Source organism: Acinetobacter sp. TAC-1 (genome assembly GCF_029025845.1).
Classification (GTDB): domain Bacteria; phylum Pseudomonadota; class Gammaproteobacteria; order Pseudomonadales; family Moraxellaceae; genus Acinetobacter; species Acinetobacter guillouiae.
Map to the genome: position 1 here is coordinate 3744168 of NZ_CP118892.1, position 57671 is coordinate 3801838.

Here is a 57671-nt window from a genome sequence, read left to right on the forward strand (position 1 = left end):
TGGTGGTTGAACAAGGCCCTAATTATGCACTGGCAAAACGTATCCAACAGTGGCGTGCAACTTTAGCACGACATCAAGGGCAACATGTCAGTATCAATATTGCACCATCCACGACGACACATTCGGTCACCAAGAATCCGTTGCTTAAAGCTGCGTTTAACGGTGCAAGTTTATTTGATGTAGAAGCATTCCGCCCTGAAACCACCAATTCAATTATGGCAGCGCTTTGGATTCATGACTTAAGAAATCCGAAGTCTGTTGCAAATCCAGAAACTGAGATGGGTCATCCATTAGAATTAATGATGGAAGGCGCCAATCATGGTGGTTTATGGCGTGTCGCCTATCTTGCTCGCACAGCCTTACCTTTTGCTGCAATTTATGGATATGCCAGTGATAAATTGCCGATGCAAAAGCTTCTAACCAAGTTTAAAAAGTAATTCTTCAGGTTTAAATCTCTTTAAATTAAATGCCCAGTGATAAATTTAGCTGGGCATCTAAGTGTACGAGCACATTTTTAAATCTTATTAAATTCATAATAAAAAGCATAAGCGTTCCCCCATGGCGCCAAATAACATACACAATGCAGCGATCCTTTAATGCCTTAAATATGCTATACCAATGTAAACGGTTCAGTCATTCTAAAATGATTGACAGTTTTCTAACGATCGTTTAAAAACTTATAAAACAACCAATGAGAGAACAACAAATGTCAAATCTACAAGGAAAAGTCAGTCGTGAAATTCGTGGTCATATTTTTTTAATTGGCTTAGATCGTGCAGATAAACGCAATGCTTTTGATAGTCATATGATTCACGACCTATCACTGGCTTTAACTGAATATGAAAATAATCCAGAACTACGCTGTGCGGTGGTCTTTGCACATGGCGATCATTTTACCGCAGGATTGGACTTGGTTGAGTTACAACCAAAATTAGCCGATGGTGTTTTTAATTTTAGCGATGATATTGTGAATCCTTGGGGAACTGTTGGACGTCAAAGAACTAAACCATTGGTAACCGCAGTACAAGGCTATTGTTATACCGCTGGTATTGAATTGATGTTGAATTCTGACATCGTTGTCGCCAATGAAAATACTCAATTTACCCAAATTGAAGTACAGCGCGGTATCTTACCGTTTGGTGGTGCAACAGTACGTTTCGTCCAAGCCGCTGGCTGGGCAAAAGCCATGAAATATGTGTTAACTGGTGATTTATTTTATGCACAAACAGCCTATGAAATGAACTTAGTCACTGAGGTTGTTGAGGATAACCAACAGTTAACGCGTGCCATAGAGCTGGCTGAACGTATTGCCAATGCTGCACCACTTGCCGTCCAAGCGGCACTGCATTCGGCACATCAAGCCTTTTTACAAAGTCCTGAAGTCGCATTTGCAAACCTACAAAATCTACTTAGCCCTTTACTCGCCTCTGAAGATGCGCAAGAAGGTGTGAGAGCAATGATCGAACGTCGAGCACCACAGTTTAAAGGCAAGTAAACCAATCATAGCGATATACGGCGATAACCTAATAACTGTGGGAACAATCATGCAAAATTTAAAGTATTCTACTGAAATCAAACACTTGAATGGCAATAGTTTTACCAGCCAAGCCATCAGCTTTAAGGCATTGGATGGTTATGTACTGGCTGGCGTACTTTACACCCCAGTCAATACAATCAAAGCAAATCTTGTTGTTTCCAGTGCAACAGGTGTCCCACAAGCATTTTATCGCCGCTTCTCTGAATATGCAGCACAATTGGGTTATCAGGTACTCACTTTTGATTATCGTGGCGTGGCCAAATCTGCGCCACGGCAATTAAAAGGTTTTAAAATGTCATATCTGGATTGGGGAACATTAGATTTAGCAGGTGCAATTGACTACAGTTTTAAACAAGATATGCCCCTATTTTTAGTTGGACATTCTTACGGCGGACAAGCTTTAGGCTTGACACCGAATCACGACAAGGTAAGTGCAATGTATTGTTTTGGCACAGGTGCTGGCTGGCATGGCTATATGCCATTGAAAGAAAAAATTAAAGTTCAGGTAATTTGGAACATTATCTTTCCACCTATGGTGGCGATTACAGGTTACTTACCTTGGAGTAAACTCAATATGGGTGCAGATTTACCTAAAGGGGTTTACCAACAATGGCGTAGATGGTGCAAAAATCCCACTTACTTTTTTGCAGATCCTGAGCAACAAAATTTGCATGAACAATATGCCCAAATTAAAACGCCGATTTATGCAGTGGCCGCTTTAGATGATGATTGGGCATTGCCAAATTCTCGTTATGCTTTTATGCAACATTATAAAAATGCGCCCATGCACTTTATCAACATATCCGCAGATGAATTTGGTTTAAAACAGATTGGACATATGGGCTATTTTCGTCAAGGTTCGGAGCCAATTTGGGATAAAATGTTAAATACTTTCGAGACATTCATCCACGATTAATTTTAACTCCATAAGCAGCAAGGTCATCTATGCGCCCACAAAAACTTAGGCCTGAACACATGTTAAATACCTGTGCTTTACAATTTAAAGCACATGGTTATGCTGGAACAAGTATGGAGATGTTGGCAAAAGCATGTGGACTCAGTAAAGCATCGTTTTATTATTATTATCCCAACAAACAAGCCTTACTGATGCAGATCTTAGCGCACACCCATCTTTATTTAAATCAATCCTTGTTTAAACTCGAAGATTTTGCTGTTGTGGATGCAAATCAACAATTTCAAATCATCCATGATAAAGCTGTTCATTTTTTTAGTTATGAAATAAAAGGCTGTTTAGTTGGGATATTGTCCTTAGAGGCAAGCCATATTTCTTTAGAAGTCTTGGAAAAAATCCGTGAAATTTTCCAAGATTGGCAAAATGCCTTGTATCAATTATTTCAACAAAAAATGGATCAAGCCGATGCACAAATTTTGGCAAAAATAAGTGTGGCCGATTATGAGGGTGCGATTTTAATGTATCGACTGAATAATGACCTGTTCTATTTAAATCAAGTCAAAGCGCGAATTTCTCAACAACTCGCCCTATAATACTTGACTGATTTGCAATTTCTTGGTGAACATTAAATGATAAAAAAGATCAAATATAGTTTTTTAGCTTTGCTTTTTGTGAGTCTATTCAATACCGCTTATGCACAATGCAATCAACAAGATCAACGACAAGCTTATCAATGTATGCAACAGCAATTAAAAACAGATAAAGCGAAAATAATAGGGTCTGTTGACAATTCGTCTACGTTTGCGACTACGTGTGTTTTTTAGGCGGCACTAGGCACGAAATATGAAATTTAGTCATTCTAAATGAATAGTTCGTAACGACGTAGCGGCAAAAAACACGCTAGTCCCCCGCTGCGCCTTGCGCTTCAAACAAAGCAGTGCTTTGTTCTTGCTCAGGGTTGTGGCTAAAATTATCTCAGCCTCCGTTATGAAACTTGAAAATAGTCTCGCTATTCTCTTCGTTTCATGCCTTGCCTGCTCAATTTTAACCTACAACGCAAGCCGTTTATGAAATGCCAACAGACCCTGAGCTATATCAACGCATTTATCTGCAATACGATGATAACAACAAGTTATTACTAGAAAAATCACAAAAATCTTGGCTTAATTATCGTGATGCTCAATGTAATGAACTCATGGGAAGTCTTACTTATGGGGCTTTGGGATTAGCTTCAGGATTTGCACATTTAGATTGTGAAATCAATTCCACAACATTTCGACTAAAAGAGTTAAGCAGTCTAATTGAAAATCAATAACGATCTTTAAATTCGGCTTTATGCTCTACGCCTTGATGATCAACATGCGCATAGAACACCCCATAACGTCCGACATAGTATTCAAGTGATTGTTCATGATAACTCCAAAAAATAGACCATTCACCAAAATCAAAAGAACCGATCTGACTTTGGGTATTCATTGGCATTTTACTAAGTACATCATGCTGAATATGCCCTGCTTGAGAAAAATCTTTGGTCTGTAAAGCTTGTTCAAAAAACAGTTGCGCCGCTGCATCAAATAAACGTTGGTCTTCATCAGTGACCGGCTTAGCGGGGGCATGTTGCTCCTCAAGTACGGTCGACTGCTCTACTTGAACTGTAGTGCTTATTGCCTCTTTTACTGGGACTGAACCCGCCTTTTGTCGCTCTTCTGCAATCATCTGTTTAATCAGCTTAGTTTTTTCGGGCAGTTCATGCTCTTCTTGAGGATTTTGAACCAATTGAGATAACGCTTGCCGTTGTTCTTCAAAAGCTGCATTAATTTTTTGTTTAGCAACCCATCGCCATAGCACATATAGCGTGATCAAAAAAAATAGCACCAGGATAAATTTCAACATAGCGTAATCTCAAGCATATAATACGCCCCAGTTCAGACTCATGAGCTAAGTTTAAAGCTGAGTATTTTGATTGTTTTTTTAATAGTTTACCCAGTAAATTGTATAACTATCTTACTAGAGATACCCAGCTTAAACGTAACAATTGTTTTCTTTATATAGATCAACCAGATCTCTTATTTTAATTTTGTAATGCTTTTAGATCACCTGAAGCAAATACGATCCCTTTGCCTTGCACCTTTTTGAGTATTACGGGTTTTCCTATATTTTTATATATCGGTTGATCATCTTTAAGCGCTTTTAAATCAATTTTTTGAATAAAAATCTGATCATTTTTACGATACAGCTTTACCCCGCCTTCATCTGAAGCCATATAATGAACTTTCACATGATAGATTTGTTGTAAATCTGGCATCCACACAATCACTAAATCGCCGCCACGTTCATACATACTGTCAAATACAATGGTATCTGCATCCACTTGCTCAGATTTAACACCAACATAACCACTGGCATCCACCTGTTGATCGACTAAATATAATGATTTTTTAGCGCTCAACTGTATCCCATAGACCGAATAATATTGTTCTCGATCTTGCTTTTTACTGGTACAGGAATAAGTTTTTAATACGACTTTTGTCGAGCGCAATTGATAAGTTTGAGGTGAAAATATGTCTTCATCATCTTGATGGCATTGTTTTGCAAGCTGCGTTTGAATATTGAGTTGTTGAAATTCTTGTGCATATATAGATGACGTGATCACGACACTACAAATGAATAATAACTGTTTGATATATTGTATTTTCATTTCAATTTTCTATATTTTAGGATAAGCCGTTATCTGTTATATATCATTTAAAAATAAATGATCAGTTTTATCTGAATTATAGCAATATATAAAATAAAACACGCTATATAACGCACATAGCATGTTTTATTTTAAAGTAATTATTGCAATGTTTTAAACTGCGCTAAGCGTTGTTGCTGCTGTAATTGTTGTTCAAATTCAATTCTCCCCTTCGCTACATAGTTTTGTAAACCCGTCTGATCAATAAATGCTTTTTTATCACCCGCATTCAATTTGGCTAATTTCTGTTTCATATGGAAACGATCCGCTTTATTGGCAAGAAAAATATCTGCATGGATTGCATCCAAAGTTTTAAATGTGTGACGTATGTCTGAAACTAGATTTGGATAATTGTTATTGTTTAACAAATAATAACCGCCCGTAAATAAACTGTCGGCATAGATAACTTTATAATTTTTAAAGTGATAACGGATATCTGTTGTCCAAGAGGTTGCACCTGGTAAATGGCCTGGCGTCGCATGTGCTGTAAAAATTTGACGACCGAGCTTTAACTGTTGCCCATCTTTGATGATGATATCTACAGCTACAGATGGAAAAGGCAATTGCTTACCTAAAGCGAAATCAGTCACGCCGCCATTTTCTAGCATTTCGGCATTGGCAGCACTTGCGACCAATTGAGCACCACTCCATTGTTTTAATTTGGCAAAACCACCAGCTTGATCTAGACGCGCATGACTATTAAGTAGGTATTTTACATCTGTGATTTTAAACCCCAATTTTTCAATATTGGCTTTAATCTGCACTGCCGACTGATCAATCCCACTATCAATTAAAACCAAACCATCACCCGTATCAAACAGTACCGAAGATAAATTTTCAGTACCGACATAATAGACATGATTAAAAATTTTAAAGGGCTCAATGGGTGTATTCCACGATTCAAACAAACTCATTGGCGGTGCATCAGTCAATGCTTGCTGAGCATTTAATGGGGCTGCTTGAGTAAATTGAAAGCTCATTGTGATCAATGAAATAACAATGGATTTGAACAGATGCATATAAGCGATCCATGCTAAAAATGAGTCGCCCATACTTGATTAAATCACGATATTTATCAATTTTTTAATGTCTAAAAAACAACTCAATACATCTTAAATTGTAAATAATATTTGCAAATTGTATGCGAGTTTTTAAAGGACTAATTTAAAACCTTGTCGGCAATTTTATTACTGACCTTAATAGCCAACTGATCGACATAATCACTATAAAAATTTGCAGCAATCAAAGTGACTGCAATCGCAGTTAACCCTGAGCAGATTACCGCAAGAGAATAACTCCAATGCCAACTTAAAAATAAGTTAAATAGTGGAATACAGATTAAATACAGCATCATTAGATGTAATAGATAAATAGAAAAAGATAACTTTCCTAACCAGACTAAAATCGGGTGATCTAAGCCTTTAGACAGTAATGGACTCATCAACACACTATAAACAATTAAAATCCCAGCGATGAAATTACTATAATCATAAGTATTCTCCCCTAAAATATGATGAACCCAGCTATAGGCTGCACTGGTATTATGTGCACCCGCCAAATATAGGCCAATCAATAGCATAGGAATAGCTACCACATTTGAAAGTGGTTTAGCATACAGATAAATATAGATACCAATAATAAAACTGGAAATCCCAAAACTAAAGCCTTGCCCTCGCCAAAGAAATGCAAGACAAGGAATTAAAAGTGAGCCTAGCCAAAAAGCAATATGTTTATAATGATACAAATAGAGTAGAAAAAATAATGCAAATGAGCCCATAAGCTCAATCGTCATCGTCCATAACACCCAGTTTATATCACTTTCTGAGAATAAAAATGCGCCTATAGTTCCTTCATATACTGCATGTTTAAAACTAAAATCTTGTATCGCAAATGCATGTAACCAAGCCCCCACATGACTACTATCAATATGGATGACTTTAAGGACCAACCAAATGATGACACATGAAGTCAGCGCTGGAATCATTAAACGCGGATAGCGTTTAATCATCATATTGTTAATTTTTGCATGAAATTGTTGAGGGCTTTTTAAGATCGCATAACTGAGCACAAAGCCACTTAAAACAAAAAATACAAAAACAGCAGCATCACCTGAGTAGAGAAAACCAAAAGGCAAATGATGTATGGCATACACCCAAGCCAAATCTGTTTTCTCATTAGGATCAAAATGATGTAAAAATGGAAAAAAACTCATTGCAAGATGAGAAAATACGACAGCTAAACAAGCTAAACCTCGAATACTTTCTGCCGAGTTTATTTTTGCGGACATCTATGTTTCCCTGTGAAAACAAAAGCCCCAACCTGTGGGACTTTTGCTGACTAAGCCATTAGTCAATATATGTGATGCGACCATCAGCATCATGATGAACTGTAGCAATTTTTTGCTGACGAGAATGTATAAGATCATCCACATTCAGGTTGAAATGCTCGGCATATTCTTGTGTAGATTTAGCTTCTGCTTCCTTTTTGGTCTTCGCTGGAACAAAGTTACTCCATAACCACAAAGAAATCGCACAAGCAATCAACGCAAATAATCCGCTTTCTAAGGCTTTTGCAAAAGCATTAAAGAAATAATGTACCAGTTGCGGTTTCTCAAGTGAAAGATATCCCACTAAGATGACAATAGGTCTCCAAAGCAGTAACCAAAATGCCCACAGCATAGCCGTCATTGTCGTGGAGAAATAACGACGATGCCACGGTAACTGCTTACGTACATCAATAATTAAAGAGTTTGTTTTCATATTCGTATCTCAAAACTTATTCTGACTAAAATGTTAGTCATCATGTCGCATACCACGATCTGGGCTAACCCAACGTGCTCTTTTACTTTCTCCACGTAAAAGAACTTTTGGAAATGCAACAATACTTGCCGTTACTGTAATCAACCAAAATACAAAGGGATACCAAATCATCCAATAGTAGTTTTTCACTAAACTCGATTCGTAACGACTATCCATCCACTTACTGATTGCGAACTGCAGTAAACAAGTTGTACCGAGTAAAATACCTGTTCCCATCGGTAATAATGGAGAACTCATTGCAGGGAATCCTGCATACGGTAGCAGCAAATGCAAAATCCAGAAAATCACCATAATCAGCATTAAATATGACCAGACTAAGGTGAGGATCAGCTCAATAATCAAAGGCCATAGAAAATTCAGCTTCGGTTTAAATAATACATCAAAATTCTTAATTAAAACTTGAGCGCCACCCATAGCCCAACGTAAGCGTTGTTTCCATAGACCATCAAAGGTTTCAGGCATTAAAATCCAAACCAAGGCATTCGGTTCAAACTTTACTTCCCAACCCGCGCGATGCAATTTCCAAGTAATATCGATATCTTCTGTCAACATGTTTGGTGACCAATAGCCCACCTCATGTACAGCACTTTTACGAAATGCAGTGATCACACCAGAAACTGTAAATAAACGACCAAAAGTACGTTGTGCACGTTTAATCATACCGACAATTGAAGAAAATTCGCCAACTTGAATCCGTCCAAGCAAAGTCGAACGAGTACGAATACGTGGATTTCCTGTCACAGCTGCAACGGTAGGATTATTGAGAAAATGACGAATCATCCACTGTGCAGCATATGGATCAAGTAACGCATCACCGTCAATACCAATTAAAAACTCAGCATCGGTAAGCAAACTACCCGCTTGTAAAGCCATGGCTTTACCTTGGTTTTCAGCCAAATGTACAACGCGAAGCTTGTCATACTTCAATGCCAACGCATTTAAGATTTCTGCAGTATTGTCAGAACTCCCATCATTAATCGCAATGACTTCAAAGTTTGGATAATTCAACTTCAATGCATGACTAATGGTCTCATCCGCATTGTCTTGTTCGTTAAAACACGGCACAAGCACAGCAACTAAAGGATATTCTTCCAATGTTGGCGGTTGAGTATATGGCGGCTCTTTACGTTCTTTCCAATAGAAAATTAAAGCGCCTATCATCCATAGATACGACATAAATAATGGATAATAGAAGATAAAGTTTAATACGGATTGCCACAGGTGTTGAAATGCACTCATATCAGACCTTAAGGAACCAATCGTTGTGGTTTAGAATCAAATACTTTACGCATTTCAGCAGTATTTGGATGATCTTCTATTGGATCATCTGGGTAGTAACCCACATGCATCACACCTTGTTGATACAAAGACTGAATTGTTTGAGCAATTTCCGAGGTTGGAATCTTTTGATTATTACGCCAGTTCACTGCTTGTAACTCAAAAATCGTCTTTTTAATCCCATTGGGTTGTTTCTTCACGTTTTGTACTAAATCTTTATAAAACTTAGTTGCATCTGGCGCCTGTTCCATATACGGCATTGCCATAATTGCAGTAAAGTCATAATTTTTAATCGATTGTTCTAAAGACTGGGCATACCAGTTTTCCGAATATGCTGAAAGTGCAACTTGAGCATATAAGTTACGTGCAGTCAGTAAGAATGGTTGGTAATAACGTGCTTTTTGCGCCAAATCCATTGCAAAATTATCAATGGTCTTGGTTTTAAAATCAGTCCATTTTTGCAATTTTGCATCATCATTACGAATTTCTTCTAAATCGGCTGGTAAACCAATTTTTTGATAGGCTTTAATCGCTTCTGGACTAGCATCTTCATAATCTGAAAGTGTTGCATCATCATGGAACAAGATACCATCAAACGTCGTCGATTTTGCTAAATCCTGATATAGGCCTTCAATTACTTTACGTGCTTCTGGTGAATATGGGCTTAAACGATGATATCCCATATTTAAATGATCGCTGTCTTTGGCTTGCTGGGTCACCACCACATCTTTAGACGCAGGATTTGAAGCAGGTAAGTCCCAAGCCAACAAAGGCATCCACGCATATAAACGACTCACATGAGTACGCGTTTGAATCTGCCATGCAACACGGTTAAACAAATCTGCACGCATTGGCAGATAACGATTTGGGAAATACACCATATCAGCAGAACCATTGGCATCAGGATCAGCGAACGCCTGTAAGAATACCGTGGTGACATTCATTTCACGAATACGGTCTAACAGATGACCTAAGTTTTTCTCTTGCTGTGCTTCATCTGGATCATAGATATAGTCTAAATCCACATGCATGACTTTTTGTGGGCGGTTATTGTCAGTAAAGTTCATCTGACGGCTTTGAATTTCTTGTGCCAATGAATCCGTGGTCATATTGCCTTCGACAAGAATACGGTTCAAATGACCTAAGGATTTTTCAATATGGTCTGGACCATCATCTAAGCTAATGGTAATCGGCATACCGACTTTTTTAGCCAAAGCAACTGCTTCCATATTATAACGACCATATGGCCACACCATCACACGTGGTGCTTTCAAACCATGCGATTGCAATAATTTATTATTTTTTTTCAAATCACTAAAAATACGATCTGCATAGACTTTGTCAGATTCATAGGTTTTACTTTTTGGATCGTATTCGCGTGTGACAGCGGCAGGCTCAGAGTTGCCCTGAGGATTGCCTAAAATACCACGATGTAAATTATAACTGTGGCTACCAATTTCTACATAGCCACTCTTTTGCATGGTTTTAAGTTCATCCCAAGTCAAAAGTTTTTTACGTGCTAATTTTTCATCTCCAAATTGGACCATTTCGTTGGCTTTAGGTTCTAACCATGAGCCAACGACAGCGAGTACAACAGGAATTTTACGTTGTTTAATGACCGGATATGCATATTGATAAAAAGATTGATAACCATCATCTACAGTCAACAATACAGGTTTGGTGGGTAGTTTATATTTACCTTCGTTGGCTTTAATAATCTGGTCTACATTGACAAAATTATAGCCATTTTTTTGTAGCCAATCTAAATGCAGCTCAAACTGTTTCGTGGTCACAGCATAGTCTGGAATCACTGCATCATGGTTCGGCGTAATTTCATGATAACCAATAATCGTCAGCGTATTTAAATCAATTTTAGGTAATTCATGCTCGATTGGAGTTTCAGTAGCAACTTGGTCTACTTCTGCCATTGCACTATTATAAAAGGACGAAAACAATAGTGTTACGCATATCATCGCTGAAGGAGAAAAGTAACGGCTTAGCATATATTTAAATACTCGATCATCATTGTTTTAAATCTGAATCCGTCCGTAGTACATCAATATTGAAATACTAAAATCCTTTTTCAAGACGAATTGAGCCAGAGGTTTTACAACGATGATTTAAAAGAATAAAACTGAAACGAACCTTAAAAAATAACTCTGAGCAGAATTATTTATTTATGACATTTAAACACTTTTAAGACAAAAGTATTGTAGATGATTGTTAAGTATTGAGCAAATAATAAACAAAAAAATAAAACGATTGTGTTTAAAATCACACTATTAGCTAAATAATAAGCGCATAAAGTCGGATTCGAATGATACTTTTATCTGAGTAATATATACAGAAATCAAGAAGACTCTCTCAACATCACTAACACAAGACAGTGTAGTCAATAGATGCTTCATTAGACATAAAAAATAGAGATCAATTGATCTCTATTTTTGCGTCCATGTTGAGGGCTAAATTAGCTCAGACATTTCGCAGATTTAATCACGGGTTTTGACATCAAAAAGTTCAATTTCAAAAATCAGATTAGAATTTGCTGGAATAATTTTGCCCATTTTACGCTCGCCATACGCCAAGTGTGCAGGAACGATCAATTTACGTTTACCGCCCACCTTCATCCCCATAATGCCTTGATCCCAGCCCTTGATTACACGCCCTGTTCCAATCACTGTTTCAAAGTAATTGCCACGATCAATTGAAGAATCGAATTTGGTTCCGTCTTCCAACCAGCCAGTATAATGAGTTGTAATCAAAGCACCTTTTACCGCTTCTTTACCTTCACCAACTTTTAAGTCGATAATTTCTAATTCATTTGACATACATTATTCCTATTCATCATTCGGGTTTGTGCAAAGCTTTACTCATCACTGTCTTTTGTTCAGTACGATATTCAGCATAACTTTTACAAAAACTTTGATAATCTTGCTCAACTTGTTGGGCGTAATTATACGTGTATTTCAACAATTGCGTTTTCCAAAGTTCTGCTTGTTCTGCAAAATTGATTAATTCATCTGCTGTTGAAGAACCTTTACGCCCTGCCGAACGCAATTGAGCATAAGCAATTAATCGGGCCATGTTATAGCAGGCATCGGTAAATTTTTTAGGTTTATCTACACACTGTTTAAAATCAATTTTATCTTGTTCGGGTTGTAATGCTTTGACAATATACGCTTGTCCTTGAAAGTCTAGCCGTGATAACTGAGCCGGGATTTGGTACTGCATGAGTGTTTGGATGAATTGAATGCGTTGCGCTTGATCATCCCATTCTGGTTGCTCTATTTTTAGAAATGGAGACAAGCTTAGAGAGCAAGCTTGGGCCTGTTTCATATCGAATAACGTATAGGTTTTATTTTCACGATCATAAACTAAAAATACATAGCGATTTAAACCGATACTTCCTGTTCCCGCAATGCGTACTGCGACATCTAATACTTGAAAATTTGATTGATTTTTCGTATTGAGTTTTTGTAAATTCTCAGAAAATGTTTTTATCAGCCCCGTATATAAGCTTTTTGATTCTATTTTAAAATATTTTTTCTGATCAATCACCAAATAGCGTCGATCACTTGTTTTATCTAAAGAACAACGCGCTTCAATAAATGCCACAGGATCACGTTCAGAAACGGTTGCAATATATTTCTTTAAAATACCATCGACGGTTTCTTTTTCTACTGCATAAGCTTTCCCTATACGAAGTGCATTTAAATACTCATCTAGCAGTTGTGCTGCAATCGTTTTTAAATCATCGTCGCCGATATTCAGCTCTTTACCAGCTAAAAATATACTACAAATAAAACGCGACACATCCCACGTTGGATGGGCCAAAATCGCCTCGTCAAAATCATTTAAATCAAAATAAACCACCTGATGTCGACTACGATAACTGCCAAAATTTTCGACATGCAAATCACCACAAATCCAAGTGATGGTTTGATCTTTCCATGTTTGCTGGCTTGCCAAATCTTCATAATATAAATGACATGAACCACGGAAAAAACGGAAAGCACTACTCGCCATTAATTTATATTTAATTGCTAGAAATCGCTCATCTCGCGACTGATTAAAATGGATAACACGTTCATAAGGATCTCGCATCGGTTTACTCCAATACTTTATACAATTGCTTAGATTAAATCGCTAAGCTGAAAATTTGATGAATAAAAGATTGAATAAATCAACCACACTTTTTTCTTGTTTTAGAAACTTAACTCTTTAATCTCTTGATCTAAAAGCAAATAGTTTGTGAGTTTTTTATGATTTTGTGCAGATCCAATTAACACCCAGCGCCCAACAATCTGTTTTTCAGTTTTATTTTGTACGCCACGTAAAATTTTCATATTGTATTGCTTAAACAATTCTTCGTATTTATCTAAGGTCTCTTGCTGATAATCACATAAAATTCTGTAATTACGCGCTTGGTGAATTGCTTCAATTTTTTCTTGAAAATAGACGAGAAATACTAAAACAACCAGTACCAGTAGCGTTCCAACAAATGCTAAATATTCATAACCTGCACCAGCGGCCATACCTAATGCAGCCACCATCCAAATTGTTGTTGCAGTGGTAATCCCTGAAATTCGGTTATCATCTTTAAAAATAACCCCAGCACCTAAAAACCCCAAACCCGTCAGAATATTTGCTGCCAAACGATCAGGATTTTGTACCCCAATTTTAATTGAAAGTATGGTGAATAAGCAGGATGCTAAACTTACCATAATCATGGTACGTAACCCTGCGGACTTACTGCGATACTCACGCTCTGCACCAATAATCGCACCAATCGCCAAAGCCATCAGTAAATGGTAGATGTCATTATTCATTGATTTTCTACATAACTATTTTTATCCCTCTAGGTATACGAAATTTGAGCAAAAAAAAGCAAGCGATTCGCTTGCTTTTCTTGTCAATTTTTATTGAGCAACAATGATTACTGTAACTGAGTCCATTCAATCACAGCTTGAGCATCATCACCAATCAAGGTCCACTCACCATCCATAACATTTAATTGCAATTGCATGGTGCGTTGACATAAAGCTTGAATTGCAGTTGTCGTCGCCTCAGACAATTGCCATACCTGAACATTTGACAATGTTTTGAGTTTAGAACTTCTTTTATACCATTCTGCAACGGCTGAACCATAGGCGATGACAGCCACTTCTTTACAACGCGCTGCCGCTTTTTTAACTTTGTCTTCGTCAGGCAAACCAACTTCAATCCATTTAATCAACTGCCCTGTTAAATCCTTTTCCCATAAAGCAGGTTCATCAGTTTCAAATAAATCTTTGGTAAATTCCAAACGTTCATCTGCAAAACGAGCATATGCCAATACACGCACCATTAAGCGTTCAATCGTTTCAGACGGATGTAATGCCATCGTGAATTGATAATCACCATATTGATGCACATCCATATTGGCAATATTGAGATCAGCCTTATAAATTGTTGCTTTTAATGCCATGAAAGTTCCAAAAAGTTCTTAAATATGGCGCACAGTCTATAAGATTTTCAAAAGGATTACTGCGTTTTTTCCGCCTGATCAATTCGACAATTCAACAAAGCCGTTTCTAAACTTTCCCAATCACGATTGTGCTGGCTAATGAGTTCAATCCGATTATCCAAGCTTTCTTCACCCGATTTATAATTCAAATTTTCGGGATTAAAATTAAATGTCATCCAACCTTGATTGGTATTGAATATCCCTTTGATCCGCAACCAATCTTTTTGCTCACATAAGACATCTAACAAGTCATAAAAATCGAATTGCCAACGCTTTGAAAATTTCCAACCTGCCACAGTATATCCATTAGACGTTTCAACATAGTGATAAGGCAATTGTTTAACCACAGGCAGTACTTCATCGAGGTTAAATTGCTTTTGCACTTGAATCAGCGGTACAACTTTTCTCTCAACCCCTTGATGGGATAGATCCAGCTGTTGAATATCAAGATTACCCTGCTCTGCCAATACCCAAGTTTGAATATAAGCAAAGTAATCATTTTTAAACTGGTTTAATACCTCATGATCAGACGCAGACATACTATCTGCATGCGAAACCACAACAATTTGTGCAGCTTTTAACTGATCTTGATAAAGCTCTTGATTCACCCATTCAGAATCATGTAAGCGACTCCCATCAATTACTGTCACCAATGCACGCATATCAATTTGCGCTTGCCATTGTGGTTCAGTCAATTGTGCCAAAAGTTGAGCGGGATGACCTAAGCCTGTGGGTTCTATAAATAGTCGATCGGGTTGTTTATCATAAATCAATCGAGACAAGGCAATTTGCATAGGCAATTGTCCTGCACAACATAAACAACCACCGAGTAATTCTTTTACTTCATAGCCTGAGTCTTGTGGTAACAATTGCTGATCTACACCAATCTGTCCAAACTCATTCATCAGAACCGCCCACGTTTCATTTTCTGGCTTCTGTTGAAGCAAATGCTGTAATAAGGTGGTCTTTCCAGCCCCTAAAAAACCAGAAATAATATGAGTTTTGACTGTTTTTTGGCTTAAAATCTTCAAAGGATCGACTCAGCAGATTAAATGAAAGAAATTGACGGTTATCGCGGCGCTTCTTATTATTACTGAAAATGTGCCAATAATTTCAGGTTTTAAATCTATTTTTTAAATTAAAATTACAAAAACAATCCAAAACTCCAATACACCATTCATAAAGATTGCATCGTGAATGTTAATTGTAAGTAACAATGTAGTGTATTTTTTAATCAACTTTTCATATTTACATACATTTTTACCTATTGGTAAAAGTCAATGAGTCACAAAAAAGCAACATAATACAATGATTTGTTTTAAACATGTAAACCTGTCTGTTACGCTTTGTTGCTTAGGTTGCCCATTTTTTCATCTGCACTTAGCATGACACTACTCCCTGTGATCAGCAACGCATTTAACAACTGACGCTCTCACAGGTCGTTATACGATCAATTCAATGAATTAAGGATGCCAAAAAATGAAACTCGTTAAAACACTTTTAGCTACTACACTTGCTTTCACTGCTTTCTCAACTTTTGCTGCTACTGATACAGCTGCAACTGAAGCTGAACAAGTTGTTGTATCAACTCAAGAACAACCAGCTGCAGCTGAAGATACTCAAGCTGCTGGTCAACCTACAGCTCAACCTGCGACTGAAAGCGCTGCTGAAGCTCCAGCGACTTCTGCTCCTCAAGCAGGTCAATAAGATTTAATACTCCTCCCGAGTTAGCAATTGGGTTGTCTGAAAAGACGATCTGAATAAAAAGACTAGATCATGCTGCGATTTAGTCTTTTTATTTTTTCTGATATTATTAACTTAAGCTGATGATCATAAATGTATTTTTCAGCAGCTACTTTATCTGTAAAACAACCAATAATATTTAAATTGTCACTATTCTGAATCATCCAGATAAATTTAAAACCATTTTTTAAACCATATTCATCCTTGAACAAACTCCGCTAAACTGCCTGAATCCAAGCGACACCTTTTACGGTATCACGCTGTTGAATCAACTGAATAAACGGTTTAAATTCGTCTAGATATGGCACAATTTTAAAAGAGATGGCGAAGATCAGCCAGTATGCTAAAAACAAATCTGCCGCAGAAATTTGATGCCCCAGCAAATAAGGATTTGCTTGCTTTAGCCCAATTTTAATAAAGTTATAAATTGTTTCTTCTGTACCAAAGCCTAGACTTCTTCTCCGTTCCTGAATTTGTTCTGTTGAAATACCTAAGCTTTTAATATCCATAAACTCAGTCAAAGGTCCGTGGCAAAAGAATAACCATTTTAAATATTCTCCACGCTTAGGATCATTCAATGCGGGTGCGAAACCTTTCTCAATATATTTGTCTGCTAAATATGCAAAGATTGCAGGCGTCTCAGAAATGACAGAACCTTGATCCACTAAAAAAGGAATCTTAGCCATCGGATTCAGTACCAAATATTCAGGCTGATTCAAGTCTTTATAATCCACTTGAATAATTTCGACTTGATCTTCGATATCTAATTCTTTTAATAAAGGTAAAATGGTATTTCCACGAGAATGAGCATTGGTATAAAGTTTCATTGTTTTTAAATCCATTTTTATCGTGCTTTGAGTATAATCAAAATATCACTAAGAATGATTAATTTATATGCAAAAGCAAAGTGCTTCCTTTCTAAAAAAATAAATTCCATCCTTTCATAAAGGCTCTAAACTACAGAAAAGATTAAATGTGGTTTACCCACAGTATCGCGATTGATCCAAACCAATAATTTAGAATATTTTTTATATAAATTGCACTTTTAAAAAAATTTAAAGTCACCCAATAACTTCATTTTTCTGATCTTTAATCTTTAAGATAACTCGTACATACACCCATTATGCCCCCTGAGTGCTTTTCTAATTCGAATTATTGAATAATTCAGCTATACTATTTTGCACTTAAATCAGTTTGTAAAATTGATAAATTTATAATTAAAACCTGACATATCAAGACTAACGAGGAATTTAAAATGTTAAAAAAACTGATCGGTTTAGGCGTCATCAGCACCCTACTTGTTGCATGTAGCAAACCGTTACCGACAGATAAGCAAAACTACTCAGGCACGTGGCAAAGTGAGGATGGCAGTGTAAATTTGATGATTACACCTGAAGGCCGCGTTGAATATAGCAATAAACAACCTAATTCAAGTTCATCTGTATCTGCCCCAATTTCTAAATTTGAAGGCAATAGCTTTAGTGCTGGCATTGGACCACTTTCAACTGAGTTTAAAGTTTCTCAAGCACCGCAACAAACTGCCAATGGGACATGGAGCATGACTGTAGATGGACGTGTTCTTAACAAAGTCAATTAAAAGTACTGCTCTGTCTTTATCAAATTTTTATCGTTTGAATTTATGTTTAAGCGTCTATACCTTAAGCTTAGTGCTGTCAAAAAGGTCGTATCACGCTAACCACATTTCATTTAAATTTTGAGACTATCTAATATTAATATCTAAAACTCCCCCTCATTGGTAACGAGGGGGCAATGCGATCAATTAACCATTTGAAGCTTTTTTATAAATACTGCAAGAAGGATGATGATTTTCTTGTAAACGCGCCACTTTACGTTGCTCAGCCGCTTCAAAACGACAGCGTTTCCAATCATTATCCAGATTTAAAGCTGGAATTTGCTGTGGCTTACCATTTTCATCTACGGCCACCATGGTGAAATAGCAACTGTTGGTATGGCGTACTGTACGTTTTTGGATATTTTGTGCTTCAACACGAATCCCGATTTCCATGGAGGTACGACCAACATGGTTGACACTGGCAAGGAAGCTGACCATTTCACCCACATGAATTGGCTCTTTGAAATTCACTTTATCGACTGAAAGTGTTACAACATAACTACCTGAATAACGACTTGCACATGCATAAGCGACTTGATCAAGCAACTTAAGGATGGTTCCACCGTGTACATTACCTGAAAAGTTGGCCATATCTGGGGTCATCAAAACGGACATGGTTAATTCTGACTGGTCATCTGTAGCTGGGATCATTTGATCTAATGGAGACATCGTATTCTAGACTCTATTTTGGCAGGAGATTTAAGTCTATTATTATATATCTTTTCAGCTAAAAAACATGTTTAATTCGGCAATTGACCATTCTCTCAATTTATGATTATGACTATAGTCATTTATTTGAGGTATATCTTATTGGTTTATCAATCATTTTCTATTTTTTACAATATTCGCGCTGCAATCTTGCCATATCTAAGTCTTTGCTGATCCGATAATTGGTGTTGAATTTGATAACAATGATCAATGTTTACAGGGATGATTCCAAGAATAGTATGGGATAGTGTCACAATTCTTACTTTTACCCATAACAAATTTAATCATCATAGATTTAAATAAACAGATGACCGCTATAGCACATCATCCTTATTCAAATAATCATACAGTGATAAAAGCATAATATTTTTAAATGGATCTATTACGATTGATCTTAGTTTTGAACTTGATATTGCTGCTGAGCAGTTTCAAGACTTTTCTTACTGGCAATAACCACATCTAGATCATGCATACGTTGATTGGCAGCATCGATTCCGGCTTGCATGGTATCCTGACGGCCTTTTACATCAAAAATATGTGCTTTTTCGCGTAAATCTGGCTGAATCACAATATCTGCATTTTTTAATTCTTCTGCTGCTAATCGATTTTGCATGATATTGATATTTTGGTTAAACAGCCCCCAGACATTCGTGGTTTCAGTATTAACAGGTTGTGCCAATATATCCACTGCAATCACGATATCTGCACCTAATTCTTTGGCGATATTCACGGGTACGGGGCTAACCAAGCCACCGTCAACATATTCCTTACCTTTAATTTTTGTGGGAATAAACATACTTGGAATAGATACAGAAGCTCTTACAGCTTGCCCAGTATTGCCATAATTAAAAATTGTTTTTTCACCATTTTGTAATTCTGTAGCAACCACATACATCGGGATCTTCATCTTTTCTAAAGGCATTTGATCGATTTGCTTATTGACATAATCCTCAACTTTTTGCCCGTCAAAAAAACCTTTCATCCCAATTTTAAAATCGCGTACATCACCCACTTTCATATTGAGTGCAATTTGACGTAATTGTTCAGGCGATTTCCCACTGGCATAAATTGAACCAACGATACTTCCCGCACTTGTTCCAACAATAAAATCAGGCTTAATACCATGTTGTTCCAGCACTTCGATTACACCAATGTGGGCATAACCACGCGCGCCCCCACTGCCTAAAACCAAAGCAATCACAGGCTTTTTCTTTGACAATTGTTTGTATTGATAAAAAGTATTGTCCAATCGTGAAGTGGCTTCTAAAACCTGTTGGGTTGCTAAGCTACTGGCTTGAGATTTTTTTTCGGGTGAATGTGCGCATGCAGTTAGCAATAAACCACAAAACAAAGCAGCTAAGGTTTTATTTAATAATGACATATACTCTCAGATCATGACACAATCTAAATTCGCATGTATCTAAGCATAATTTGCAATGATTTGCTGTTGTATTTATTTATTCTGTCATGATTTTCGATTAGATTATAAAAATCAGTGTCTAAAATAATCCTAAAAATATGCCCACACTTTTTGAAATTTTTTGGATTTTTTTAAAATTAGGCTGTAGCAGCTTTGGTGGTCCAGCCGCACATTTAGTGTACTTTAAACAGGTTTTTGTAAAGAAAAAGCATTGGTTAAATGAGCAGCAATATGCTCAACTGCTTGCACTTACCCAATTACTTCCAGGCCCAAGTAGTAGTCAAATGGGCATGGCTATCGGCTATTTACAACATCGACATTTAGGCGCAATTGTGGCTTGGATTGGGTTTACCCTTCCTTCAGCCTTGCTAATGTTTGGCTTAGCACGATTCATTCAGCAGCATCCAGTTTTTAATTTAACCTTATTTTCAACAATCCACTCAATCATCTTGGCAATTATTGTCTTTGCTTTTTTACAGATGTTTAAAAGCTATTGTAAAACCAAACTACATTTTGCCTTAATGCTTGTTAGTACTGGGTTGCTCCTGCTGTTTTCCAATGCTTGGATACAACTTGTGATTATTCTCGGTACTGGTTGTTTAGCCGTTTTAATGACGCGATTTGCATATATTCAAAAGGATTCAAATGATCTTGCTATCGAAAAACAGCATATAAATTTTAACACCTTACCAACCGCTCATCGTCATCATTCAATCTGGTTGATTGGCTTTATTTCAATCTTTTTCGCCTTGTGCTTGGCAATGCTTTTTTCCAACAAGCTGTTCTTTCAAGCCAGTTTTAGTTTTTATAAAACAGGCGCTTTGGTCTTTGGTGGTGGTCATGTGGTTCTTCCTATGCTGCACCAAGACCTTGTCAATACAGGGCTAATCAGTAAACAAGATTTTGAATTAGGCTACACACTTGCGCAATTTATGCCAGGACCACTGTTTAGCTTTGCCAGTTATCTTGGTGCATATTTGCCCCTTACCACTTTTCCCATTGTTAATGCGGCCATAACAACACTGTTGATCTTTCTGCCTTCTTTTTTCTTTGTTTTTTTAGCTTTGCCTTACTGGTCTAAGCAACTTGAGAATCGTTATATTGAAAATTCTGTAATGCTCATCAATGCCGCAGTTGTTGGATTTATCTTGTCTGTGATTGTCCCCATGCTACAAAAAATCATGGGCAGTCCATTAGATATCCTCACAACCTGTTTAATGCTATTGAGTTTAAAACTTAAAATTTCAATTTTTATCAGTATTCCTAGTCTTTTATTTATTCATTATGCCTTGCTGAATTTCATTTAAAAAGCCAGTGATATCACTGGCTTTTTAAATCTAAAGATTAAGCGATAAATTTTAGAATTAATTGAATCACTGTTGCATTAATTAAGTCGACAAAAAAAGCACCACAAAGCGGAACAATCAAAAATGCTTTATGTGAAGGACCGTACATATTGGTAATGGCCTGCATATTTGCAACAGCTGTTGGTGTTGCACCCATACCAAAACCACAATGCCCTGCAGCCAATACCGCTGCATCGTAATTTTTCCCCATTACACGGAATGTCACGAAAGCAGCATATAAAGCCATCGTTAATGTTTGTGCACTCAGAATAATCACCAATGGCCCGGCTAAATCTGCTAACTGCCAAAGTTTTAATGAAAGTAAAGCCATCGCTAGATAAAGTGACAGTGCTGCATTACCAAACACATCGATCGCACGATCAAACATTTTAACTCTTAAAATGCCTTCAAGCACATTTCGAAGAATAACACCTCCAGCGAGCGCCCAAACAAATGTTGGCAGCTCAAACCATTGTCCTTTACTGTAACCTGTCATAAATTCAGCAAAAGCCAAACATGCTGCAAAAAGTCCCAATGTTGTAATCGCATTATCTGCAGTAATCAAACGGACTTGATGTGGATATTCAAAGGGAACATATTCACCAAGATCAGAAACAGCTTGCTGATTGGTCTCATCCACTTCTTTTTGTGTCTTTGGATTAGATAACTGATAACGGTTAATCAGTAGCTTGGCCAATGGACCACCGATGATCCCACCAATAATTAAACCAAAGGTTGCACTTGCCATACCTAATGCTAATGCACCTTGAATACCATGCTGGGTTTCTAAAATCTCACCCCAAGCACCTGCTGTACCATGTCCACCTGTGAGGGTAATTGAACCCGCAATCAAACCAATCAGCGGGTCTAGACCCATGGCCGTTGCCAACCCAATCCCAACAAAGTCTTGTACGACAATAAATGAGGCAACACAAATTAAAAAAACGACTAAACCAAAACCGCCTTCTTTTAATTTTGCAAAGTTTGCACTTAAACCAATCGAAGCGAAAAATACCAACATGAAACTGGTTTGCAATTCACTACTTGTGGTAATGCTATAGCCCCAGAAATTATGGATGAGTAAAGACAAAATTGCGGCAACAAGTCCCCCAGCAACAGGTTCTGGAATATTATATTTACGGAGAAAATCAATCTTATTGACCAGGAAACGACCCAATAACAATACGATGACCGCTGCAATCAACGTATAGAAGGCATTAAAAGAAAATTCCATAAGTAATTGTCCATTCTTTGGCTAGATTTTTTGTTGTATAGATATAGAAATGCTATTCCATAGTAGCAGACTTAAAATCACTCAGATTCAGTGATTACCTAATTGCCTGATATATACAACAAAAAATTAAAATAAAACGCAGATTTTCAACATTGAAAATCAAAAAGGCTTATCGCGATAAATACATTAGCGATTAGATATAAACAGAATTGCAATGCTGCAAAAATTTAGAAAAGAAAATGGTCATGATGTTACTCCTATTATTGATAAAAGATCATTTCATCAAACAATGAGAAATACAGTCCTCATAAGTCATTCGCTTTACAAGAACAGGCCAAAACAGATCATTTATCTATACGATAATATGAACATACAAAAAAAAGTGGGTTAATTATGCATTTTTTTAAGCAAATGTCTTATGTTTTTACAATATTATTCATTATTTGAAATGATATTGATTTGATGATTATTTTTGACATCAATACTCAGGCATTAAAAAACCGAGGATCATTCCTCGGCTTTTTGGATCAATAAATTTCTAAGTTGGAATTAGAAATTGTATTTCGCCATTAAACCTACACGGTTATCTTTATAAGATTGACCCGCGAAAGTTTCACGCTTACCGTTGATATACTCGATACCTAAATCAATCGGTTTCGCTGGAGAATAGATCACGTTTAACCAAGCTTGTTGAATTTTTTCATTTGCAGTTTGGTTTGCTTTGGCAAAATCTGTACCGTTGTCAGCAAACAATGCACCATACGCTAAAGTTGAACGTAAGTTAGGTAAGATTTTATATGTCCCACCCACTTGAAGCGCAGTGAATTCATTCTGTTCAATATCACCATTTACCACAGAATATGCATTGTTACTTCCGTATAAGTAGTTGCTATTACCAACTACATAAGATGCATCAGCAAAAAGTTTTAAAGGATCAGCAACTTTAAAGTCTGTACCAACTGCAACACCCCAACCAGTCTTATCTTTGCCAACATTGTTATCTTTATAGTTTTCCACTAAAACACGTGCAGATGCATTACCGTTGCCATCAGCATATGATTGTGTAATTTTACCAGTTAATACAGGAAGACTATATTTAACTGCTGTACCTGTAACTCCAGTACTATTACCCTCTTCAGCAGCAACTAATAATTTTGTAGTCGGTGCCAAATTGTATGCATAGCGTACTTGTGGAATACGTGTAGTACCGCCACCTGCGTTAGTTGCAAAGTCAATCATTTCTGGCGCATGGCTAGATAGGAAGTTAGATGTTGTTTGACCAAATAACCAGTTGTTATAGGTTAAATAAGCATGACGAATACGAAGGTTTTCATTTACACCATTACCTGCAAAGTCAACTTCAACTTTACCACCAACTTTAGCATCGCCTACTGGTGTATTAAAATCTAAACCGATACGTGTTGTTTTTGCTGTAGCACGGAGTTTATCTTTCGCTTCGCCATTGGTTGAACTGATTTTGTTGAAGTCGTCATCACCGCCTTCAATGATATAGTTCGCATCACCACGAACAAAACCATAAATATTGATATCTGCACCAGACTTAGACTTTAAGCCAACTGAAGAAGAAGATGGCGCTGCTTGAACTTTAGATTCAACTAATCTTACTTGCTGCTGTTGCTGTTGAAGAAGTGCTTTTAATTCTTGAACTTCATTGCGTAATTGTTGAATCTCTTGACTGTCAGTAGCAGCTTGAGCTGTATTTACCATCAAAGCTGTTACTGTTAATGCTAAACTTTTGACGATCAATGACTTACGATTTGTGAATAGACTCATGAAATACTCCTAGCCTTATTTATGATGTGCATCCGTACAATTTGATCTTTTAACCCCAATACTTTGCTAAAAAATCAATTTTTCTTGTTTTCTTCAGTAGTTTCTCAAACACCACATAAAAAAAACTTTGCACATATATGCTTGCTATTAAATTATGAAAGCGTTGAAACTAAGTTAAAACCCAAAAGTAACAATTTGTGTATAATTCTTACACCTTTGTAATCTAGCGTAACTCAACCCCTTTATTAAATCAGTTTTATCGAATAATACTTTAATTTCAATTCTTTTTTCAGATTAGTATTTCTATAATCATTATATAATCTAGGGCTTAGCTAAAGTTTCAAAAAATGAATATTACGCCTCTACGACTATCGTATATAGTCTATTTGATGAAAAATTAGACCAATAAAGGACTTTTATGTTTTTAGAACAGGTTCAAGTGATAGATCAAGCAATTACAAGCCGTCATTCAGTACGTGCATTTTTGGCTAAACCTATCGATTTATCTATTATTAAAGATATTTTAAAAGTTGCCTGTCGTGCGCCATCAGGAGCAAATACCCAGCCGTGGAAAGTATATGTCGTCACTGGTAACAAACGGCAAGAAATGATTGACCGTGTATGTGCTGCTCAAATCGAATTATTTACCCGACCAGAACTTGCCGAACAGCATACTGCGAGCTTTTCATACTACCCAACCACTTGGATTTCTCCATTTATTGATCGTCGTCGTGAAAATGGTTGGGGGCTGTATGGACTTTTGGCGATTCAAAAAAGCGAAAAAGAAAAAATGGCGGCACAACATTTAAGAAATTATCAGCTTTTTGATGCACCTGTTGTGCTGTATTTTACTGTAAATAAAATCATGGGAACTGGCGCTAAAATGGACATTTCCATGATGGTGCAAAACGTTATGATTGCAGCCAAAGCACGCGGTATAGACAGTTGTCCTCAAGCTGCATGGAATCATTTTCATCGTATTGTCTTAGAGGTACTCAATGCGCCTGATGATGAGGAGTTAGTCTGTGCGGTTGTATTGGGCTATGCCGATCCAGATCATATTGTAAATACATTTATTACCCCGCGTGAACCTGTTGAAAGCTTTACCGTGTTCTTGGATTAGAACGACTTTATTTAACTGCCTTCAATAATTTAAGTCATTTTAAAATATTTTTATTCGGCTTCTTTCAAAAGCCCTTTTTAAAACTGAGTTCAACATAAAAGTTCCTCATTCTAACCTTCTCGAAAGGTGAAGAAGGAACTTTCAATACCAATATAATTTAATCCACATGAGCATTTTTTGATTTTTAAAAGATCTATTGTTCTGTATCAGTTGGACATGAATATTTCAACGAATGAATCATCCCCCCTGCCTTGTTAAAGTACATATTTTCTTATAGTAAGGGCTTTTTATCGTAGCTGTCTTTATATAGCTATCGTCTTTTAGCGATCCCCTGCTGTTTCTTACATAATAAATGTCTAGGGATTAAAACCTGTGAAATCTCGAATAATAGACAGCATTAAAAAAATTAGCACGCTCTCACACACTAAATATTAAAAAATAAAACAATGACTTAAATAAAAATCCAATCAAAAAGCATCTAAGACTCAGGTTTGTAATCTTTTGTAAAGTAATATTGATAATTAAATGGGCTTTATGACACTATATATGTATTGTCAATAAGCCACCTTATAGGTATAAGCAACATGTCTATCCAAGTCAAAGATTCAAACAACAATATTATCCCTATTCAAAATATTCAGTTTGCGGGTGGTGAACGACATGTTCAAATTTCAGCAGATACGTTAAAAATGTTGAAAGGGCAAATTCAGATTCAAGCCAAAATCAGTAACACGCAAGATTTGATGGATTACTTGTTAATTGAAAATGTATTACTCAATCAAGGTTTAGAAATTGATTTAGAAATCCCCTATTTTCCATACGCACGCCAAGATCGAATCTGTGCGATGGGACAGGCATTCTCATTAGAACTGATGACAAAATTATTAAATATCAATACTGAACAATTTCCACAACAACGTAAATCAATCAAAGTTTGGGATGCACATAGTTGTGTTACTGAAAAACTTTTAAATGAAAACACCCATTTTTTTGAGATTGAGAATGTTCAACCAAGTGAAATCATTCTGCAAAATTCAAAGTTACAAGACATTTTAATTGCTCAAAACACCGTTTTAATCTGTCCAGATGCAGGTGCAAAACAACGGACCAAAACGATTGCCAAAGTCATCAATAGCTTAAGAGATCACGAAATCGAAATGGTCTACTGTGAAAAAAACCGTGATGCCATCACAGGAAAAATTCAGAATGCTCAAGTCAATGCAACTGATTTAACTGGAAAAACAGCTGTGATCACAGACGATATTTGTGATGGTGGTGCAACTTTTATTGGTATTGCACAAGAGTTAAAAAAATTAAATTGCCAACATGTGATTTTGTATGTAACTCACGGGATCTTTAGTAAAGGTATGCATGTATTTGAAGGATTGGTTGATCAAATTTTTACTACGACGAGCTTTCCACAAACTGAACATCCAAATCTAAACGTCATTTCATTTAGTCGTTTCAATTCATTTTAATTATTTTGGAGAATAAGAATGAGCTTAAAAATCAATCCACTGAATGCAATTGACTTTTATAAAGCAGATCACAGACGTCAGTATCCTGTTGGCACAGAATATGTTTATGCCAATTTCACGCCACGCTCTTCTCGTTTAGCAAAAATGTTGCCTGATTTCGACGATAAAATCGTGTTCTTTGGCTTACAAGGCTTTATCAAACACTTTTTGATTGAGACTTGGAATGAAGGTTTTTTCCAACAAGATAAGGCAAAAGTGATTGCTAGATATAAACGTAGAATGGATAACGCATTGGGTGACGGCGCAGTACCAGTCGATCATATCGAAGCTTTATATGACTTAGGCTATTTACCAATCCGAATCAAGGCGCTAGAAGAAGGCAGCCGTGTCAATATAAAAGTACCTGTACTCACTATTGTAAATACCCTACCTGAGTTCTTTTGGTTAACCAACTACTTAGAAACAGTACTCAGTGCTGAATTATGGAAAAGTTGTACGACAGCAACGATTGCATTTGAATACAAACGCTTACTGACAGCATATGCGATTAAAACAGGTGCACCTTTAGACTTCGTTGCTGTACAAGGCCATGATTTTAGTAGTCGCGGCATGAGTGGGATTTATGATGCCACACAAAATGGTGTAGGACATTTAACCAGCTTTATCGGTACAGACGCGGTTTCAGCAATTGATTATGCAGAAGAATATTACGATGCAGACGGCATTGTAGGTGTTTCGGTTCCAGCAACTGAACATAGTGTGATGTGTATGGGCAGTGAAGACAACGAAATTGAAACTTTTAGACGTTTAATCACTGAGCTTTATCCATCAGGTGTGGTCAGTATCGTATCGGATACTTGGGATTTTTGGCGAGTGATTACAGAATTTACTGTGGAGTTAAAAGACGAAATTCTAGCTCGCCAGCCAAATGCCTTAGGTTTGGCTAAATTGGTTTTCCGTCCTGACTCTGGTGATCCTGTAAAAATCATTTGCGGTGACCCTGAAGCTGAAATGGGCAGTCCAGCTTATAAAGGCGCTGTGCAATGTTTATGGGAAATCTTTGGCGGAACCGAAACAGATCAAGGCTATAAAGTTTTAAATGAGCGTGTTGGTTTGATTTATGGTGACTCGATTACTTTGGAACGTGCTTTAAATATTGTTCAAGGGCTGGAAGCGAAGGGCTATGCTTCAAATAATCTGGTCTTTGGCATCGGTAGTTATACTTATAACTATTTAACACGTGACACATTTGGTTTTGCAGTTAAAGCCACTTGGGGACAAGTCAACGGTGTTCCACGTGAATTATTTAAAGATCCGATCACTGATTCTGGTATAAAGAAATCTGCCAAAGGTTTACTTCGTGTAGAAAAAACTGAAGATGGATTTGTGTTATTTGATCAGCAAACCATGGAACAAGAGCAACAAGGTGAGTTAAAAACGGTGTTTGAAAATGGGCAATTGATTCGAGCGTGTCGTTTGAATGAAATTCGGGAGCGATTGGCATGCAAATTATAATCTAAAAGTAAGCATTCAGCTTTGGATAAAGCTGAATGCGAAAACAAAAATTATTGAAAAACACCAGCAAAATAGAAATTTCCATTGATGGTATCTGATCCTATTTTCACATTATCAAAAGTAAAGTTTTGTTTTAGATTATCTACACTTAACCCTTTACAACTTGTATTTCGGTCTCCACATGAAATTGTATCTTCACCCTGCATATAGGTTAAGCTTAAGTGTCCTTTAAACTCTTGATTAATCTGAAAGGTTTCATTATTTTTAAAAGACATTTGATATATTTTTTGATCGTTTATTGTTTGAACATATGCATTCTTTTGAATTGGTACTAGTTGAATTGACTGATTTAAAGTTAAATTATATTGGTCAAATGGCACATATACATTTGAACTTAAAATTTTAGTTTTCTCAGTATAACTTTTTAAAATAAGATTATCTAAATTTAGTTCGAACCCTTCGTTAGAATTAGACCAAATCTCACTTACTAAATTTGAAATAGTATAAGTATCTGCATCATCTGACACTGTGATCGAAATTGCATTTTCAGAATAAGTATTATTATATTTTCTTATTGATAGATAGATCGTTTTATCTTCATTTTTTAAAACTAATTTCTTATCAGTCCAATATAGTTTACCTTCCAAGAAGGTATCAAATTCTCCATAACTTTCAACATAATATTCTTCGCTATCATAGATCACTTTACCTCGAACTTTTAAAATCGGAAAGCGATTACTTTGAAAAATTGGCCAATTGCTTTGGGCAAAATAATTTAATTCTCCTGCGATTAAAACAGATTTAAGATTATTAAAACCTGTTAATTCTGAAGCATCTCCACGATAATATTGGTTTGGCGCATCTTTTAAAATGACTTGGATCTGTTTTTGATGGTTCAAATCTTTAATTGAATAAATTGTATTTGATGAGCAATCATAGGGAGGAAAACAAAAAACAAATTTTACATCTTTTGTACCAGTGTCTTTAAACAGCATAGCGAGTTTAGCTTTGTTACCGCTATTCAATTCAACGACAGAAGAGTCAGAACCATCTTTATTAGCAAAACTAACAGTTGTAATTGGTTGATTTCCTACCGCTGAAATTTTATAAGTGAGTTGCGAATCATCAAATTTTAGGGTTTCATTTACACCATCACCTTTGATTGTTATATAACTAGACCGATTTTCATTCCGAATAGAATTAGAATTATCACCACCACAACCTGATAGCAACAACAAACTCATTGTTGAAAAAATCGCTATTTTTTTCATAATTCACCTTTTATACAGATTTTTTGTTTTTAAACTTTTTATAAACAATCTTATATCACTTATTTTGCTTGGCTAATATCCTATACCCTGCAATAATTCTATTTACCTTTGACTTCATAAAAGCAAGTGAGCCTTACAGTGACCTTTAACTCTGAACAGGAATTTCTCTCTAACTATAATAAAAAGGACTATGAATCCCCATTACTTACAGTGGATATGGCGATTTTTTCTGTTGATGCGGGTCAACTACAGGTTTTATTGATTAAACGTTCTAATTTCCCACAAAAAGATAAATGGGCACTCCCAGGTGGTTTTGTCGATTTGTCTAAAGATCAAGATTTGATGGCAACAGCACATCGTAAATTGGTTGAAAAAACTGGGCTTCAATCACCGCATTTGGAACAAGTTGCAACGGTTGGCAATGCAACACGTGATCCTCGTGGATGGGCTGTAACAGCTTTATATTTTGCCCTGATTGATTTCAAAGCGTTTCAACAGATTGCCTCTGAACAAAATGAATATAGCGAGTGGGTTTCAATTGCTGAGGCAAAAAAATTAGACTTGGCTTTTGATCATTTACAGCTTTTAGATATAGCTGTTGACCGTTTAAGTAGTAAGGCACGTTATACAGCCTTACCCGTCAGTTTGATGCCTAAACTGTTTACTTTGACTGAGCTACAGCAGATTTATGAAATTATTTTGGGACAAAGCTTAGAGAAGAAGTCATTTAGACGGCGTATGATTGAAGCTGGCGCAGTTGAGGAAACAAACCAAACTAAAATTGCGGGCAAACGTCCTGCTCAATTGTATAAGTTTGCGCTACAAAGTTATGATTTCCATTTTCCTCGAATTTTAGAGTACCCGAGGGAAACCACTTAAGCGCTTTGTATTATTTGGATAACAGCAAACAATGAAAACTTTAGAAAGATTAATCAAAGGGATTTACGCAATAAGCTTAAAAGCTTTGTCTTAACTTATCGACATCACTAAATCACTTCACATCGACTTCTAACTGCCGTTTCAATTTCATTTATTGATTTCCAAAAATAACGACATAAGTTCCTATTTTTATTTTTTCCTCTAAACAACAAACCAGTTTTTCTAAAAAACTCATCACTTTGCTCTCGTTAAAATGCAGATCTTTAATTTTTAAGATAATGTCTTGTATGGCATTTTGATCAAAATAGTTATCTGAACAAGGATCAAAACTACACTCAAATTCATTTCTCAGTGGGCTAAACAACGGAAATAAAGATCTAAATATTTTAATGACATAAGCAAAATCATCTTGCGGAATAAAATAAGTTCTATTGCCTTTATTTTGTATCCTCTCTAAGTTTTCATCTTCTGCCCAAATAAAGAAACCCACTTTATCAACATATTTTGGATTTTCATCTATGCTCAATTTGATTGTGCGTTGATTAAATTCATTAATTTTTTGAATGATTTTTTCAAGATTGTGATGATATCTAGGATCATCATAATACTCTTGAGCAAGCTCCGCCTCACAATCTGTTGCTACACAAATTTTTTCAATATTCTGCTGATGATAAACTTGTATGCAATGTGCTATCTCATCATATTGTTTTAATAAAGTGCAAGCATCTGCGATTGAAATGGTAATTTTTGCGCGTAATTCATGTAATTTTTCTTTATCCATAACACATCACTTTTAATTGCCTCATTCTTTCATTTTCAATATTTATACATCACAACTTTGCAAATTCTATTATCTTAATCAAAACATTTAAAATTGGACAATAACAATGAACGCACTAAGCTACTTTGAAATTCAGTCTTCAAACCCTGAACGTGAAGTTAAATTTTATCATGAAGTTTTCGGTTGGAAATTTAGTAAAGTTGAAGGTCTACCCATTCAATATTTTCAAATTGAAACAGCCAACATACATGGTGGCTTATTGGAGCGTCCAGCTCAAACACCACCCACCCATTGCGGAACCAATGCTTTTACCTGTTCCTTTGAAGTTGAAGATTTTGATACAACTGCTGAAAAGATTTTAGCTTTGGGTGGACAAGTAGCAATGGAGAAATTTGCTATTCCCAATAAATGTTGGCAAGGTTATTTTTTAGATGCAGATCATAATACCTTTGGATTAGTCCAAGTTGACCCTAATGCAAAATAAGCTTGATTGATTAAAAATCTAAATGAATGTTTGAGAAAAACCTGTCTATATTCGGCTGCATGAAACAGTTGAGATTAAAAGATAGCGAATATTTTTTAAGAATTTTTATAAAAAATACAGATCATATTAAGTGATTAAGGCCTTACAGCTGATTTAAGCATTCAATTTGTGCTACCTTAACCTTAATTTTAAATTCTGTAAGGCTTATCCAACTAATGACTGTACGCTTTCTTCATACTTCAGACTGGCATCTGGGACAATTCTTCTATAACCATTCTCGCCAGTATGAACATGAGCAATTTTTAGCGTGGTTATTAGTTCAAATCAAAGAAAAGCAGCCCCATGCCCTATTGATTGCGGGTGATATATTCGATGTCATCAATCCTGCATCTGCTGCGCAAAAACAGCTCTATCAATTCCTAGCCAATGCACATCAGCTTGCTCCACATATGCAAACCTTAATGATTGCAGGTAATCATGATTCAGGTTATCGCATTGAACAAGTTGAGCCCCTGCTTGAAAAATATCACGCTAAAACAGTCGGTGTGATTCATAAAAACGAGCTTGGTCAAATTGATTTAGATCGTTTACTGATTCCAATTTATGATGAACAAAAAAATATTATTGCTTGGTGCCTAAGCTTACCGTTTCTGCGCTCAGCCGAAATCACTGGCTTTAATGAACAAACCAATAACAGTCAAAATGCCATTGCCTATTTACATCAACAGGTGATTTCTGAAGCACGAAAAAGAAAGACGGATAATCAAGCACTCATTCTAATGTCACATGCCCATATGCAAGGTGGAGAAACCTCTGATTCTGAACGCCCGATTATCATTGGCAATGAGGAAGCACTGTCTACCACATTGTTTGAAGATAGCATTGATTATGTTGCGCTCGGACATTTACATAAACCACAAAAAGTTGGTCAGGAACATATCCGTTATAGTGGCTCACCTATCCCCTTATCCTTTAGTGAAATCAACTATAAACACCAAATTGTAGACGTTAATATTGACCCGCTTAAAACAGATGAGTCACGGGTTTCATTTGAAAGTGTATTTATTCCCCGTAGTGTACAACTGCATAAAATTAAAGGGGAATTGAATGAAGTTTTAGCCAAATTAAAGGCATTAGCAAGCGGTGAAATTGAAAATATTGACCAGCGTGAATATGTCGATATTGAATACCATACCGATGTTCCCCCTCCGCCCAATTTGCGCCAACAATTTGAAGATGCCTTGCCTAAAAGCCGTTACCGCTTAGTTCGCATCTCAAGACAATACTTCACATCAGAAAAAAATAGCGATGAAATTACTTCAATCAATTTAGAACCACCAACACCAGAAAAACTCTTTCAACAACTTTGGGAAAAAAATGGCTATGCCAATGATGATGCGGTCTTGAAAGATTTTTTAAGCTTATTACAAGAAGCCGAAAAAACGCTTGAAAATCAACATGACGCATAGGAGTTTGCCGTGAAAATTTTATCTATACGACTCAAAAATCTCGCATCTCTTTCGGGTGAACATTTTATAGATTTTGAATCTGAACCATTAGCTTCAGCAGGTTTAGTGGCGATTGTTGGAAAAACAGGGGCAGGAAAATCAACCATTTTGGATGCCATGTGCCTTGCTCTGTTTAATAAAATCCCACGTTTAAAAGACAGTGATGGTAAATTACAGGATGTTGATGGCTCTGAACTTTTAACCAACTCACCACTGACTGTACTACGCCGTGGTACCGCACACGGCTTTGCTGAATTATGTTTTGTGGCACAAGATCAAAAGCATTATTTGGCACGCTGGGAACTTAAACGTTCCCGTGAAAAAGCAGATGGAAAACTACAAAGTGTCCAACGCTATTTAAAATGCTTAACTGATGGAACAGTAATAGCAGATAAAGCCAAAGCCGTTGAATCAGCGATTTATAAAATTACCCAACTGAGTTTTGAGCAATTTACCCGTGCAGTTCTTTTGGCACAGTCCGAAGTTACAGCCTTTTTAAAAGCACGTGACAATGAACGTGGTGAATTACTTGAGTATTTAACCAATTCATCCATTTTTGGAAAAGTCGGCCAATTGGCCTATGAAAAAACCAAATTGGTGGCATCAAAACGTAAGGAATTGGAAAATCTTCTCGGCCATATTGAACTTCTCTCTGAGGAAGATGCCGCTGAATTACACATACAATTCCAACACATCAATCAAGACTATAAAAAACTTGAAGATGAAAAATCGCAACTTGAAAAACAGCAGCAATGGTTTGAGCGTAAACAAAAACTGAATGATGAAATTGTCGTTAAGCAACAGTTGCTTGATACACAGTTACAGACGCAACAAGGCTTAATCCCTGAGCGTGAACGTTTAAATCGTTTAGAAATATTCTCAGAAATTCGCTCTAGTATTTTCCAAAAGCAACAACTGATAAAAACCGAACAGCAACTCGCACCACAAATTCAAAAACAACAACAGCTTTTTGATACATTACAAGTTCAATTTGACACTGAACAGACCCGTTTTCTCCAAACTGAAAGTGCTTTAACTGTTCAGCAAAATTTTGAAAATACCCATCGTGAGTCTTTGAGTGAAGTACGAAAATGTATCCAGGAGCGGGATTTTATTGGAGTCGAATTTAAGAAAATTCAGACCAAATTAAATGATTTAGAATCGTCTAAAACCCCACTACTCAATCAACAACAACAACTTGAACATCATATTCAGCAGATTACAGAAAAACGAAATCTTTTAAATCAGCAACTTGCAGACACTCAACAGTTCTCAAGTTTGGATAAAGGTTTAACTGCACATGTGCAACAGTTAACTCAATTTATTCAGCACTATCAATCTATTGAAAATCAATTAGGAAATGTATCTCAGGCTGAAACGAAATTAATTGAGCAAAAAACACAATTACAAGACTCAATTCATCAATTTGGAACTGCGGAGAAACTTGAAACTCAGCTTGAACAAACGCGTCAACAACGTGAATTTAAACTAAGCCAACTCAACCAATTGGCGACGTTACAGCAAAAATTAGCCCAGTTTTTTGAATTAAAGATTGAATCTCAGCAGCTTAATGACCGATTGAAACGTTGCTCAGCGCAATTTCAACAACTTGAAAAAACCACAATACAGACTGAACAAGATTTCCAAACGGCGAAACAAGCTCGCTTAAAACTGCAAGAGGTTTTACAACAGCAACGCTTATTACATGCTGAAAATGTAGAACATTTAAGAGCTGAATTAGTAGATGGTCAAGCTTGTGTTGTTTGTGGAAGCACAACTCATCCCTATCACCGTGATGATTCTGCTGTATCTAAAGCACTATTTGAGCTACAACAACAACAGGAACAACAAGCCACGCTCAAGGAACAAGAAACCTTTAACCTTTGGCAAGCGGCTCAACAAGACTTGACCAAATTGAGTGTCGAACAGCAACAACTTAAGACCACTGTTCAAAATGTGACTGAAAAAATAACCGTCATACAACAGCTGTGTATTGAACAAGGTCAATCAGCCCAAATCCCGCTGAACTTAACTCAGACACAATCTGAAATTAAGCAACAATTGGAGCAACTTACCCAGCAATATCAGTTTGATATTCAACAATTGGAAGCACAATCTAAGCAATGGATTCAAAGCATCAAAATTCAGCAACAATTAAGTCAAAGCGTTCAACACACTGAACATTTATTACAAAATGCCAATAACCTACACAATCAGGTCCAACATATTGTCAGTTGCTTAGCTGAGCGTGAAAAAAATGCATGGCAACAGTACAGTATCACCACAGCACAACATATCTTGAGCCAATTAAATACGCGTACACAACAGCTTGAACAGCTTGAGTTATTGTCGAAACAGCATGATCAATATCTACAGCAACTCAATACAGCTCAACTCAATATAGCGAATGCAGCCAAACAAATTTCTGAAACTGCCCATAGCTTGAACGAGATAAAACTGAAAGGACAACAAAACACAGAATTGGCAAATCAACTCATTCAAAACATGACAGGATTAACCGAAGTTAAACCAAATGAATGGTTAACGCAGTATGAGCATGAATATCAGAAAATTCAGACGCTTTACCAACAACAGAAGCAAAGCTTTAATCAATTACGCAATCAATTTGAGCAGGAAAAAAGTCAGCTCGAACAACTCAAAGCCCAGCAACAACACAATCAGAATAACCTCAATCTAGTGAATCAGGATATTCAGCAATGGCTCACTCAGCATCCAGCTTTTCAGCCTGATGATTTAGAGCACTTGGCTCAAATCACGGCGGTACAAGAACAACAGATCCGCCAACAACTGCAACATGCTGAACGAATGTTAAATGAAGCCAACTCAGCACTTAACACCATACAAGAGCAATTAACCGAACATAAGCTTCATCAACCTGAAATTGATTTTGAACAGCTACAACAATTGATTTTGGATAATGCGAATACGCTGAAAACCCAATTTGAAATCCGTGATCAGTTAAAACTCAAACTTGAATTGCATCAGCAAAATGTTGCTAAGCAAAAGCAATTTGCTGATCAGATTCAACAAGTACAACAGGAAGAACATCGCTGGGGCAAGATTTCAGGCTTAATGGGAGATGCGACCGGTAAGAAATTCCGTGATTATGCACAACAGTATAATCTGGATATTTTACTCGAACATGCCAACCAACAATTGGCGATGTTGTCTCAACGTTATACCTTAAAGCGGTTAGATAACTCACTTAGTCTTGCCATCATTGACCATGATATGGACGGTGAAACCCGTTCTGTTGCCTCACTTTCAGGGGGTGAGTCATTCTTGACTGCCCTTGCCTTGTCTTTGGCAATTGCCAATATGGCATCAGGTTCAATGAAAATTGAATCTCTCTTTATCGATGAAGGTTTTGGAACATTGGATGCATCTTCTTTACATATGGTCATGAATGCATTAGATCAACTGCAGAATCAAGGGCGTAAAGTTGTATTGATTTCACATATACAGGAAATGCATGAACGTATTCCTGTGCAAATTCAGGTGCGTCCTTTAGGGGCGGGTGCAAGTACGATTGAAGTGGTGAGTTAGTGTTTAACTCACACTTCTTAATTTAAATTTTTATCGTATTCTGCTTGTATCTTATCGCAATAAGGTTTCATTGCAGTCACTAAATTTTTAAAACCATTCAAAGCTTCATCAAATGTACGCTGATCTTCAGCAAACTCTTGATCGAATGGCTCTTTATACTTTTGATTACTCAACAACATTTTAACGATTTGCTGTTGATGAACACATCTCCTATGCGCGCTCATTATATTATCATCTTGAGCCGTATTCGCAATTGAATCCATGAGAGATGCAACAAGGGATTCAAAAACCTCCTTAAACGCTTGATAAGTCTTTTGCTCTGAAACAATCGCTTTGTTCAGCTCAGGATTTGCACTTGTATTTGCATGAATTAAAGATGTAACCAATAAACATAGAATCGATAGTAAATATTTAATATTTTTCATTATTCTTCCAAACAATTAAAAAAGAAGTGCTTATAAGCACTTCTTTACTTTATTCTTTATCGATCTGCGGGAAATGCATTTGGTGGAGGTGCATATTTATTCACAGGTTTAGCCTCATCTTCTGGTGCTTCCAACTCATATAAAACCGTACCAATTACACCAGCATTCTGAATGGAACCATTCTCTGAGTTCGCAGCATACGCATCTTTAGGCTTACTAAAAGTAAAGGAAGCAACAGCAGATTCACTCTTACGGAAACCTTCAATTTTCAAAGAATCATGTGCATGTAAGACATAACCAGAATTACTTCGGGATGCCTCACTGCCATCAATGACATCTACACCATCAACACTGGCAACCACTTCAAAGGTTTTCGCTGTGTTATTTTCATACTGAAGTTGATAGCTTTGCCCTTCACGCCCTGACAAATAGTAGCTTTGTCCAACACGATACATTGGAATTCGGTTTCCATGATCATCTACAACAGAAAAACTCACTTTTCCTGCGGCAATAGAAATTGAATTGACCGTTTTACCTTTATAGTTCTTATCTGCATATTGCACGATAGTTTCAGCAAGAGGTGAATCAGATTTACGCTTTAACTGCACTTCAGTCACATGGGAATCAATTTCATCACCCCACTTTGTGCCTAACTTTTCGTCAGCTGCAACTTGATTGTTGGCTGCTTCAGCGGCTGCATCTGCACTAGTCGCTTCGGCTTGGGATTGTGATGCGCTTTCATCTGATTTTTTCGAACATGCAGCTAGAAAAATACACAACAAAAGGCAGAGAAATATATTTATATTTTTCATTATAAAACCTATTTTAAAGTTTATAAGTTACGTAGATTATTATCAAAGTCATAATATCGTAGCTGTTTTGACTGCGCTATTTTTAAATTATTGCAATTATGTAACATTATAACATCTCAAAAAATAAGAGGGATAATGTGATCCCTCTCACTTCTTAATATTTTTAATTAATCCGCAGGAAAGGCATTTGGTGCAGGCGCATAAGTATCCTTAGATTTTTTGGGTAGATCGTATTTAGGGGCTTTTAACTCATACACCACTGTACCAATCACACCAGTATTTTGAATAGAACCACTGGCAGAGTTGGCGGCATAGGCATCATTCGGCTTACTAAAAATAAATGAAGCTACAGATGAGTTACTTTTTCTAAAACCTTCAATCGCAAATGAGCTATAAGGTCTTAACACATAACCACTATTTGAACGTGAAGCTTTACTTCCATTGAGAACATCTAGGCCATCGACACTTGCAACAACTTCAAAGGTTTGGCTACTGGTATTGGCATAACGCAATTGATAGCTTTGTCCATCACGGGCAGAGAGATAATAACGCTCGCCATCACGATATAGCGGTAAAATTCGCCCACGATCATCCACAACAGAAAAGCTAATTTTTCCAGCGGCTAAAGAAATGCTGTTAATACTGCGTCCTGAAAATTGCTTACTGGCATAACGAATTTGAGTTTCATCAATAGGATGACTACTCAAACGTTTTAAATCAACTTGAGTCACATATGAACTTACGTCATCTCCCCATTTCGTTCCCAAACGCTCTTCTGACTTTACTCGATTTTGGTTGGAAATAGGCGCTGGTGCAGCTTTAGCTGTTGCTGAGGTAGGTGATGGTGCAGATTCGATTTCTTGCGAAGTAGCATCCTGCGTTGAAGAATATTTTGCAGTACTACAAGCGCTGATTAAAGCACAAAGACATAACCATAATAATAGTTTGGATTTATACATATTCTATTTCCAGTTTTTAAATCTTATTCAAATCAGTATAGTCAAATTGACGATCATATTACATCTAGAATTGTTGAGTATATTTTAAAAAAGTTAACTGAATAGTTTGCCTTAAAGTAAATTCCAAATGCTTAAACGGATACTTATCAGCTTCATTTTACCTGTACATAGAATTGTTTTTTATAGTGATTTATCTTAGCCAATGTGAAAAATATACTTATTTCTTAAAAGAATAAATATCAACACAAATCAAAAAACTGTATGTAGAAATACAGTTTTTGATTTCATACCAACAACTACTCAGCGTGTACAGGTCTTAGAGTTAAAATCTGTTCACTACGTCCGAATGGTCCATAAATATCATGTAAGACGGAACTGGTTAAACCAATACCATCTTCACCATACTGCTGTACGGTTTCTAAACCTAACCATTGACCTTGGGGCAAACGATATAAATGAATTTGTAAATCTAAGTTTGGAAAGCCCCAATTAAAAGGAGGTGTTTGTCTCGCCACGACACCATTTGCAGTATCGACCATTCCCATTAACTTCACAAATGCAGATGTCGGTCGACCTTCAACCATATCCAAAGTATTGCTAAGCCATACAATACCAGCTCCCTGTCGACGTTGCTCAGTCCTTGCTTCAATCGAATGAATATATCCACCAGGCCATTGACGTATTTCATGCCAAATCGGTAACTGTTCAGGCGTTCCAATAGATTGATCCTCTAAACCTGCAACACTTTGACTATTGCTGGTCATCATGCGCCAAGTTCTCGCCACAATACTTATTTTACCTTGTGTGACCATTTCGGATTCAATCAGTTCAATGGTCTTGCCAGCTCGAATTACTTTTGTCCGAATATAAAATTCGCCACCCGCAATTAATCCAAGAATATCTAAACTTATACGACCAATTCGAACATCATTTCGAGGTGAAAACTGCTCTAATTCAGCACAAATAACCCCTGTCGCTGGTGCCATATGTTGCTCATGCGCATTCCAAGCCCCTTGAGCATGATGTGTCGATTGATAATGTGCAGTCACTACACCCTGTTTATCGGTATGACGCTGAATCAATTGATAATATGCAGACATAAACTTCCCTATCACTCTTAAAAATCATTCGCTATACATATAATCCCGCATTATTTTTGTACTCGACTTAAGCAAAGAAGTCTAATACTAATAGGAAAAATGACCCTTAGCGTTCAATATTTTACACAGGATTGAACGCTTAGATTTAAAGTGAGATATTGAAAAGAGTGATATATTGAAAAGTCAGTGTTTGAAAGCCTAGATTTAACCAATGAGTAAAACGACGCCAGAGAAAATCAGACAATAAATACCAAAGAAATGCCAACGACCATGTTCAAGCCAACTCGATAGCCATTTTAAAGCAACAAGGCCTGCAATAAAGCTAAACAGCATACCAAACATACTGGGTAAAAGCAGTTGAGCTAAATGGATATTTTGAAAATTCTCGGCATGTAGCAATCGATAAAGCTCTTTTACAATCACCGCTGGGGTCAACACCACAGCCAAGGCAAAACTAAACTCTTCCGCTTTTTGGCGAGCAACACCTAAAAATAATCCTGTTGAAATTGTTGCACCTGAACGTGAAAAACCACGGAACGGCAAGCATAAAGCCTGAACAGCACCAATCCATGCCGCACTTTTCACCGTCACATCACCAACCTGTCCACGATCTAATCGAGAAGATAAAATAATCAATACACCAGCAGAAGCTAAAGCAGCAGCCATTAATTTTGAGTTGCTAAACAATTGCTCAATTTCAAAGTGGCTTGCCCCAGCAAAAAAAACATGTTTGATCATCGATTGCAGTGCCAATCCGAGTACGCCCGTGATGCCTGTTGCAACAATCACAAACCATGCTTGTTTTTTAAAGCGATCCCATGACGAAAAATAGGTTGTGCGCCAAGACTTCCAAAAATACACAATGACCGCAAACATGGTTCCTGTATGTAGCATCACCAATAAAAACGTCATATCAGGCGCTGATGGGTCAAAACCCATCAATTTTTCAGCCACAATCACATGCGCTGAACTGGATACCGGCAGCAGTTCTGCAAACCCTTGTATGATGGCAAGAATAAGTACATGAAAAATAGTCATCAACAATCTCAATGGATTAGAATTATTGATGTCTTATACGTTTACAGCATTAAATCTAAATTAAAATAAACTTAAACCCAGCGAAAATTAACTCAGCCTTCTCGCCGATTTCGCTACAACCTTTAACGCTGATTTGAATAATCTCGTGCACCAAACAAAGCTGTCCCAATACGTACCATGGTTGACCCTGCGGCAATGGCTTCCACCATATCTCCAGACATCCCCATGCTTAACGTATCCCAATCTGCAGCATGCGCATGATGAACTTTAACCTGATCAAACAATTGCTTTGCATCACTAAATGCTTGCGGATGATCAGGTGCAGGAATCACCATTAAACCACGCAACTTTAAATTCTTTAATTGACTGATTTGTTTCACCAGATCTGCAACTTCATCAGGCTGACAACCGTCTTTACTGTCTTGTGCATCAATATTGACTTGCAAACAAATATTTAATGGCGTTTGAGTCGCTTCTCGTTGATTTGAGAGACGCTCTGCAATGATAAAACGATCAACACCATGCACCCACGCAAACTTTTCAGCAAGATGCTTGGTTTTATTGCGCTGCACATGACCAATAAAATGCCATTCGATCTCTAAATCTGTTAAATCTTCAATTTTTTCCAGCGCTTCTTGTAAATAATTTTCCCCAAAAGCACGCTGCCCCGTAGCATACATTTCTTTTAATAACGTACTTGGATGTGTTTTGGAAACTGCCAACAACTGTACCTGACTCACATCTTGATTTGCAGCCAAACAGGCCTGCTGAATTTGCGCGAGTACATGATTTCGGGCTTGATTTAGATCATTCATTGACAAGGTTCTCATTTCATAAAAATTTCAGCTTCCAAGCAATGAAATTGTTGGTTATGCTGAGTGAAAGGCCTTATTATTCTACAAAATAATTAAGCAAATAGGTTTTTATTCGGGGACATTATGGATATTACAGAATTATTGGCGTTTTCCGTCAAAAACGGTGCATCTGACTTACACCTTTCAGCAGGTATGCCACCGATGATTCGTGTCGATGGTGAGGTCCGTCGTATCAATTTACCAGCATTGGAACATAAAGAAGTTCACAGACTGGTTTATGACATCATGAATGATAAACAACGTCGTGATTTTGAAGAACAATTAGAAACTGACTTCTCATTTGAAGTTCCAGGTATTGCCCGTTTCCGTGTCAACGCATTCAACCAAAACCGTGGTGCGGGTGCTGTATTTCGTACCATTCCTTCCAAAGTATTGACCATGGAAGATTTAGGTTTAGGACAAATCTTTAAAGATCTTTGTGAATTACCCCGTGGTTTGATCCTTGTAACAGGTCCAACAGGTTCCGGTAAATCAACCACATTGGCCTCTATGATTGACTTTATTAATGACAGTCGCTATGACCATATTTTAACGGTCGAAGATCCAATCGAATTTGTACACCAATCTAAAAAGTGTCTCATCAACCAGCGTGAAGTGCATCGTGATACACATGGCTTTAATGAAGCACTGCGTTCTGCGTTACGTGAAGACCCTGACATTATCTTGGTTGGTGAGATGCGTGACCTTGAAACCATTCGCCTTGCTTTAACAGCAGCAGAAACAGGTCACTTGGTTTTCGGTACACTACACACCACATCAGCGGCAAAAACCATTGACCGTGTGATTGACGTATTCCCTGCTGAAGAAAAAGACATGGTCCGTGCCATGCTGTCAGAATCATTACAAGCGGTTATTTCACAAACCCTACTGAAAAAGAATGGTGGCGGACGAGTTGCAGCACACGAAATCATGATCGGTATTCCTGCAATTCGTAACTTAATCCGTGAAAACAAAGTTGCACAGATGTATTCAGCAATTCAAACCGGTGCAAACTATGGTATGACCACATTGGATCAGAGTTTAAAAACACTGGTCGCCAAAGGTGTTATTAGTCCTCAAGTTGCAAGAAATGTAGCAAAACAACCAGAATCATTCTTATAAAATGGATTATTGAGGTTTAAAAAAGATGGACTTTAATGACTTGCTCAATATGATGATTGAGCAAAAAGCATCAGACTTATTTATTACCGCCGATGTTGAACCATCAATGAAAATTAATGGTCAAATTGTTCCTGTGGTAAAAACCAAGTTAAACGGCGAAATTATTATGCAATTGCTTAACTCTATTATGAGTGAAAAGCAGCGTAAAGAATTTGCTGAGACGCGTGAATGTAACTTTGCCATTACCAATCGCGATAAAACTGCGCGATTCCGCGTCAGCGCTTTTCAACAACGTGATATGCCTGGAATGGTTTTACGTCGTATTGAAACTCAAATTCCGACTATGGATGAGCTTAAATTACCGCCTATTCTTAAAGATCTCGCAATGACCAAACGTGGGATCATTATCTTTGTTGGTGCAACAGGGACAGGTAAATCAACTTCGCTTGCATCCATCATTGGTTATCGCAATCAAAATTCTAAAGGTCATATCATCACCATTGAAGACCCAATTGAATTTGTACACGAACATGCAGGATGTATTATTACCCAACGTGAAGTGGGAATTGATACAGACTCTTTTGAAATTGCGCTTAAGAATACTTTGCGTCAAGCACCAGATGTGATCTTGATTGGTGAGATCCGCTCTCGTGAAACCATGGACTATGCCATCGCTTTTGCTGAAACAGGTCACTTAGTCTTTGCCACACTGCATGCCAACAACGCCAACCAAGCAATTGACCGGATTATCCATTTCTTTGAGTCTGACCGTCATAGCCAGTTGTTTATGGATCTATCACTTAACCTCAAGGCCATGGTTGCACAACAATTGATTCCAACACCAGACGGTAATTCTCGTCGTGCTGCAATTGAAATTCTCATCAACTCACCCTTAGTTTCAGACTTAATCCGTAAAGGTGATGTACATGAAATTAAGGATTTGATGAAGCGCTCTCGTGAATTGGGCATGCAGACGTTTGACCAAGCTTTATTTGACCTCTATAAAGCGGGACAAATTACCTATAAAGACGCACTTAAACATGCTGATTCTCCAAATGATTTACGTCTACAAATCAAATTGGATGAAGAAGGTGGTGCACAGCTACTCAATTCAAATAGCAAACTCACCTTTGATGGACAGTAGTTCCAAAGCAAAAAAGAGCTGATATAAAAAGAGGGGGCTTAGTTAAGCCCCCTCTTCATTTGTTGTATTTATGTGATTCTAGCGCTTACGATAAGCTTCCTGACATGCAGGTTCATCACAATAACCGTACAGATTCAAAGAATGTCCAGTCAATTGAAAGCCGTGTTTCTCAGCTACCGAATGTTGCTCATGCTCGATGGTTTCATTAGTAAATTCAACGACTTTGTTACAATTTTGACAAACCAAATGATCATGATGATCTTCTTGCATAATTTCAAAAACAGAATGATTGTTTTCGAAATGATGGCGCTGGATAATTCCAGCAGCTTCAAATTGTGTTAACACACGATATACGGTCGCTAGACCGACATCTTCACCTTGTTCGAGTAATGTTTTATAAATGTCTTCCGCGCTCAAGTGGTGTTGTCTTGAATTTTCTAATAATTCCAAAATCTTGATTCGTGGTAGGGTAACTTTAAGTCCAGCTTTGCGTAAATCTTGATTTGAAATAGGCATATAAAAAGGTCTCTCAACAAATTTTAAGTTGGAATATGCAACAGAGTTGAGATGCAGTATGATCTATCCTTGGATCAATTGCATCATAATTAATTTGGGATAGTGTAGCAAAATGCAAAAAATCATGCTGACGTTATTCGTCGCTTCTTTACTTGGTGGTTGTTCTGTATTTGGAGTATACAAAGTCGATATTCCTCAGGGAACACCGTTAACCCAAGCTCAAGCTTCAAAAATTCAAGTCGGTATGACCTACCAACAAGTACAATTCTTGTTGGGTAGCCCAACAGTCTCAGATCCATTGAATCCAGGACGATGGGATTACATTTACAACTATATCCCAGGAACTTACGCGAAAAAAGCGAAGATTCCCGCAGCACATGGCCAACATTTAAAGGTTTATTTTGATCAATCAGGTGTCGTAAACAAAATTGAAGGTTTAGAAACCATTCCTGAGTCTCAACCTGGTTTACCTGCTTCTAAAGAAGCAATATTGAATGCGCCCCCACTATAGACACTTTGCGATAAAAAGAAACCCCTCAATGAGGGGTTTTTCATATGCATTCAATTGTTTAAAGCGATTATTGCAAATAACGCCTTATTTAAATAACAATTGTTGATAGCGATTGCCACGGCAGTAACGTCCGACAGGATTTGCTTTTGCGCGATTGCGACGAATATCTTTTGGATTAATCGTTAAAGCTCTATAAATTTCAACACGATCACCTGCTTGTAGCAAATGCGATTGTGCTTTTATTTTCACTCCGAAAATACCAAAACTAAAATTTTCAGGCAATTCTACTTGTTGCGCCAATCCACTTTGCGCAATTGCATCGGCAATCGTCATGCCTTGAGAAAATTGTAACTCAATGTGAAATTGTTGCTTTTCGGCAGCATATGCCACCCAAATCTTTGCCACGAGAATCACCTGACCCTTAAATTAACTGTCCAATATAGGATACCAATGCCAACACAATACTCAAAGGTAAAACAATTCGTACCGCAATACGCCAAATATTATAAAACGCTTCTGAACTAAAATTGATTGCTTTACGCAGATGACTGATTTTCATAATCCAACCCACAAAGATTGAATAAATCAAGCAAATGACCAAGCCCCAAATCATCAGCAATGGATTAAACAGCACTGCAATGTTTGGAATTGTCCAAATGAACAATGCCACCAACAACACCACAAATTGAATAAGTATTGCGACTTGGCGTTGAGCTAACTGTTCTTTGCCTAGTTGTAATAATAACGCGGCTGAAATGACTGCAGTAAATAATAAAGTATAGGCAGGGATTTGTGCTGAAGCCGCAAAAAAACCAAAGGCAATCACAGCAACCAGTTGCGCAATCCAAATAGGTAAAGCTGTTTTAGATGCCTCATTATTCTGTTGAACATTCAACAAGCTGGTTTGCCAATACAAGCCTAAACCGAGACCTGTGGCCACAAGGGCTAAAATCGTTGCATTGCCCCACTCTTTAAACTCTACAGGAGTAACATGCCAAGCGGATAAGTGTGTACCGAAAACCTGTGCAAGGATTAAAGAAAGCAGTACGCCTATCGTGATCAAACCCACTAAAATTTGACGAGGCGCAAAAGACAAAGCAAAAGACACTACAGCGGCACCTGCAAATAACAAATGACCTTCTATCGGTAAATTCGCAATCTGCACAGCACTTTGGCTGATATTCGATAAAATCCCACCCGCTAAGAATGGAATAAAGATAACAGCCAGCCAACCCACAATACGCCACGATTGAGATGCGTCAGCATCACGAGTTAAGCTAGACAAGGCATTGAGTGCAGTTGTTTTAGAACGCTTTGCTAAAGCAACTTCTAAATAAGTAATCGGCAATGCCAACACCAGCATTGACACTAACCACAATATCCAAAAATCAATTTGCCGATCAATTTGAATACCTAGACTTGGAGCCAAACCTGCGATAATCATAAATGATAAACAAAATGCCATGAGCGGCGATAACCATCGTGACATAGAATAATCCTGCATGAGGTGTTTCGTAAAAAGTTCTGCTATTTTGCCTTTGTCGATGCTGAAAATCAAAGCTTAAAAGAAAAAAGCAAATCACCCCTCGATGATTTGCTGCGCTAGATCTTGTTATAATCTTTGTTATTTCTTTTTATCCCCTCTGAATTTTTTTAGTTAGAGAGCTGGTGATTCCCATAATTTCACAATCATAAAATGCCTGTAAATTATGAAAAAAATCTTGCAAACCAATTTTTGCCTTTTTTCTTCTCGTTTTCTTTAATGATCCCCATCATATTTAATTTTACAGCCCCCACATAATCTGCATCATCATGTTGAATATGATTAATTAACCATTTAGACAACACCTCATGCAATTCTTTTTCTATAGAATGCCCTTCTTCAAAACTGGTACGATAACTTTCGATACGTTTAATAAATAAGTCATGTACACGTTTATGAGGAACACGGTATTTATAACCCGCTTCTTCTTGTAAGCTTTCTTCAAAGGTAAAATGAGATTGTGTATAGTCAATAATATTATCAAGAATTTGCTTAATACGGGCACGATCCGTTGCCATACCGATTTCATCAATTTCATTGATGTAATCCAAAATCCTTTTATGTTGATCGTCGATCACATCGATACCCGTATTATATTCTGGAATCCATCTCATCTTCATACGATCACCTTAAAATAATGTCTTGACCTTCAGCAACCATATTAACGGCTATCTCTCTAAATAAAAATGAACTGTATTAGTCGGGATTCATTAAAAAAACTATGAAATAAATTAAGTTATTGTTTATACTTGGATAATATTTTAATCCGCACTAAAAGAGTAAGATATTTTTTAACCAATTATTAAGTTTAAATAATTTTACTGATTGTCTATATTTATTATTTAGCATGAATAAATGATTATAAATGTGTAATCGAAAAGTTTTAAACACCCCCTCAAATGATATTTTTATTTGCTCTTTTCCATACGATTACTCGTGATAAAACTACTCAATCATTTTTGCAAAATAAGGAAAAATATTCTTTTGTGATTTTGTTATATTTTTAAATACTTTCTTTATTCAAGTGAAAATTATTTTATATGTACTATTTTTATTCCACTTATTTCATGATCCTCTTTTAAAAGAGTTGAAATATAAATTTTATCATGACAATTTTATATAATAGACTTCTTTCATAAGTCCTTTTTAAAACCATGAATCAACATAAAAGCGCCCTCATCCTAGCCTTCTCCCAAAGCGAGAAGGAACTTTCAATCCCAATATGATTCACGCCACATCATCATTTTTTGATTTAAGAAAGATCTTTAATATTTAAACAATTATAACGATATTATTACTCATTTTTTTCAATAAAATATAATTAAACATTATTATTTCATTATCTTCTCTTTGCTTTAACAACATCAAAATATTCCGTTAAGTCTCAAAAATGACCATCCTATACAATTTAATATGAGACTTTGATCATTCAAAATAATGCGATTTACAATAAATAATCCGAAGTAATTTTTACAGGATATCGTGAAAAAGCCTGCAAACGAATGATAAGGAAATTGCTATCGATCTAAGATAATTCTTGCATCTATAGCTGGTGCAAAAGCACTTATAAAAACCTGAATGGGCTAGATAAATTGATTTTTTTATTTTCACAATGATTTATATTTAAAAAAAACATGGAGTTAGCGAATAACGCCTCCCCCAATCTCATATGAATTCATTCAGATCAAACTAATATTGATCTGCCTTGGTGACTCTAACCAAACTTGGATCAGCAGCCTCACGAGCAAGTCTTTCGACATGTGTTGTTGCTGTTTTTATCACTTGACCATCTTTAAATAAAATCATCTCACCAGGCTGGTATGCAGTCCAAACTTCATTTTGAGTTAATGGCTCTGTGGTAATCACGGCAACACGATCTTCTTTTGTTGTAAATTGACTAAAATCAATATCAACATCAATATCGACTAAGCGTGCATATGTAAATGGATACTCGCGTACAATCCAATGCAGCTTCGTTGTCGCATAACTAAACAATGCTTGTCCATTGGAGAGGCAAAAATTAAAAGTGCCATATTCTGCAATTTTAGGTGAAATTTCTTCAAGCAAAGCAAATACATCATTTAAACTCGGTTCAAAATAACCAAATCTTAAAACCAGTTGTTCAAGCAAATAACAAAATGCCAGCTCACTGTCAGTACTGCCTACAGGGGTAAAACGCCCCGACAAATGTGGATGAAAGTTATGTAAATCACCATTGTGCGCAAAAATCCACTGTCTGCCCCATAACTCACGAATAAAGGGGTGAGAATTTTCTAAGGTGATTTTACCTTGAGTTGCTTTGCGAATATGTGCAATGACATTCCGTGATTTGATTGGATAGTTACGTACCAGTTCAGCAATCGGTGACAAGACTGCAGATTGATTGTCGACAAATAAACGACATGCTTTATCTTCAAAAAAGGCAATACCAAACCCATCAGAATGATCAGAGGTTATTCCTGCACGTTGAGAAAACCCACGAAACGAGAAAGTAATATCAGTGGGAGCAGCGCAGTTCATTCCAAGCAATTGGCACATAGTGTATTCATACAGCATTTTATTTATAAGAATATTGTGCATGACTACGCATCTGCTTGCAAATCTCAATAACTGAAAATAACTGCAAACAGATGCATATTAGACCAATGACTTAACATAGATCAGCAGAATAATTGGGTATTTATTCGCGGATCAAACTCTAAGTCCCCTTATTTTTCGGACACTCAGCGATTAACCATTTTGTTTAAAACAAAATTTTTGGCAATTTCATTGACATCTAAAAAGACAAAATAATCTAAACAATTAAATGCTTCATCGTGATATGCCTGTTTCGATAAACGCGCATTCATTTTCAAATAGACATCAAACAACTTTGGAATTCGTTCATCTTGTGGAAAGCTATACTCTGGATGACTTGGTTCAAAAGCGAGATTTGCCTTTATATCAATTGACTGTTTGGCAGTCATTTTCTTCAAATGCTGATGTGTATAGTAAGCACGTGCCTTATTGTCTTCCAAACGAATGCTGACACATCCCATTAAGTGTTTTGCCTTCATTTTCCACAGTACTGTCGGAACCAAATTTAACCACAACATCGACAATGCACGTCCGTTACGATAACGCGGATGTACACAAGTACGGCCTATTTCCACAATATTAGATAGATGTGAAAGTTGAGAAACATCAAATTCTTGTGCGCTATAACTACGTGCAAGCTCATGCCCCTGAATCAACTTCAGGCGTGTATAGGCAACAATCTCATTGCTCCATTTATCACGTAATACCGCATGCTCACAATCCAGGTCATATAAATCTTGATCTAATCCATTTTCAAATGTAATGCCAAACTGATCTGCGAATTGTACTGCACGAAATTTTTGTACTTCTTTGAGTTGTTTCAGGTCTTCAACCCATTCAAATTTATATTGTGATTGTGCTTTTTTAGGTTTTGGTAAGGGTAAATTTAAGTTCTGGAAGTTCTGACGATACTGATTTAATTTTGCGAACATATTTTCGACTCCTTGAGCTTTTACTTACACTAGGCAATCCCGATGACACTTATATGACGAAAAAATGACCGTTTAAAAACACGCTATGAATGGTGAATTTGAAATAAAATCGGCAAAATAAAAAAGCCAATGTTTTCACACTGGCATTTAAAAAAAATAATGTACTGATTAAAAATTATTTCTGAGGCTTGGCACGATTGGTAATTAAGGTTCCTACACCATGATCGGTAAAGATTTCTAAGAGTGTTGCATGAGGTACCCGCCCATCTACAATGTGCGCACTCACAACCCCACCTTTAACCGCATCTAAGGCGCAACCCACTTTAGGAATCATGCCCCCATAAATCACCCCAGTTTCAATGAGACGATCGACTTCTTGAGTACTAAGACCCGTTAGGAGGTTTTTATTTTCATCTAAAACACCTGATATATTGGTCAATAGAATCAATTTTTCCGCGCCCAAAGCTTCTGCCACTTTACCTGCGACCAAGTCTGCATTGATATTATAAGTTTGACCGTCTTCATCTACACCTAAAGGCGCAATCACAGGAATAAAATCACTTTGGGTAAACATTTCTAAAACGTCAGTTTTAACCCCAGTCACTTCCCCGACCAGACCTAAGTCAATTTGCGTGACTGTACCATCAGCAAGTGTCTTTTCCATCAAGAGCTTTTGAGCACGCAATAAATTACCGTCTTTACCCGTTAAACCAATGGCACGTCCACCATGCTGATTAATCAGATTAACGATAGATTTATTGACGCTGCCGCCTAAAACCATCTCGACCACTTCCATGGTTGCAGGATCCGTTACCCGCATTCCATCAATACGATCAGACTCACGGCCCAACTGTTTAAGCAATGAATCTACTTGTGGACCACCACCATGTACGACAATCGGATTTAAACCTACAGTCTTGAGTAAAACGATATCGCGAGCAAATGAACTTTCCAACTCTGGATCAGTCATTGCATTGCCACCATATTTTACAACGAGTGTTTTACCTGAAAATCGTTGAATATATGGCAAAGCCTCTGTCAATATTTGCGCTTTGTCGATGCCAGTATGCTGATGTGGCATTCGCCTCTCCTTAGTGAGCTGTAGGAATTAGACTGATGAATATGGATGATGCAAGAAATCAGTGTGCCTGTAGAATATCTTGGGCGATCATAGGATAACGATCACTGAGCATAGACGCAAATGTCTGACGAATTTCATTTAAACAATTTGGACAATCTGCATCAAAACGTACGGTAAAATATTCACCTGTATTTGATGCCCGAATAATGCCAAAACCATGCTCAAAATCAAGGCGAACACCATCAATTTTACTCAGCTCAGCACCAAATTGTTGACTGAGCTGTTCAATCTCATTCAAAACAATTTTCGGATCAGTTCGATGGGTACTGATATAAGTATCTTCAGTATAAAAACGGTCAGGATAACTGGCTAAGATTTCAGACAATGTTGCTTGAGGAAAACAACATAAGTATTCCATCACACGTAAAGCCGCATATAGACCATCGTCATAACCAAGTCCACGTCCATCATTAAATACATAATGACCTGCGTACTCACCACCAAAGACAGCTTGGCCTTTTGATTGCGACATGTATTTGCGTAAAAAACTACTGCCAGTCCGAATCATCTTGGCTTGACCACCTAAGCGTTCAACCACTTGACGCACCATAGATGAACATTTCACATCAAATACAATTTCATGCTGTGGGTGATCTTTTAAACACATTTGGGCAAACAATGCTAAAAGCCGATCCGCTGAAATAATATGGGCATTTTCATCCAATAGAACCACACGATCGCCATCACCATCTAAAGCAATACCAATGTCTGCCTGATGATTAAGTACATTTTGTCGTAATAATTCTAAATGTGTGGCTTGTGAAGGATCCGGTGCATGGTCGGGGAAGTTTCCATCAGCATTACAGCGTAATGCAATCACCTCACAACCCAATTTTTTTAAAACAAGATTGGCACAATAGCCTGCTGAACCATTTAAGCCATCAATCACGACTTTGAGTGGTCGGGTTAACTGAATATCTTTTAATAACGCAGACTGATAGGACAGACAAAATTCAGATTTAATTTGATGAGTCACGGTTGGAATCACAGATTCTACATCAATCCATGACAACTGCTTACTTTGCAGATAATTTTTTGCTTGAATGCCTATGTTTTGAATCATTTCAGGAGACGGTGGCTCAAACTGCATGATCCATTTAATACCATTGTCAGTTTTTGGATTATGACTGGCTGTGACCATGATGCCATTGCCCTGCGTATTTCTTGCGGCAAAGTACAATTGTGGGGTAGCACAACAACCTATTTCAGTGACTTCAATGTCTTTATTTTGAAATACCTGTTTGATAATTTGAGCATACGCAGGACTGCTTAATCGAGCATCGTATCCCAAGGTAATTTTTGATTGACCCTTTTCAATCAGTTGATCAACTAAAGCATATGCGATTGCCTGAATCAATTCAGGTGGCATCATTTCAACTTTTCCACGAATATCATAAGCGCGGAAAATCTGAAAAGGAAAATCATTCATCTTTTTCATAAGCAAAACTTCTATTTGCTTAACCCTTTATTTCGTCAGCTTTATCGCTCTGATGATAAGCAAGCAATTCATTTATATGAGAATATTTATATCGGGTCAAATGCAATATACTAAAAAACTCTTGATAATATATTCAATTTTATATACAGCGTTATACATACTTTTTGTTACAATTCAATATAACATTAAAAAAGCCTGATAAATCAGGCTTTAAAAATGATGAGAAAAACTTAGTTCTTCCCAGTGTGACCAAAACCACCAGCACCACGTTCAGTCGCTTCAAATTCACTTACAATATCAAATTGCGCTTGAACTACAGGCACCAAAACATACTGTGCTAAACGCTCACCTGGTTCTAAAGTAAAGGTGGTTTGACCACGATTCCAAACAGAAACCATCAATTCGCCTTGATAATCTGAATCAATTAAGCCAACCAAGTTGCCCAATACGATCCCATGCTTATGGCCCAAGCCCGAACGTGGTAAAACTAGACCAGCAAAATTAGTATCTTCAATATAAATGGCCATACCTGTTTTAACCAACACAGTTTGACCAGGTTCAATTTGAATCGCTTCTTCTACACATGCACGTAAGTCCAAACCCGCTGAACCTGTTGTTGCATATGTTGGCATTGGCCATTCTTGACCTAAACGTTGATCAAGTACTTTTACTTGAACTTTCATATTGAAATCCTTGATTAAATAAAGCTGTTAAAGGTTCTTCTATGTCTTTCGATCTGTTTAAAAGCAAATCGAAAGAAAAATAAAAGAACTGATTTAAAAAATTAACGTTTTAATAACGCTTTTAAGTTTTGTAAATATTGCTGTGCCTGTTGTTTAGGATCAACATTTTCAGCTAATTTTTTCTTACGCCCTAACCAATCCAACTCATCTTGTGGTAATTCATCTAAGAAGCGGCTTGGGGTCATTTGTTTCATTTGCCCACCATTTTTACGCTGCTCAGCCAAAGTTAAGGTTAAGCCTTGTTGTGCACGGGTAATACCCACATACATTAAACGGCGTTCTTCTTCGATCGTTTCAGCGGCAATGGAGTTCTTATGTGGCAGAAGCTCTTCTTCTAAGCCCATAATATAAACAAATGGAAATTCCAGACCTTTAGATGCATGTAATGTCAGCAGGTTGACCTTATCGGTGTCTTCATCTTCCTGCTGTTGCTCAAGCATATCCAGCAACACCATTTTACGAATCACACTTTCAATGTTCTTTTCATCTACATCTTCAGCACGGTTGATTAAGCTTTGAATACTGGTATAGAGCATCTCCACATTATCAATCTTGGTTTTTTCTTGTGCAGGTGTTGCAGCAGTTTCACGTAAATAATCGATATAGCCTGCATCATTCATCATTTGACGAATTTTAGGAACAGGTTCATCGTCATCTAACAATTCACGAGTGAAATCATTGATAAAGCCAGCAAACTCAGCCAATTGTGTGGTGGCCTTTTTCGGCATTACCATAGTTAAGCGTTGATCACTTGCCGCAGCCAACAGTGATAAATGATTTTCTTGGGCAAAAAGACCTAACTTTTCAAGTGTTACAGGGCCAATTGCACGTTTAGGCGTATTGATAATACGAAGGAAAGCACTGTCATCTTCAGGGTTGATGATGATACGTAAGTAGCTCATCACATCTTTAATTTCTGCACGACCAAAGAAAGATTGACCACCAGAGAGCTTGTATGGAATCTGCATTTGACGTAGCTGAGTTTCCAATACACGTGCTTGGAAATTTCCGCGATACAACACCGCATAATCTTTCCAGTTTTTACCATTCATCAATTTATGCGTGAGCAGGTCTTTTACTACGCGTTCAGATTCATCATCATCATTACGACAGGTGATAATTCGAATGACCTCACCATGACCTTTATCACTCCACAACTTTTTATCAAAAATGTGTGGATTATTTTCAATGACATGATTCGCGGCTTTTAAAATACGACTGGTAGAACGGTAATTTTGCTCCAGTTTAATCACTTTTAAATTGCGGAAATCTTCTTTGAGCAATGCCATATTTTCAGGCTTTGCGCCACGCCATGCATAAATGGATTGGTCATCATCACCTACAGCGGTGAACTGCCCCATCACACCGACCAATAATTTTACCAAAATATATTGCGCGGTATTGGTATCTTGATACTCATCCACAAGTAGATAGCGAACCCGGTTTTGCCAACGATCACGAACTTCTGCATTGTCTTGTAAGAGACGTGTTGGCATTACGATCAGATCATCAAAATCTACAGCATTATAAGCCCGTAAATTTCGCTCATATAATTGATACAAGTGGGCAAACTGCACATCTTCTGGTGTTTCACAAGTCGTATGTGCTTGCTCAGGCACAATCAAATCATTTTTCCAATCTGAAATCTTTTTCATGGCTTTAGCAATCAATTCTTTGCTTTCAGCACCCGATAAATTATCACGATGCATCAAGTCCATAAGAATACGCTTACAGTCATCGGCATCAAGGATTGAGAAATTATTTTTAAGTGGAGTATTTTTCAGCTCAATTCTTAATAAATTTAAACCAAAGGTGTGGAAGGTTGAAACTGAAAGCCCTTTCCCTTCTTCTTTACCCAACAACTTACCCACACGTTCTTTCATTTCACGTGCAGCTTTATTGGTAAAGGTCATTGCAGTAATTCGATGTGCAGGAATCCCACACTGTTGAACCAAATATGCAATTTTTCTTGTAATTACTGAGGTTTTACCTGAACCCGCCCCTGCAAGTACTAACAAGGGTCCTTGAGTATATTTCATGGCTTCAAGTTGCTTGTCATTCAGTTGACTTGCTTTCGACATTGTTCATCCTCTAAAAACTTCGAGCTCGATTATAGTCATCTAAAGTAGAGTTGCAAAATGCTTAATTTGAATTTTTCCAATATAAAAACCAGATAAAAATAATTTCAGTTAAATTCTGCTTTAGTTTCAAACCTTCTTATTTCAATACTCTATTTTGTTATGAGTTGTTGTTATTCAGTTGACTGGTGATCAAGTGGCGAAAGCATAACCAAAAGCCATCATAACGGCTAGCAAATAGCAGCAAGAAGAAAGACCGTTATAGCATCAACGTTGGTTTTAATGATAAAAAAATCTGAATCGCAACCTTGAACTGGTTGATTCGGTTTAAATAAAAATTTGGGGCATAAAAAAAGGAATCATAGCGAACCATGACTCCTTTTCAATGCTTTCAACTCAATGCCTTCAACTAAAAAATACGTTACTGTTGTTACGATTTCTTAGTTTGTCGGATATTAGTTTGCTGCATAAATGCTGATTTCAACACGACGGTTCTGTTCACGACCCGCAGCAGTTGAGTTATCTGCGATTGGGTTTTGTGAGCCATAACCTTGAGTATCAATACGGCTCGCTACACCTTTACCTTTAAGGTAGTTTGCAACTGAATACGCGCGGTTTTGAGACAATGGAATATTGATTGAATCATTACCTGTATTATCTGTATAACCCGTAACAAGAATTACACTCTTGTTATCTTCCATTAAAGTTTGAGCAACTTTATTTAAAGTACCGTAGAAGTTCGGCTTAATTGTTGATTTGTTGGTATCAAACGTGATGCTACCAGGCATAATTAACGCAACAGAACCATCTGGATTACGGTTAACTTCTACACCAGTACCCTGCATTTGTTGGCGTAATTTCTTTTCTTTATTGTCTAAATAAAGACCAGTACCCGCACCTAAAAGCGCACCAATTGCTGCTGCACGATTGTTTTGTGCAGATGAGTTTGCATTACCACGAGACAAACCATAGCCCGCTGCTGCACCGATCAAACCACCAATAGCAGATTTGTCGTACTCCATACCACCGATGTTATTACCAGTTGTTTGACAGCCAGAAAGTACTAAAGCCCCTGCTGTAAGTGTTGTAATTAATAGTGCACGCATTGCATGCCTCCAAGTTGTGTTTTTTGTTAGCTTAATTTTGGTATAAAAAACAAAGCACCACTATAGGCGTTTTGTTAACAATCACGTATTTTTTTACATTTTGTAATATTTACAATGAAATTTACAAAAGTGATCATCATAATTTATACATAGTCATTAAATGTGTCTTTTTTAATTGCATTGTAACGACTATATTTAGAGTCTGTGGACAATTCGTCTATGTTTACAACGATGTATATTTTTGAGCGAATACGAGGCAGCAAATCCGAAATCTAGTTATGCTAAATCAAGACTAACATGATTTTCCAAGGCCGCAACGTGATAGTAAAAAATATCCTAGTCGCTTGAACTGGCACTC

At 37.0% G+C, this 57671-nt stretch carries 53 protein-coding genes and 1 pseudogene (1 of these 54 only partly in view); 18 read left to right on the forward strand and 36 right to left on the reverse strand.

Annotated elements, in window-relative coordinates; all coding sequences use genetic code 11:
- The 5 genes from PYV58_RS17530 to PYV58_RS17550 form a co-directional block, all read left to right on the forward strand.
- A protein-coding gene (locus tag PYV58_RS17530; RefSeq protein ID WP_034616114.1) for a hypothetical protein crosses the window boundary here: on the forward strand, nt 1–437 show its final stretch. 1114 nt of this gene lie to the left of the window's left edge; 437 of the gene's 1551 nt are visible here — the last part of the coding sequence; its start codon lies off the left edge, out of view; the stop codon is at nt 435–437.
- 269 nt (nt 438–706) lie between these two features.
- A complete protein-coding gene (locus PYV58_RS17535) occupies nt 707–1495 on the forward strand; it encodes a crotonase/enoyl-CoA hydratase family protein (RefSeq protein ID WP_034616111.1) in 789 nt (262 codons plus the stop codon).
- 49 nt (nt 1496–1544) lie between these two features.
- Nucleotides 1545–2453, forward strand: a complete 909-nt coding sequence (locus tag PYV58_RS17540) for an alpha/beta fold hydrolase (RefSeq protein ID WP_051671070.1) — start codon at nt 1545–1547, stop codon at nt 2451–2453.
- Between the two features lie 29 nt (nt 2454–2482).
- On the forward strand, nt 2483–3043 hold the full coding sequence (locus tag PYV58_RS17545; protein ID WP_034616109.1) for a TetR/AcrR family transcriptional regulator: 561 nt from the start codon (nt 2483–2485) through the stop codon (nt 3041–3043).
- A gap of 479 nt (nt 3044–3522) precedes the next feature.
- Nucleotides 3523–3765: a lysozyme inhibitor LprI family protein gene (locus PYV58_RS17550; RefSeq protein WP_081407359.1), complete on the forward strand. Its 243-nt coding sequence runs from the start codon at nt 3523–3525 to the stop codon at nt 3763–3765.
- On the opposite strand, the gene PYV58_RS17555 is transcribed toward PYV58_RS17550, so the two are convergent.
- The 12 genes from PYV58_RS17555 to PYV58_RS17610 form a co-directional block, all read right to left on the reverse strand.
- The gene (locus PYV58_RS17555; protein ID WP_034610901.1) at nt 3759–4343 is read right to left on the reverse strand and encodes a hypothetical protein; all 585 of its coding nucleotides are present in this window, start codon (nt 4341–4343) and stop codon (nt 3759–3761) included. The genes PYV58_RS17550 and PYV58_RS17555 overlap by 7 nt on opposite strands.
- Before the next feature lie 178 nt (nt 4344–4521).
- Nucleotides 4522–5148, reverse strand: a complete 627-nt coding sequence (locus tag PYV58_RS17560; protein ID WP_034610903.1) for a hypothetical protein — start codon at nt 5146–5148, stop codon at nt 4522–4524.
- 140 nt (nt 5149–5288) lie between these two features.
- Nucleotides 5289–6206: an HARLDQ motif MBL-fold protein gene (locus PYV58_RS17565; RefSeq protein WP_034610906.1), complete on the reverse strand. Its 918-nt coding sequence runs from the start codon at nt 6204–6206 to the stop codon at nt 5289–5291.
- A 140-nt stretch (nt 6207–6346) separates the two neighbouring features.
- A complete protein-coding gene (locus PYV58_RS17570) occupies nt 6347–7474 on the reverse strand; it encodes an acyltransferase (RefSeq protein ID WP_004819460.1) in 1128 nt (375 codons plus the stop codon).
- 58 nt (nt 7475–7532) lie between these two features.
- Nucleotides 7533–7946 (reverse strand): poly-beta-1,6-N-acetyl-D-glucosamine biosynthesis protein PgaD, encoded by a 414-nt coding sequence (gene pgaD, locus PYV58_RS17575; RefSeq protein WP_004819458.1) that lies wholly within the window; start codon nt 7944–7946, stop codon nt 7533–7535.
- A 33-nt stretch (nt 7947–7979) separates the two neighbouring features.
- On the reverse strand, nt 7980–9245 hold the full coding sequence (gene pgaC, locus PYV58_RS17580; protein WP_004819456.1) for a poly-beta-1,6-N-acetyl-D-glucosamine synthase: 1266 nt from the start codon (nt 9243–9245) through the stop codon (nt 7980–7982).
- Between the two features lie 8 nt (nt 9246–9253).
- Nucleotides 9254–11212, reverse strand: a complete 1959-nt coding sequence (gene pgaB / locus PYV58_RS17585) for a poly-beta-1,6-N-acetyl-D-glucosamine N-deacetylase PgaB (RefSeq protein ID WP_227504209.1) — start codon at nt 11210–11212, stop codon at nt 9254–9256.
- Nucleotides 11213–11773: 561 nt separating this feature from the next.
- Nucleotides 11774–12112: an FKBP-type peptidyl-prolyl cis-trans isomerase gene (locus PYV58_RS17590; protein WP_004722677.1), complete on the reverse strand. Its 339-nt coding sequence runs from the start codon at nt 12110–12112 to the stop codon at nt 11774–11776.
- Nucleotides 12113–12128: 16 nt separating this feature from the next.
- Nucleotides 12129–13388: a DUF2252 family protein gene (locus PYV58_RS17595; protein WP_034610912.1), complete on the reverse strand. Its 1260-nt coding sequence runs from the start codon at nt 13386–13388 to the stop codon at nt 12129–12131.
- 101 nt (nt 13389–13489) lie between these two features.
- Nucleotides 13490–14113 (reverse strand): MgtC/SapB family protein, encoded by a 624-nt coding sequence (locus tag PYV58_RS17600; protein ID WP_004819450.1) that lies wholly within the window; start codon nt 14111–14113, stop codon nt 13490–13492.
- 107 nt (nt 14114–14220) lie between these two features.
- Nucleotides 14221–14751 (reverse strand): YaeQ family protein, encoded by a 531-nt coding sequence (locus PYV58_RS17605; RefSeq protein WP_004722682.1) that lies wholly within the window; start codon nt 14749–14751, stop codon nt 14221–14223.
- A gap of 56 nt (nt 14752–14807) precedes the next feature.
- Nucleotides 14808–15821 carry a CobW family GTP-binding protein gene (locus PYV58_RS17610; RefSeq protein WP_034610915.1) on the reverse strand — a complete coding sequence of 338 codons (1014 nt, stop codon included), beginning with the start codon at nt 15819–15821 and terminating at the stop codon, nt 14808–14810.
- 448 nt (nt 15822–16269) lie between these two features.
- Between PYV58_RS17610 and PYV58_RS17615 the strand changes: the two genes are divergently transcribed.
- Complete coding sequence (locus PYV58_RS17615; RefSeq protein WP_004722685.1) at nt 16270–16497, forward strand: hypothetical protein; 228 nt, start codon at nt 16270–16272, stop codon at nt 16495–16497.
- 254 nt (nt 16498–16751) lie between these two features.
- Here PYV58_RS17615 and PYV58_RS17620 read toward each other — a convergent pair whose 3' ends face one another.
- Complete coding sequence (locus PYV58_RS17620; protein ID WP_034611110.1) at nt 16752–17360, reverse strand: glutathione S-transferase family protein; 609 nt, start codon at nt 17358–17360, stop codon at nt 16752–16754.
- A 428-nt stretch (nt 17361–17788) separates the two neighbouring features.
- On the opposite strand from PYV58_RS17620, the gene PYV58_RS17625 reads away from it, so the two are divergent.
- Nucleotides 17789–18130 (forward strand): hypothetical protein, encoded by a 342-nt coding sequence (locus PYV58_RS17625; RefSeq protein ID WP_034610921.1) that lies wholly within the window; start codon nt 17789–17791, stop codon nt 18128–18130.
- Nucleotides 18131–18313: 183 nt separating this feature from the next.
- On the opposite strand, the gene PYV58_RS17630 is transcribed toward PYV58_RS17625, so the two are convergent.
- Together PYV58_RS17630 and PYV58_RS17635 are read right to left on the reverse strand one after the other, a co-directional pair.
- Nucleotides 18314–18835 carry an acyl-CoA thioesterase gene (locus tag PYV58_RS17630; RefSeq protein ID WP_004722691.1) on the reverse strand — a complete coding sequence of 174 codons (522 nt, stop codon included), beginning with the start codon at nt 18833–18835 and terminating at the stop codon, nt 18314–18316.
- Nucleotides 18836–19268: 433 nt separating this feature from the next.
- Nucleotides 19269–20138: pseudogene (locus tag PYV58_RS17635) on the reverse strand (patatin-like phospholipase family protein); the annotation flags it as partial.
- A gap of 254 nt (nt 20139–20392) precedes the next feature.
- On the opposite strand from PYV58_RS17635, the gene chrA reads away from it, so the two are divergent.
- Entirely contained in the window at nt 20393–21601 is a 1209-nt protein-coding gene (chrA, locus tag PYV58_RS17640) for a chromate efflux transporter (protein ID WP_034610924.1), read from the forward strand.
- Nucleotides 21602–21638: 37 nt separating this feature from the next.
- Here chrA and gltS read toward each other — a convergent pair whose 3' ends face one another.
- Nucleotides 21639–22874, reverse strand: a complete 1236-nt coding sequence (gene gltS, locus PYV58_RS17645) for a sodium/glutamate symporter (protein WP_004819437.1) — start codon at nt 22872–22874, stop codon at nt 21639–21641.
- Between the two features lie 549 nt (nt 22875–23423).
- Nucleotides 23424–24668 carry a DcaP family trimeric outer membrane transporter gene (locus tag PYV58_RS17650; protein WP_034610928.1) on the reverse strand — a complete coding sequence of 415 codons (1245 nt, stop codon included), beginning with the start codon at nt 24666–24668 and terminating at the stop codon, nt 23424–23426.
- A 418-nt stretch (nt 24669–25086) separates the two neighbouring features.
- On the opposite strand from PYV58_RS17650, the gene PYV58_RS17655 reads away from it, so the two are divergent.
- The 3 genes from PYV58_RS17655 to PYV58_RS17665 all read left to right on the forward strand — a co-directional run bounded on the left by PYV58_RS17655 (nt 25087) and on the right by PYV58_RS17665 (nt 28784).
- Nucleotides 25087–25791 (forward strand): nitroreductase, encoded by a 705-nt coding sequence (locus tag PYV58_RS17655; protein ID WP_034610931.1) that lies wholly within the window; start codon nt 25087–25089, stop codon nt 25789–25791.
- Nucleotides 25792–26375: 584 nt separating this feature from the next.
- Complete coding sequence (locus PYV58_RS17660; protein ID WP_034610934.1) at nt 26376–27269, forward strand: phosphoribosyltransferase family protein; 894 nt, start codon at nt 26376–26378, stop codon at nt 27267–27269.
- 18 nt (nt 27270–27287) lie between these two features.
- Complete coding sequence (locus PYV58_RS17665) at nt 27288–28784, forward strand: nicotinate phosphoribosyltransferase (RefSeq protein WP_034610939.1); 1497 nt, start codon at nt 27288–27290, stop codon at nt 28782–28784.
- Nucleotides 28785–28834: 50 nt separating this feature from the next.
- On the opposite strand, the gene PYV58_RS17670 is transcribed toward PYV58_RS17665, so the two are convergent.
- Nucleotides 28835–30055 carry a hypothetical protein gene (locus PYV58_RS17670; protein ID WP_034610942.1) on the reverse strand — a complete coding sequence of 407 codons (1221 nt, stop codon included), beginning with the start codon at nt 30053–30055 and terminating at the stop codon, nt 28835–28837.
- A 138-nt stretch (nt 30056–30193) separates the two neighbouring features.
- Here PYV58_RS17670 and PYV58_RS17675 point away from each other — a divergent pair, with 138 nt between their 5' ends.
- The gene (locus PYV58_RS17675; protein ID WP_034610947.1) at nt 30194–30934 is read left to right on the forward strand and encodes an NUDIX domain-containing protein; all 741 of its coding nucleotides are present in this window, start codon (nt 30194–30196) and stop codon (nt 30932–30934) included.
- Between the two features lie 151 nt (nt 30935–31085).
- Here PYV58_RS17675 and PYV58_RS17680 read toward each other — a convergent pair whose 3' ends face one another.
- On the reverse strand, nt 31086–31715 hold the full coding sequence (locus PYV58_RS17680; RefSeq protein WP_034610951.1) for a hypothetical protein: 630 nt from the start codon (nt 31713–31715) through the stop codon (nt 31086–31088).
- A 106-nt stretch (nt 31716–31821) separates the two neighbouring features.
- Here PYV58_RS17680 and PYV58_RS17685 point away from each other — a divergent pair, with 106 nt between their 5' ends.
- From PYV58_RS17685 to PYV58_RS17695, 3 genes are all read left to right on the forward strand, one after another.
- Nucleotides 31822–32199, forward strand: a complete 378-nt coding sequence (locus tag PYV58_RS17685) for a VOC family protein (protein WP_004722716.1) — start codon at nt 31822–31824, stop codon at nt 32197–32199.
- Nucleotides 32200–32414: 215 nt separating this feature from the next.
- Entirely contained in the window at nt 32415–33668 is a 1254-nt protein-coding gene (locus PYV58_RS17690) for an exonuclease SbcCD subunit D (RefSeq protein WP_034610954.1), read from the forward strand.
- A 9-nt stretch (nt 33669–33677) separates the two neighbouring features.
- Nucleotides 33678–37274, forward strand: coding sequence for an AAA family ATPase (locus PYV58_RS17695; protein WP_034610957.1), 3597 nt, complete (start codon nt 33678–33680; stop codon nt 37272–37274).
- A 17-nt stretch (nt 37275–37291) separates the two neighbouring features.
- On the opposite strand, the gene PYV58_RS17700 is transcribed toward PYV58_RS17695, so the two are convergent.
- The 6 genes from PYV58_RS17700 to PYV58_RS17725 all read right to left on the reverse strand — a co-directional run bounded on the left by PYV58_RS17700 (nt 37292) and on the right by PYV58_RS17725 (nt 42423).
- On the reverse strand, nt 37292–37699 hold the full coding sequence (locus PYV58_RS17700) for a hypothetical protein (protein WP_034610959.1): 408 nt from the start codon (nt 37697–37699) through the stop codon (nt 37292–37294).
- 56 nt (nt 37700–37755) lie between these two features.
- Nucleotides 37756–38511, reverse strand: a complete 756-nt coding sequence (locus PYV58_RS17705) for a hypothetical protein (RefSeq protein ID WP_034610962.1) — start codon at nt 38509–38511, stop codon at nt 37756–37758.
- Between the two features lie 167 nt (nt 38512–38678).
- A complete protein-coding gene (locus PYV58_RS17710; protein WP_034610965.1) occupies nt 38679–39470 on the reverse strand; it encodes a hypothetical protein in 792 nt (263 codons plus the stop codon).
- Between the two features lie 296 nt (nt 39471–39766).
- Nucleotides 39767–40570, reverse strand: a complete 804-nt coding sequence (locus PYV58_RS17715; RefSeq protein ID WP_034610970.1) for a thioesterase family protein — start codon at nt 40568–40570, stop codon at nt 39767–39769.
- Nucleotides 40571–40774: 204 nt separating this feature from the next.
- Nucleotides 40775–41608 carry an undecaprenyl-diphosphate phosphatase gene (locus PYV58_RS17720; protein ID WP_004819404.1) on the reverse strand — a complete coding sequence of 278 codons (834 nt, stop codon included), beginning with the start codon at nt 41606–41608 and terminating at the stop codon, nt 40775–40777.
- A 122-nt stretch (nt 41609–41730) separates the two neighbouring features.
- Nucleotides 41731–42423 carry a YggS family pyridoxal phosphate-dependent enzyme gene (locus PYV58_RS17725; RefSeq protein ID WP_034610974.1) on the reverse strand — a complete coding sequence of 231 codons (693 nt, stop codon included), beginning with the start codon at nt 42421–42423 and terminating at the stop codon, nt 41731–41733.
- 123 nt (nt 42424–42546) lie between these two features.
- Here PYV58_RS17725 and PYV58_RS17730 point away from each other — a divergent pair, with 123 nt between their 5' ends.
- Together PYV58_RS17730 and PYV58_RS17735 are read left to right on the forward strand one after the other, a co-directional pair.
- On the forward strand, nt 42547–43584 hold the full coding sequence (locus PYV58_RS17730) for a type IV pilus twitching motility protein PilT (RefSeq protein WP_004722735.1): 1038 nt from the start codon (nt 42547–42549) through the stop codon (nt 43582–43584).
- Nucleotides 43585–43609: 25 nt separating this feature from the next.
- Complete coding sequence (locus PYV58_RS17735) at nt 43610–44728, forward strand: PilT/PilU family type 4a pilus ATPase (RefSeq protein ID WP_004722736.1); 1119 nt, start codon at nt 43610–43612, stop codon at nt 44726–44728.
- A 78-nt stretch (nt 44729–44806) separates the two neighbouring features.
- Here the strand turns inward: PYV58_RS17735 and fur are convergent, their stop codons facing one another.
- Nucleotides 44807–45244 carry a ferric iron uptake transcriptional regulator gene (fur, locus tag PYV58_RS17740; protein WP_004722737.1) on the reverse strand — a complete coding sequence of 146 codons (438 nt, stop codon included), beginning with the start codon at nt 45242–45244 and terminating at the stop codon, nt 44807–44809.
- Nucleotides 45245–45356: 112 nt separating this feature from the next.
- Here fur and bamE point away from each other — a divergent pair, with 112 nt between their 5' ends.
- The gene (gene bamE, locus PYV58_RS17745) at nt 45357–45755 is read left to right on the forward strand and encodes an outer membrane protein assembly factor BamE (RefSeq protein ID WP_004722739.1); all 399 of its coding nucleotides are present in this window, start codon (nt 45357–45359) and stop codon (nt 45753–45755) included.
- Between the two features lie 84 nt (nt 45756–45839).
- Here the strand turns inward: bamE and PYV58_RS17750 are convergent, their stop codons facing one another.
- The 10 genes from PYV58_RS17750 to PYV58_RS17795 all read right to left on the reverse strand — a co-directional run bounded on the left by PYV58_RS17750 (nt 45840) and on the right by PYV58_RS17795 (nt 57313).
- Nucleotides 45840–46160 carry an RnfH family protein gene (locus PYV58_RS17750; protein WP_004722741.1) on the reverse strand — a complete coding sequence of 107 codons (321 nt, stop codon included), beginning with the start codon at nt 46158–46160 and terminating at the stop codon, nt 45840–45842.
- Between the two features lie 16 nt (nt 46161–46176).
- Nucleotides 46177–47259, reverse strand: a complete 1083-nt coding sequence (locus tag PYV58_RS17755; protein WP_034610979.1) for a membrane protein — start codon at nt 47257–47259, stop codon at nt 46177–46179.
- Between the two features lie 203 nt (nt 47260–47462).
- Nucleotides 47463–47918 carry a bacteriohemerythrin gene (locus PYV58_RS17760; RefSeq protein WP_004819397.1) on the reverse strand — a complete coding sequence of 152 codons (456 nt, stop codon included), beginning with the start codon at nt 47916–47918 and terminating at the stop codon, nt 47463–47465.
- 1069 nt (nt 47919–48987) lie between these two features.
- The gene (locus tag PYV58_RS17765) at nt 48988–49836 is read right to left on the reverse strand and encodes a class II glutamine amidotransferase (RefSeq protein WP_016539214.1); all 849 of its coding nucleotides are present in this window, start codon (nt 49834–49836) and stop codon (nt 48988–48990) included.
- A gap of 185 nt (nt 49837–50021) precedes the next feature.
- The gene (locus PYV58_RS17770) at nt 50022–50807 is read right to left on the reverse strand and encodes a GNAT family N-acyltransferase (protein WP_004819394.1); all 786 of its coding nucleotides are present in this window, start codon (nt 50805–50807) and stop codon (nt 50022–50024) included.
- 175 nt (nt 50808–50982) lie between these two features.
- Nucleotides 50983–51888, reverse strand: coding sequence for an acetylglutamate kinase (gene argB, locus PYV58_RS17775; RefSeq protein WP_004722746.1), 906 nt, complete (start codon nt 51886–51888; stop codon nt 50983–50985).
- A gap of 58 nt (nt 51889–51946) precedes the next feature.
- A complete protein-coding gene (locus PYV58_RS17780; protein WP_034610987.1) occupies nt 51947–53386 on the reverse strand; it encodes a phosphomannomutase/phosphoglucomutase in 1440 nt (479 codons plus the stop codon).
- Between the two features lie 230 nt (nt 53387–53616).
- On the reverse strand, nt 53617–54069 hold the full coding sequence (gene dut / locus PYV58_RS17785) for a dUTP diphosphatase (protein WP_004722748.1): 453 nt from the start codon (nt 54067–54069) through the stop codon (nt 53617–53619).
- 101 nt (nt 54070–54170) lie between these two features.
- Entirely contained in the window at nt 54171–56210 is a 2040-nt protein-coding gene (locus PYV58_RS17790; RefSeq protein WP_004722749.1) for a UvrD-helicase domain-containing protein, read from the reverse strand.
- A gap of 452 nt (nt 56211–56662) precedes the next feature.
- On the reverse strand, nt 56663–57313 hold the full coding sequence (locus tag PYV58_RS17795; RefSeq protein ID WP_004722751.1) for an OmpA family protein: 651 nt from the start codon (nt 57311–57313) through the stop codon (nt 56663–56665).
- Nucleotides 57314–57671: the final 358 nt, after the last annotated feature.

Excerpts from the sequence above, each read along its gene's own strand:
- PYV58_RS17535 (WP_034616111.1), top strand. The coding sequence starts at position 707 with ATGTCAAATCTACAAGGAAAAGTCAGTCGTGAAATTCGTGGTCATATT.
- PYV58_RS17540 (WP_051671070.1), top strand. The coding sequence starts at position 1,545 with ATGCAAAATTTAAAGTATTCTACTGAAATCAAACACTTGAATGGCAAT.
- PYV58_RS17545 (WP_034616109.1), top strand. The coding sequence starts at position 2,483 with ATGCGCCCACAAAAACTTAGGCCTGAACACATGTTAAATACCTGTGCT.
- PYV58_RS17550 (WP_081407359.1), top strand. The coding sequence starts at position 3,523 with ATGCCAACAGACCCTGAGCTATATCAACGCATTTATCTGCAATACGAT.
- PYV58_RS17555 (WP_034610901.1), bottom strand. The coding sequence starts at position 4,343 with ATGTTGAAATTTATCCTGGTGCTATTTTTTTTGATCACGCTATATGTG.
- PYV58_RS17560 (WP_034610903.1), bottom strand. The coding sequence starts at position 5,148 with ATGAAAATACAATATATCAAACAGTTATTATTCATTTGTAGTGTCGTG.
- PYV58_RS17565 (WP_034610906.1), bottom strand. The coding sequence starts at position 6,206 with ATGCATCTGTTCAAATCCATTGTTATTTCATTGATCACAATGAGCTTT.
- PYV58_RS17570 (WP_004819460.1), bottom strand. The coding sequence starts at position 7,474 with ATGTCCGCAAAAATAAACTCGGCAGAAAGTATTCGAGGTTTAGCTTGT.
- pgaD (WP_004819458.1), bottom strand. The coding sequence starts at position 7,946 with ATGAAAACAAACTCTTTAATTATTGATGTACGTAAGCAGTTACCGTGG.
- pgaC (WP_004819456.1), bottom strand. The coding sequence starts at position 9,245 with ATGAGTGCATTTCAACACCTGTGGCAATCCGTATTAAACTTTATCTTC.
- pgaB (WP_227504209.1), bottom strand. The coding sequence starts at position 11,212 with ATGGCAGAAGTAGACCAAGTTGCTACTGAAACTCCAATCGAGCATGAA.
- PYV58_RS17590 (WP_004722677.1), bottom strand. The coding sequence starts at position 12,112 with ATGTCAAATGAATTAGAAATTATCGACTTAAAAGTTGGTGAAGGTAAA.
- PYV58_RS17595 (WP_034610912.1), bottom strand. The coding sequence starts at position 13,388 with ATGCGAGATCCTTATGAACGTGTTATCCATTTTAATCAGTCGCGAGAT.
- PYV58_RS17600 (WP_004819450.1), bottom strand. The coding sequence starts at position 14,113 with ATGAATAATGACATCTACCATTTACTGATGGCTTTGGCGATTGGTGCG.
- PYV58_RS17605 (WP_004722682.1), bottom strand. The coding sequence starts at position 14,751 with ATGGCATTAAAAGCAACAATTTATAAGGCTGATCTCAATATTGCCAAT.
- PYV58_RS17615 (WP_004722685.1), top strand. The coding sequence starts at position 16,270 with ATGAAACTCGTTAAAACACTTTTAGCTACTACACTTGCTTTCACTGCT.
- PYV58_RS17620 (WP_034611110.1), bottom strand. The coding sequence starts at position 17,360 with ATGAAACTTTATACCAATGCTCATTCTCGTGGAAATACCATTTTACCT.
- PYV58_RS17625 (WP_034610921.1), top strand. The coding sequence starts at position 17,789 with ATGTTAAAAAAACTGATCGGTTTAGGCGTCATCAGCACCCTACTTGTT.
- PYV58_RS17630 (WP_004722691.1), bottom strand. The coding sequence starts at position 18,835 with ATGTCTCCATTAGATCAAATGATCCCAGCTACAGATGACCAGTCAGAA.
- chrA (WP_034610924.1), top strand. The coding sequence starts at position 20,393 with ATGCCCACACTTTTTGAAATTTTTTGGATTTTTTTAAAATTAGGCTGT.
- gltS (WP_004819437.1), bottom strand. The coding sequence starts at position 22,874 with ATGGAATTTTCTTTTAATGCCTTCTATACGTTGATTGCAGCGGTCATC.
- PYV58_RS17650 (WP_034610928.1), bottom strand. The coding sequence starts at position 24,668 with ATGAGTCTATTCACAAATCGTAAGTCATTGATCGTCAAAAGTTTAGCA.
- PYV58_RS17655 (WP_034610931.1), top strand. The coding sequence starts at position 25,087 with ATGTTTTTAGAACAGGTTCAAGTGATAGATCAAGCAATTACAAGCCGT.
- PYV58_RS17660 (WP_034610934.1), top strand. The coding sequence starts at position 26,376 with ATGTCTATCCAAGTCAAAGATTCAAACAACAATATTATCCCTATTCAA.
- PYV58_RS17665 (WP_034610939.1), top strand. The coding sequence starts at position 27,288 with ATGAGCTTAAAAATCAATCCACTGAATGCAATTGACTTTTATAAAGCA.
- PYV58_RS17670 (WP_034610942.1), bottom strand. The coding sequence starts at position 30,055 with ATGAAAAAAATAGCGATTTTTTCAACAATGAGTTTGTTGTTGCTATCA.
- PYV58_RS17680 (WP_034610951.1), bottom strand. The coding sequence starts at position 31,715 with ATGGATAAAGAAAAATTACATGAATTACGCGCAAAAATTACCATTTCA.
- PYV58_RS17685 (WP_004722716.1), top strand. The coding sequence starts at position 31,822 with ATGAACGCACTAAGCTACTTTGAAATTCAGTCTTCAAACCCTGAACGT.
- PYV58_RS17690 (WP_034610954.1), top strand. The coding sequence starts at position 32,415 with ATGACTGTACGCTTTCTTCATACTTCAGACTGGCATCTGGGACAATTC.
- PYV58_RS17700 (WP_034610959.1), bottom strand. The coding sequence starts at position 37,699 with ATGAAAAATATTAAATATTTACTATCGATTCTATGTTTATTGGTTACA.
- PYV58_RS17705 (WP_034610962.1), bottom strand. The coding sequence starts at position 38,511 with ATGAAAAATATAAATATATTTCTCTGCCTTTTGTTGTGTATTTTTCTA.
- PYV58_RS17710 (WP_034610965.1), bottom strand. The coding sequence starts at position 39,470 with ATGTATAAATCCAAACTATTATTATGGTTATGTCTTTGTGCTTTAATC.
- PYV58_RS17715 (WP_034610970.1), bottom strand. The coding sequence starts at position 40,570 with ATGTCTGCATATTATCAATTGATTCAGCGTCATACCGATAAACAGGGT.
- PYV58_RS17720 (WP_004819404.1), bottom strand. The coding sequence starts at position 41,608 with ATGACTATTTTTCATGTACTTATTCTTGCCATCATACAAGGGTTTGCA.
- PYV58_RS17725 (WP_034610974.1), bottom strand. The coding sequence starts at position 42,423 with ATGAATGATCTAAATCAAGCCCGAAATCATGTACTCGCGCAAATTCAG.
- PYV58_RS17730 (WP_004722735.1), top strand. The coding sequence starts at position 42,547 with ATGGATATTACAGAATTATTGGCGTTTTCCGTCAAAAACGGTGCATCT.
- PYV58_RS17735 (WP_004722736.1), top strand. The coding sequence starts at position 43,610 with ATGGACTTTAATGACTTGCTCAATATGATGATTGAGCAAAAAGCATCA.
- fur (WP_004722737.1), bottom strand. The coding sequence starts at position 45,244 with ATGCCTATTTCAAATCAAGATTTACGCAAAGCTGGACTTAAAGTTACC.
- bamE (WP_004722739.1), top strand. The coding sequence starts at position 45,357 with ATGCAAAAAATCATGCTGACGTTATTCGTCGCTTCTTTACTTGGTGGT.
- PYV58_RS17755 (WP_034610979.1), bottom strand. The coding sequence starts at position 47,259 with ATGCAGGATTATTCTATGTCACGATGGTTATCGCCGCTCATGGCATTT.
- PYV58_RS17760 (WP_004819397.1), bottom strand. The coding sequence starts at position 47,918 with ATGAAGATGAGATGGATTCCAGAATATAATACGGGTATCGATGTGATC.
- PYV58_RS17765 (WP_016539214.1), bottom strand. The coding sequence starts at position 49,836 with ATGTGCCAATTGCTTGGAATGAACTGCGCTGCTCCCACTGATATTACT.
- PYV58_RS17770 (WP_004819394.1), bottom strand. The coding sequence starts at position 50,807 with ATGTTCGCAAAATTAAATCAGTATCGTCAGAACTTCCAGAACTTAAAT.
- argB (WP_004722746.1), bottom strand. The coding sequence starts at position 51,888 with ATGCCACATCAGCATACTGGCATCGACAAAGCGCAAATATTGACAGAG.
- PYV58_RS17780 (WP_034610987.1), bottom strand. The coding sequence starts at position 53,386 with ATGAAAAAGATGAATGATTTTCCTTTTCAGATTTTCCGCGCTTATGAT.
- dut (WP_004722748.1), bottom strand. The coding sequence starts at position 54,069 with ATGAAAGTTCAAGTAAAAGTACTTGATCAACGTTTAGGTCAAGAATGG.
- PYV58_RS17790 (WP_004722749.1), bottom strand. The coding sequence starts at position 56,210 with ATGTCGAAAGCAAGTCAACTGAATGACAAGCAACTTGAAGCCATGAAA.
- PYV58_RS17795 (WP_004722751.1), bottom strand. The coding sequence starts at position 57,313 with ATGCGTGCACTATTAATTACAACACTTACAGCAGGGGCTTTAGTACTT.